General features: G+C 42.4%; 47 protein-coding genes and 2 pseudogenes. 32 read left to right on the top strand and 17 right to left on the bottom strand.

Annotation, left to right across the window (positions count from 1 at the left end; genetic code table 11):
* Window positions 1-139 precede the first annotated feature (139 nt).
* From N7974_RS13165 to N7974_RS13150, 4 genes and pseudogenes are all read left to right on the top strand, one after another.
* Window positions 140-373, top strand: a pseudogene (locus N7974_RS13165) (PAS domain-containing protein); the annotation flags it as partial.
* Between the two features lie 102 nt (window positions 374-475).
* Window positions 476-1,159: a sensor histidine kinase gene (locus N7974_RS13160; protein WP_317451608.1), complete on the top strand. Its 684-nt coding sequence runs from the start codon at window positions 476-478 to the stop codon at window positions 1,157-1,159.
* A gap of 203 nt (window positions 1,160-1,362) precedes the next feature.
* Window positions 1,363-1,680, top strand: a complete 318-nt coding sequence (locus tag N7974_RS13155) for a BLUF domain-containing protein (RefSeq protein WP_262966060.1) — start codon at window positions 1,363-1,365, stop codon at window positions 1,678-1,680.
* The gene (locus tag N7974_RS13150) at window positions 1,681-1,983 is read left to right on the top strand and encodes a hypothetical protein (RefSeq protein ID WP_262966059.1); all 303 of its coding nucleotides are present in this window, start codon (window positions 1,681-1,683) and stop codon (window positions 1,981-1,983) included.
* 107 nt (window positions 1,984-2,090) lie between these two features.
* Here N7974_RS13150 and N7974_RS13145 read toward each other — a convergent pair whose 3' ends face one another.
* Together N7974_RS13145 and N7974_RS13140 are read right to left on the bottom strand one after the other, a co-directional pair.
* On the bottom strand, window positions 2,091-3,248 hold the full coding sequence (locus N7974_RS13145) for a glycoside hydrolase family 5 protein (protein ID WP_317451607.1): 1,158 nt from the start codon (window positions 3,246-3,248) through the stop codon (window positions 2,091-2,093).
* Between the two features lie 22 nt (window positions 3,249-3,270).
* Window positions 3,271-4,965 (bottom strand): ABC transporter ATP-binding protein/permease, encoded by a 1,695-nt coding sequence (locus tag N7974_RS13140; RefSeq protein WP_262966058.1) that lies wholly within the window; start codon window positions 4,963-4,965, stop codon window positions 3,271-3,273.
* A gap of 384 nt (window positions 4,966-5,349) precedes the next feature.
* Here N7974_RS13140 and N7974_RS13135 point away from each other — a divergent pair, with 384 nt between their 5' ends.
* The 14 genes and pseudogenes from N7974_RS13135 to sucD all read left to right on the top strand — a co-directional run bounded on the left by N7974_RS13135 (window position 5,350) and on the right by sucD (window position 18,081).
* On the top strand, window positions 5,350-6,261 hold the full coding sequence (locus N7974_RS13135; protein WP_262966057.1) for a glycerophosphodiester phosphodiesterase: 912 nt from the start codon (window positions 5,350-5,352) through the stop codon (window positions 6,259-6,261).
* A 252-nt stretch (window positions 6,262-6,513) separates the two neighbouring features.
* Window positions 6,514-7,230: an SDR family oxidoreductase gene (locus N7974_RS13130; protein WP_262966056.1), complete on the top strand. Its 717-nt coding sequence runs from the start codon at window positions 6,514-6,516 to the stop codon at window positions 7,228-7,230.
* A gap of 295 nt (window positions 7,231-7,525) precedes the next feature.
* Window positions 7,526-8,020, top strand: a complete 495-nt coding sequence (locus N7974_RS13125; protein ID WP_262966055.1) for a TlpA family protein disulfide reductase — start codon at window positions 7,526-7,528, stop codon at window positions 8,018-8,020.
* Window positions 8,021-8,278: 258 nt separating this feature from the next.
* Window positions 8,279-9,061 (top strand): M48 family metallopeptidase, encoded by a 783-nt coding sequence (locus tag N7974_RS13120; RefSeq protein ID WP_243220226.1) that lies wholly within the window; start codon window positions 8,279-8,281, stop codon window positions 9,059-9,061.
* Between the two features lie 150 nt (window positions 9,062-9,211).
* Window positions 9,212-10,462 carry a succinyldiaminopimelate transaminase gene (dapC, locus tag N7974_RS13115; RefSeq protein ID WP_262966054.1) on the top strand — a complete coding sequence of 417 codons (1,251 nt, stop codon included), beginning with the start codon at window positions 9,212-9,214 and terminating at the stop codon, window positions 10,460-10,462.
* The gene (gene dapD, locus N7974_RS13110; RefSeq protein ID WP_262966053.1) at window positions 10,459-11,277 is read left to right on the top strand and encodes a 2,3,4,5-tetrahydropyridine-2,6-dicarboxylate N-succinyltransferase; all 819 of its coding nucleotides are present in this window, start codon (window positions 10,459-10,461) and stop codon (window positions 11,275-11,277) included. Before dapC ends, dapD begins: the two co-directional genes overlap by 4 nt.
* A 148-nt stretch (window positions 11,278-11,425) precedes the next feature.
* Window positions 11,426-11,902: a YehS family protein gene (locus N7974_RS13105; RefSeq protein ID WP_243220229.1), complete on the top strand. Its 477-nt coding sequence runs from the start codon at window positions 11,426-11,428 to the stop codon at window positions 11,900-11,902.
* Between the two features lie 141 nt (window positions 11,903-12,043).
* Window positions 12,044-12,286, top strand: a complete 243-nt coding sequence (locus N7974_RS13100) for a hypothetical protein (protein WP_243220230.1) — start codon at window positions 12,044-12,046, stop codon at window positions 12,284-12,286.
* 10 nt (window positions 12,287-12,296) lie between these two features.
* The gene (locus tag N7974_RS13095; protein ID WP_262966052.1) at window positions 12,297-12,686 is read left to right on the top strand and encodes an ArsC family reductase; all 390 of its coding nucleotides are present in this window, start codon (window positions 12,297-12,299) and stop codon (window positions 12,684-12,686) included.
* 2 nt (window positions 12,687-12,688) lie between these two features.
* Window positions 12,689-13,816, top strand: coding sequence for a succinyl-diaminopimelate desuccinylase (dapE, locus tag N7974_RS13090; protein WP_262966051.1), 1,128 nt, complete (start codon window positions 12,689-12,691; stop codon window positions 13,814-13,816).
* A gap of 311 nt (window positions 13,817-14,127) precedes the next feature.
* Window positions 14,128-14,673, top strand: coding sequence for a Slp family lipoprotein (locus tag N7974_RS13085; RefSeq protein WP_262966050.1), 546 nt, complete (start codon window positions 14,128-14,130; stop codon window positions 14,671-14,673).
* Window positions 14,674-15,176: 503 nt separating this feature from the next.
* Complete coding sequence (locus tag N7974_RS13080; protein ID WP_262966049.1) at window positions 15,177-15,599, top strand: hypothetical protein; 423 nt, start codon at window positions 15,177-15,179, stop codon at window positions 15,597-15,599.
* 449 nt (window positions 15,600-16,048) lie between these two features.
* Window positions 16,049-17,218, top strand: a pseudogene (gene sucC, locus N7974_RS13075) (ADP-forming succinate--CoA ligase subunit beta); the annotation flags it as partial.
* Window positions 17,215-18,081: a succinate--CoA ligase subunit alpha gene (gene sucD / locus N7974_RS13070; protein ID WP_262966047.1), complete on the top strand. Its 867-nt coding sequence runs from the start codon at window positions 17,215-17,217 to the stop codon at window positions 18,079-18,081. The pseudogene sucC and the gene sucD, both read left to right, overlap by 4 nt.
* 393 nt (window positions 18,082-18,474) lie before the next feature.
* Here sucD and miaA read toward each other — a convergent pair whose 3' ends face one another.
* The 7 genes from miaA to purM all read right to left on the bottom strand — a co-directional run bounded on the left by miaA (window position 18,475) and on the right by purM (window position 26,927).
* Window positions 18,475-19,425, bottom strand: a complete 951-nt coding sequence (miaA, locus tag N7974_RS13065) for a tRNA (adenosine(37)-N6)-dimethylallyltransferase MiaA (RefSeq protein ID WP_262966046.1) — start codon at window positions 19,423-19,425, stop codon at window positions 18,475-18,477.
* Window positions 19,426-19,457: 32 nt separating this feature from the next.
* Entirely contained in the window at window positions 19,458-21,308 is a 1,851-nt protein-coding gene (gene mutL / locus N7974_RS13060) for a DNA mismatch repair endonuclease MutL (RefSeq protein WP_262966045.1), read from the bottom strand.
* A gap of 179 nt (window positions 21,309-21,487) precedes the next feature.
* Window positions 21,488-21,874: a DUF6398 domain-containing protein gene (locus N7974_RS13055; protein WP_262966044.1), complete on the bottom strand. Its 387-nt coding sequence runs from the start codon at window positions 21,872-21,874 to the stop codon at window positions 21,488-21,490.
* 609 nt (window positions 21,875-22,483) lie between these two features.
* Window positions 22,484-23,716: an N-acetylmuramoyl-L-alanine amidase gene (locus tag N7974_RS13050; RefSeq protein WP_262966043.1), complete on the bottom strand. Its 1,233-nt coding sequence runs from the start codon at window positions 23,714-23,716 to the stop codon at window positions 22,484-22,486.
* An 86-nt stretch (window positions 23,717-23,802) separates the two neighbouring features.
* Window positions 23,803-24,219: a tRNA (adenosine(37)-N6)-threonylcarbamoyltransferase complex ATPase subunit type 1 TsaE gene (gene tsaE, locus N7974_RS13045; RefSeq protein ID WP_262966042.1), complete on the bottom strand. Its 417-nt coding sequence runs from the start codon at window positions 24,217-24,219 to the stop codon at window positions 23,803-23,805.
* Entirely contained in the window at window positions 24,219-25,679 is a 1,461-nt protein-coding gene (locus N7974_RS13040) for an NAD(P)H-hydrate dehydratase (protein ID WP_262966041.1), read from the bottom strand. Before N7974_RS13040 ends, tsaE begins: the two co-directional genes overlap by 1 nt.
* Before the next feature lie 192 nt (window positions 25,680-25,871).
* On the bottom strand, window positions 25,872-26,927 hold the full coding sequence (purM, locus tag N7974_RS13035) for a phosphoribosylformylglycinamidine cyclo-ligase (protein WP_262966040.1): 1,056 nt from the start codon (window positions 26,925-26,927) through the stop codon (window positions 25,872-25,874).
* A 210-nt stretch (window positions 26,928-27,137) separates the two neighbouring features.
* On the opposite strand from purM, the gene N7974_RS13030 reads away from it, so the two are divergent.
* The gene (locus N7974_RS13030; protein ID WP_262966039.1) at window positions 27,138-27,539 is read left to right on the top strand and encodes a hypothetical protein; all 402 of its coding nucleotides are present in this window, start codon (window positions 27,138-27,140) and stop codon (window positions 27,537-27,539) included.
* 229 nt (window positions 27,540-27,768) lie between these two features.
* Here the strand turns inward: N7974_RS13030 and N7974_RS13025 are convergent, their stop codons facing one another.
* The 7 genes from N7974_RS13025 to N7974_RS12995 all read right to left on the bottom strand — a co-directional run bounded on the left by N7974_RS13025 (window position 27,769) and on the right by N7974_RS12995 (window position 33,790).
* A complete protein-coding gene (locus tag N7974_RS13025) occupies window positions 27,769-29,631 on the bottom strand; it encodes a VWA domain-containing protein (protein ID WP_317451606.1) in 1,863 nt (620 codons plus the stop codon).
* Complete coding sequence (locus tag N7974_RS13020; protein ID WP_262966038.1) at window positions 29,565-30,545, bottom strand: vWA domain-containing protein; 981 nt, start codon at window positions 30,543-30,545, stop codon at window positions 29,565-29,567. Before N7974_RS13020 ends, N7974_RS13025 begins: the two co-directional genes overlap by 67 nt.
* The gene (locus N7974_RS13015) at window positions 30,542-31,033 is read right to left on the bottom strand and encodes a DUF4381 domain-containing protein (RefSeq protein ID WP_262966037.1); all 492 of its coding nucleotides are present in this window, start codon (window positions 31,031-31,033) and stop codon (window positions 30,542-30,544) included. The genes N7974_RS13020 and N7974_RS13015 overlap by 4 nt, the downstream gene beginning before the upstream one ends.
* Window positions 31,034-31,110: 77 nt before the next feature.
* Complete coding sequence (locus tag N7974_RS13010; RefSeq protein WP_262966036.1) at window positions 31,111-31,533, bottom strand: type II toxin-antitoxin system VapC family toxin; 423 nt, start codon at window positions 31,531-31,533, stop codon at window positions 31,111-31,113.
* Window positions 31,530-31,781 carry a hypothetical protein gene (locus tag N7974_RS13005; RefSeq protein ID WP_262966035.1) on the bottom strand — a complete coding sequence of 84 codons (252 nt, stop codon included), beginning with the start codon at window positions 31,779-31,781 and terminating at the stop codon, window positions 31,530-31,532. Before N7974_RS13005 ends, N7974_RS13010 begins: the two co-directional genes overlap by 4 nt.
* 102 nt (window positions 31,782-31,883) lie before the next feature.
* Window positions 31,884-32,813, bottom strand: coding sequence for a DUF58 domain-containing protein (locus N7974_RS13000; protein WP_262966034.1), 930 nt, complete (start codon window positions 32,811-32,813; stop codon window positions 31,884-31,886).
* Complete coding sequence (locus tag N7974_RS12995) at window positions 32,813-33,790, bottom strand: AAA family ATPase (RefSeq protein ID WP_262966033.1); 978 nt, start codon at window positions 33,788-33,790, stop codon at window positions 32,813-32,815. Before N7974_RS12995 ends, N7974_RS13000 begins: the two co-directional genes overlap by 1 nt.
* Before the next feature lie 1,444 nt (window positions 33,791-35,234).
* Here N7974_RS12995 and N7974_RS12990 point away from each other — a divergent pair.
* Window positions 35,235-37,004, top strand: a complete 1,770-nt coding sequence (locus N7974_RS12990; protein WP_262966032.1) for an ArnT family glycosyltransferase — start codon at window positions 35,235-35,237, stop codon at window positions 37,002-37,004.
* A gap of 1 nt (window position 37,005) precedes the next feature.
* Window positions 37,006-38,874 (top strand): asparagine synthase (glutamine-hydrolyzing), encoded by a 1,869-nt coding sequence (gene asnB / locus N7974_RS12985; RefSeq protein ID WP_262966031.1) that lies wholly within the window; start codon window positions 37,006-37,008, stop codon window positions 38,872-38,874.
* Window positions 38,875-39,166: 292 nt separating this feature from the next.
* On the opposite strand, the gene N7974_RS12980 is transcribed toward asnB, so the two are convergent.
* The gene (locus N7974_RS12980; protein WP_262966030.1) at window positions 39,167-39,850 is read right to left on the bottom strand and encodes a TVP38/TMEM64 family protein; all 684 of its coding nucleotides are present in this window, start codon (window positions 39,848-39,850) and stop codon (window positions 39,167-39,169) included.
* A gap of 584 nt (window positions 39,851-40,434) precedes the next feature.
* Here N7974_RS12980 and N7974_RS12975 point away from each other — a divergent pair.
* The 11 genes from N7974_RS12975 to N7974_RS12925 all read left to right on the top strand — a co-directional run bounded on the left by N7974_RS12975 (window position 40,435) and on the right by N7974_RS12925 (window position 55,706).
* A complete protein-coding gene (locus tag N7974_RS12975) occupies window positions 40,435-40,953 on the top strand; it encodes a phosphatase PAP2 family protein (protein ID WP_262966029.1) in 519 nt (172 codons plus the stop codon).
* The gene (locus tag N7974_RS12970) at window positions 40,950-41,990 is read left to right on the top strand and encodes an MJ1255/VC2487 family glycosyltransferase (RefSeq protein WP_262966028.1); all 1,041 of its coding nucleotides are present in this window, start codon (window positions 40,950-40,952) and stop codon (window positions 41,988-41,990) included. Before N7974_RS12975 ends, N7974_RS12970 begins: the two co-directional genes overlap by 4 nt.
* Window positions 41,991-43,036: 1,046 nt before the next feature.
* Window positions 43,037-43,891 carry an ABC transporter permease gene (locus tag N7974_RS12965; protein WP_262966027.1) on the top strand — a complete coding sequence of 285 codons (855 nt, stop codon included), beginning with the start codon at window positions 43,037-43,039 and terminating at the stop codon, window positions 43,889-43,891.
* A 74-nt stretch (window positions 43,892-43,965) separates the two neighbouring features.
* Window positions 43,966-45,330: an ABC transporter ATP-binding protein gene (locus N7974_RS12960; RefSeq protein ID WP_262966026.1), complete on the top strand. Its 1,365-nt coding sequence runs from the start codon at window positions 43,966-43,968 to the stop codon at window positions 45,328-45,330.
* Complete coding sequence (locus N7974_RS12955) at window positions 45,327-46,019, top strand: class I SAM-dependent methyltransferase (RefSeq protein ID WP_262966025.1); 693 nt, start codon at window positions 45,327-45,329, stop codon at window positions 46,017-46,019. The genes N7974_RS12960 and N7974_RS12955 overlap by 4 nt, the downstream gene beginning before the upstream one ends.
* Window positions 46,020-46,026: 7 nt before the next feature.
* Window positions 46,027-49,167: a glycosyltransferase gene (locus tag N7974_RS12950; RefSeq protein WP_262966024.1), complete on the top strand. Its 3,141-nt coding sequence runs from the start codon at window positions 46,027-46,029 to the stop codon at window positions 49,165-49,167.
* Between the two features lie 116 nt (window positions 49,168-49,283).
* A complete protein-coding gene (locus N7974_RS12945; protein ID WP_262966023.1) occupies window positions 49,284-50,891 on the top strand; it encodes a hypothetical protein in 1,608 nt (535 codons plus the stop codon).
* Window positions 50,888-51,850, top strand: a complete 963-nt coding sequence (locus N7974_RS12940; RefSeq protein ID WP_262966022.1) for a glycosyltransferase — start codon at window positions 50,888-50,890, stop codon at window positions 51,848-51,850. Before N7974_RS12945 ends, N7974_RS12940 begins: the two co-directional genes overlap by 4 nt.
* Window positions 51,837-52,331, top strand: a complete 495-nt coding sequence (locus N7974_RS12935; protein ID WP_262966021.1) for a GtrA family protein — start codon at window positions 51,837-51,839, stop codon at window positions 52,329-52,331. Before N7974_RS12940 ends, N7974_RS12935 begins: the two co-directional genes overlap by 14 nt.
* A 654-nt stretch (window positions 52,332-52,985) precedes the next feature.
* Window positions 52,986-54,563, top strand: coding sequence for a hypothetical protein (locus tag N7974_RS12930; RefSeq protein ID WP_262966020.1), 1,578 nt, complete (start codon window positions 52,986-52,988; stop codon window positions 54,561-54,563).
* A 180-nt stretch (window positions 54,564-54,743) separates the two neighbouring features.
* The gene (locus N7974_RS12925) at window positions 54,744-55,706 is read left to right on the top strand and encodes a GDP-mannose 4,6-dehydratase (protein ID WP_262966019.1); all 963 of its coding nucleotides are present in this window, start codon (window positions 54,744-54,746) and stop codon (window positions 55,704-55,706) included.
* The last annotated feature ends 316 nt before the right edge of the window (window positions 55,707-56,022 follow it).

Below are 56,022 nucleotides of genomic sequence, written 5' to 3'. Positions count from 1 at the left end.
ATTCTTCAGGCTTGTGCTTGGGCAGTTGGGCATAAGGGGTCATGGCTATCCGTGTTTTCAAAGGCAGGTCGCTATTTTAACCTTATTAAGACCAAGCTCTATGTTGATTATTTAGGAAAGATGTCTACTAAGTTGGTCAGACGAAATGTATCGCATTTTTGGCGTTACCCCCGAGATATTCGAACACACGATGATAGCGATTGGTGATTTGATCCTTCCTGAAGACTTGGACCTGAGAAACAGTTGGTTAAACGATTCCCTAAAGGGAGAAGACATGCGGGAACTGGTTTTTCGTATCAGATTATCCGATGGCACCATTCGTTTTATCTGTAGCACCGGTAAATTGCAGTACGATGCATTGAACAACCCCTTGCGATTTGTGGGTTGTTCTCAGGATATCAGTGAGCGTAAATACCAGGAACAGCAAGACACAGAGCATCTAAACCAACTGGCTCATGTCACGCGCCTTGGGCTGATGGGCGAAATGGCATCCGGCATCGCCCATGAAGTTAACCAACCTTTAACGGCCATTGCTACCTATACGCAAGCCAGTTTAAACCTGATGAAAGCTGAACATCCTAACTTGGAAAAGCTTGCCGAGGTAGCCTACAAAACCCAGCAACAAGCATTAAGGGCAGGACAGATTATTAATCGTATGCGGGAGTTTGTTAAATCTAATACCAAGCAGAGTTTAGATACTGACCTTAATGAATTAATTCAAGACGCGATCAGTCTGTGTCTGCCGAAACTAAAGCAGAGCAATATAACGCTAAGCCTTCAATTACAAGATTCTTTGCCGCTAATTAATATTGATCATATTCAAATTGAACAGGTCATCATAAACCTGATCAGAAATAGCGAGGATGCCTTAAATAGCTGTTCTGAAAACCGACAAAAAGAGATATCCATTTATAGCTTGCTAACGCCGAATGATAGCATAGAAGTTAGAGTAAAAGACAATGGCTCGGGCATTCCTGAAGATCAGCAACAGCAAATATTAATGCCTTTTTACACCACCAAGGCAGAAGGTATGGGTATGGGTTTATCTATTTGCTGCTCCATTATTGAAGCCCATGAAGGTTATTTGAAATTTAACAGCCAAGCTGGAAAAGGAAGCACATTTTATTTTTCACTACCCATAAAGACAGATAATGTCTGATGAGCGTTAACAGGCTTGATTAAATTGATGAAATGTTGACTCCTGAAGGGCCTGACATTATTAGAACGCGACTATAGACTTTCAGAAATTAAATTTCCAACTCACATCACTGCAAACTCTACGGATACCATCCCTTCAAGGGATGTTATCCGTTAGCATCGAAATTATTTATCTGAGAATCTATAGATAAAAAGCTAGCAGTTTTGACACAACTGATTCATTTAATATACAGCAGTGCGGCAGCGTACAAGTTTTCGGAAGATGATCTGATTGATTTGCTTACTAAAGCTCGGCAGTATAACGGTAACACTGATGTTACAGGGATGTTGCTTTACACAGAAGGAAGCTTTTTCCAAATATTAGAAGGAGAAGAATCTGTTGTTGATGCGTTATTTGCAAAAATAAGCAAAGATAAACGACATACAAAAGCGGTTACCATCATGCGGAAAACAATACCTAATCGTTCTTTCGGTGAATGGACTATGGGTTATGCCAATGTTACTTCTGAGGAAGTAGAATAATTGACAGGTATGAATGATTTTTTTACTTATGCCTCTTGTCTTGGAGAGTTGGATAAAGGACGAGCTAAAAGAATATTAAGTGCTTGTAAAGAAGGGCTTTGGCAAACAAAAGTGAGGAGTTTAGAACATTCTCCACGAACATCTTCTGTCATAGAACAACCCGCAACAGAGCGAACCTCCAATATTTCCTTTGCTTTTCAACCCATTATTGATGCTAATTTATCAAGTATCATCTCTTTTGAAGCGATGATGGCAGTGGGCACAAACCTACCCTCAATCCATCATACCAAGTGTCAGCTATAATAAATCAACCCACTTTTAGAAGAGCTTGGGCTAATGTTGGTTTTTTCATAGCCAGTTAAAACGTTACGAACGAAAAAAATTTACTTTCGGCCTGGTTTGCCAAGCATTCAGTTGTTATTCTGACCCAGTGCTTCGTTGGCAAAGTTGTCAGGTAACCAGCCTCTGTTAACGCAGTCACGAAAAGACCATTCAGGAGCTGTTTCTGTTTTGTAGCTCCAAAAAAACCAGCCCTGATACGCCTCAAAAGTTATCAGTTGGGCAGCAGCATAAGCTCGATATGCGAGTGATTTTTGAAAACTGTCCATCGCTTGCAAGGTATCCTTGAAAGGGCCTTCAGCCCAAAGTGACACGAACTTTAGATGCAGCCCCAAACTCCATTCACCCACGTAAGCGGGATAACTCAAAGTAGCGTTAATGTCATCCGCCTCGTGTTTCCAATCGACAACTGCACTGCGGATATGACCATAGATATCCAGGTCAATATCGGCCTGTACAAAACACTGGTAACGATGTATATCGAACACGACATTGCAAAATTCGGGTTCGGTTAAAAACCCGGCATATTCATGAAAAGACCGAAAGCCATCATGAAAAACGACGGCGACGTCTTCTGCCCGGCAGTATTTACGAATACGCTGATAGGCATCTATGGTGTATGTTTTTAACAGATTGGTTTCAATATCCCAACGCGGCTCGTTTAATACTTCAATGCCATGTAAAGCAGGCCGACTGTGATAGCGCTCGGCCAGACGTTCCAACAGATCCAATGAGTAATTAATATAGTCTTCTTGGGTATGCCATTCGCAAACATTCAGGATGCCGCCATTATCAAAGCCGTTTTGGCAACCCGGTGCTGCATGTAAATCCAGCACAACAGACAAACCATATTGCTCTGCCCAGTCAAATGCGCGATCAAGAATGACTAGTCCACCGTCCGCAAAGGGATATAAAGAGGCGCCATAGGACGGATGATAAGGATAATCCGGCCCGAATAGCCAATGACCAACAGGGATTCTAACGGCATTTATTCCGGTTTTGGCAAGCCAGGCAAAGTCCTCGGCGGTAATAAAAGTGTCCCAGTGCTTTTTGAGTAATTTTTCAGCACTTGTACCTAGTTCAACACAGTATGATGTTTCATCTGTCGCTTGAAGACCCTCAAAAAGACTGGGGGTCATCCATTTTTCCAACACCAGCCAACCACCCAGATTAACGCCCCGCAATTTCTTGCCAAATTTACTATCAAGTTCCTGGTTCAAAATAGTCACTCTTCATTACAAACGTGAAAATTCACAGAATAATCTTCCGGTGATGAAATGCTACCGCCGAGGGTTGATTGGTAATCGAGAGTAGAGCTGCGTCAGGTAATTCCTGACAAATAATACGCAACATTAATACTTCACCATCGGGGTCAAGCGAGTCGAAGGCTTCTTGCAAAAGAATCCATTTAGGACGATACAATAATAATCGCACTAATCCCAAACGCTGTTGCTGCTCACGCGTCAATACTTTATCCCAGGCATCTGTTTGTTCAAGTTGACTTCGTAATTCCCCAAGCCCTGCGAGTTTGAGTAACGCATCAATCGAAGCTGAGCTAAAGGCTTCAGCATCAGACGGATAGCAAATCGCAGCATGCAGGGTTCCGTCCGGTAAATACGGGCGTGGCGGCATAAAGAACATAGGCTCTCCATCCGGTAATTCAATACTGCCCCGACCCCAAGGCCAGAGACCGGCTATTGCTTTAAAAAGCCTGGCTCCTGTAAAAACATCACCAGAAATCAGTACACGCTCACCCGGTCTGATTTCGGCATTTAGACCACAGATCATGACTTTGCCATCAAGCTGGGAGATACACAGATCACGAAAACACAAAGTGGACTTATCGGGTCTTTCCAACAAAATTCGTTGCGGATCAGGGCGGGCTATTTCCAGTTCCAAATCCTCCAAAGCTTTGACTAATCCTAAAACACGCTCAACCGAGGCACGCCATTGTGCAATGGGAGCCATATTATTGACTGGCCAAGACAACGCGGCAGACATTTGTTGAAACGCCTGCACAGCTTGCATCAACGCACCGAGACTAAGACTGCCGAGGATATAGCGTGGCGCAGCGATCAGAATAGGGAACGCCATGGACAACACACCATAACCTGAGTTAAAGAGCAGAATATTTGCCCAAGCTTGGGTTTGACGGTCATACAATGTGGTAATATTTTGAAAAAAATACAGAAATCGTCTTTTTTCATTAGTCTCGCCATGAATCAAGGCAATTGCCTGAGAATTTTCACGCGCTCTTACCAACCCAAAGCGAAAATTGGCTTCAGCAGTTTGCATCGCATTGGTAGTCAATGTTAACGGCCGACTTGCCCACCACCCCAAAACAGAAGCGAGAGTTGAATAAATTATCGCTACCCAGACCAAATAGCCATAAACAGGAAATTTAAACGCCCCCAAATCGAGAATAAAAACCCCGGAAAGCTCCCAGAGAATACTGGTAAAACTAATGAGTAACAACAAGCTATAGAATAGCGAATGACAAAGAGTAATGGCTTCATCAGTTGCAATACGGATATCTTCAGCTATCCGGCCATCAGGGTTATCATGGTCGACTGTCTGTATATGAGAAATCAGGTAATGTCGGCCTTTGTTCATCCACTGACCGATTACACGCTCTGTCAGCCACGATCTCCAGCCGATTTGCAAATGCCGCTTAACTTTCATATGCATAGCAGTGACAGCCATACTGGTTACAAAAATCAAAACCAGATAGCCAACCTGTTCCAATAATCCGGACATGGAGTGCTGTTCAAGGGCATTGAACAGCGCTGCACTCCACTCCGTAATAATAACGGCAAGAGCCATCTGCAAGACGGTAAGAATTATTAAAGCTAATGTCTGATTGCGGATAACAACCTTATTTTCGGAATTCCAAAAGGGGCCGGCTAACCGTAAAAATTGAATGAAAAATCCATTTTGACCTTGCATAGATGATTCTCCTCATTGAGATGAAATAAATACATTAACCACAGCATCATTTTATTAATGAATGCTGACGTGTATCTTTTTACTTATTATTATTTTTAGAAGAGATCATTATAAAAATAACTTCCTGTTCTTTTTACCTCAAGCTGGAAGCCCCATGCTTCTAACCATCGATTAAATTTTCAGCACTTTGGCGTACTAATATTATTTTACTGATAGTATCATCTTAACAAGATAGTCTTATAATTTTTGGTTTAAAAATTGTTAATATTAACCAATAATGACGAATCAATGACACCCAAAACATTAATCTGGAATCATCGCCCACTTATTATCCGGTATATTAACTCTTGGCTATTATCTTAAATAATTTAAGTAATTTTGAATATGATTTCATTACGTACACCAGGAAAAATAACCGCTGACATTTTAAATATAGCCCACCGGGGGGCGCGGGCATTTGCACCGGAAAATACCTTGGTCGCCTTTCAAAAGGCCAAGCTATTTGCTTGTCAGATGTTTGAAATGGATGTTCGTTTTTCAAAGGATAGAGAATTAATCGTTTATCATGACGAACAATTAACCCGCTGCACTGATGTTAAATTAAAATTTCCTGGCCGTAAGACTTACACTGTCGAGGATTTCACTTACGATGAATTGATCACCCTGGATGCCGGTAGCTGGTATATCGAACAATTATCTTTGCCTGCATTCAACAGACAGGAATTTTTACAATCATTAACGGATGAAGAATCAACCCGGTTTGTAACTCCACAAGATATTCAACTCTATGCCTCCGGCAACATAAAGATTCCCACTTTAAAACAGACACTGGAATTTGCCAGACATGCCGACATAATGGTAAACATTGAACTAAAAACGCAGCCCAATGTTGCGACAGAACTGGCAGAAGGAGTTGTCAAGCTGGTTGAGTTGATGAAAATGGATAATCAGGTTGTGATTTCATCATTTGCCCATGATCAGTTAAAAACAGTACGTCAACTCACAAAAACCATCGCCATTGCCATTTTAACCAGTGACAAAATTGAAAACCTGAATGATTATCTACGCTTACTGGACGCCGATGCCTATCATCCCAATTGCTATAATGAACCCGATTCACCCGGAAGCCGAAAACTGAACCAGTACGGCATTACTGAGGTTCGAAGTACCGGTCGCTATGTCAATGGTTGGACGTGTAATAATAAAGACGATATGCGCCAATTAATTACCACCGGTGTGACCGGCTTGATTTCCGACTTTCCTAATCGGGTACAAGATGTTTTATTGGAATATTGATGTTGGTTTATTTAACTCAAGTGTCCGTATGCTTTTCATGCTGATCCGATACAACACAAGTCTTCGTTGATGGAAATGATATTGTTTAAAAAATAAATAACCTTCAATGAGATAAATATCCCAACCTTTTAATAAGTAAGGAGGATCGGCAAAACGCTGATAAGGGAAAATCGGGTAACAGCCGTTAGACGATTTTATTTTCTAAATTCAAAAAAGCCGATATATTGCTTAATCAACTCAAAAATTTTATTTATGCAAATATTAAAAGATAAGAACGTCCTTATAGTCGGCGCTACTGGCAGTATTGGTAGTAAAACAGCTGCTTTGCTGGCAGGCAGCGGTGCTCATCTGTTCCTGGCCGGTAGAAATAAAGAGCAATTACAAACCGTTGCTGCCGCTTGTAAAGTATCCACTGAACGATATTTTGTTTTGAATGATTCTCAACCTGACTCTATAAACGAGCTAAAAGAAAAATATTTCCAGCAATTTGCTACCATTGATATTTTGATTAATGCTGCGGGTATTGGCATCATTAAATCAATGGATACGCTGGATGAAACTGATTTTCTAAATACATTGCAGGCTAATTTGGTCGTTCCTTTCTTGCTGATGAAAGCATTTTTACCCGCCATGAAAGCAACCAAAACAGGCCTTATCATCAATATTCCCGGCGTATTGGGCAAAGTTCCCATGGCCGGCGCAGCCGCTTATTGCGCCAGTAAATACGGACTGGTAGGCATGATGCAAAGCATTCGGGAAGAAGTAAAACGTACTGACATTCGTATCACCAATTTATTTCTGGGCGGTGTGGACTCTGCTTTTTGGGATAGCATTGACCTGAAAGTTCAGAGGGGAAAAATGATTCAAGCTGAGGAAGCGGCCAAAGCTATCTGGTTTTTATGCCAGCAACCCGATAGTGGTGTAGTCAGTGAGATGGTGCTACAGCCGTTTAATCACCAGGTTATTTGAAAAATTGATCGCTACGGTACTTCACCTTTGCCCACCAACTTGTCCACTATAACGAGGTTCTGACTAACAATAGATCAGATCCTCGTGACCACCCTATCATGTCAATTTTACTTTTAAAAACAAGCTGATTTCGTTAACGAACTCAAACTTTTCTTCGCTATTTAGATGCTTCTGCACAGATTCATTCTGTTTTACCGGTAAAGGCCAAGTAACCATGCTGTTAATTCGTTATAATTAAAACATTTTCTGTCGCGGACATCCATAGAACACGACCAACAACTTATAGAGATGAAACATGTTATTAAAAAAACAATTCCTGAGTGCATTGGTTATTTTATTAGCGGTATTAAGTAACCCGATACAAGCCGAGCCAACCGATTTGAAACCTTTTTTAACCGGAAGCTATCAGCAGATACTGGCGAGCAATACCAATCAGCCTTTTATGCTGGTAGTCTGGTCCATAACCTGCTCATCCTGCCTTAAAGATATGCCCTTGTTAAGCCTTATTCATAAAAAAAGACCTGAACTAAAAATAATCATGCTGGCAGCGGATGATATTTCCGAAACTGATCAAATTCAGTCGATCCTGAAAAAAAACCAGTTAGTCGATATTGATAATTGGGTTTATGCCGATGAAAACACACAAAAATTACAATTTGAAATCGATCCAAAATGGTATGGCGAATTGCCCAGAACTTATTTTTTCGATAAGACACATCAGCGCGAAAGTGTTAGTGGCGTGTTATCAGAAGCCGACTATGACAGCCGATTAATAAAAATTTTAAAATAAAGAGCCATGAATTAATTAAGACCTACAGAAAACAATGTCGCTTAATCATTTTGGACTATATAGCGTCTACATATAAAGCGGGGAGAAATGATTGCTATCCAAAATGGTTATTGCAACATAATCTGCAAAGTACCTGATTATGCTAATGATGAAACGTTTTCATAGCCCTGCTCTGAATTTAAGAGCTACATTTTTCAGCCGCAGATAAAAACTTGCGTTAAAATGGCCGCTATTATAAAACTAATGGTGCTTATTTTTATGTTCAAAACAAAATTTTCTGTTCTGATAGCTGCCTGTCTATTAAGTGCCTGCATCACCAGTCCTACCGGCAGAAGCCAATTTATTGTCATGCCTGACACGCAAATTAACCAAATGGGCTTGCAGGCTTTCGACACCTTAAAAAAAGAAAAACCAGCCAGCACCAACAGTCAATATAATCAGCTTGCCAGCTGTATTTCACAAGCCATCACCAGCCAATTAGGTGGCCAGTGGGAAGTCATTGTTTTTGAAGATACATCACCCAATGCTTTTGCCTTGCCCGGCAATAAAATTGGCATACACTCCGGAATGATTACACTGGTTGATACTCAGGATCAACTGGCGGCGGTCATTGGTCATGAAGTCGGACACGTACTCGCCAAACACAGCAATGAAAGGGCATCGCAAGAAATGGCTGTCAGTCAGGGCATGGCCATGATTCAGGCAATGGGCTCTCCGCAATCCGCTTTAGGTCAGACGGCCTTTGGCCTGCTGGGTGTCGGTGCAGAATATGGCATACTGATGCCTTATAGCCGAATACAGGAAAGTGAAGCGGATATAATCGGTGTCGATTTAATGGCAAAAGCAGGCTTTGATCCAAAACAAAGCATCGCCCTATGGCAAAAAATGGAACAGGCATCACAAGGCCAACAACCGGTAGAATTTTTGTCAACGCATCCGGCACACGCCTCGCGTATTCAAAATTTGGAGCAACACATGCCACAGGCCTTAATTTTGTATCAACAAGCGCAAGCCGCAGGTAAAAAACCTGGATGTAAATAAACAATAATCCAGTGGCAGTAGAGATCTATAGTCCCTTATCATTCAGAAAAAAAGACTATGTTAAAAAATTTCACAAGAAATTTACTGCCTTTATTTTCCTGTTTTCTCAACCAGGAAAAGAAATTTTTTTAAACTGTGGGCAACGTAGTAATGACTCCTAACTTAAAATACTTACATCCTTACCCGTTTGAAAAGCTGGCTCAACTTAAATATGGTATTGTGCCACCGGCAAACAAGCATCCTATTGTTCTATCCATAGGAGAACCAACTCATACCACTCCGCATTTTATTGCCGAGGCGCTATTAATCCATTTACATGGATTATCCAACTATCCAACGACAAAAGGCATCCCTGAGCTAAGGCAGGCTATTGCTGACTGGATTACGAGGCGCTTCCAGATTCCTGAAGAATTTATTAACCCTGAAACGCAAATTTTGCCGGTCAGCGGCACCCGCGAAGCCTTGTTTTCTTTCGCCCAATGTGTGATTGATCCAAACACAAGCCCTGTAGTCATTATGCCCAACCCGTTTTATCAGATTTATGAAGGCGCAGCACTACTGGCAGGGGCAGAACCGTATTTTTTAAACACCCTGGAAGCCACGAATTATTTACCGGATTTTGATGCCGTACCTGAAGCAATATGGCAACGCTGCCAGTTAATTTATATCTGTTCTCCCGGCAATCCCAGCGGTGCAGTGATCTCGCAAGCCAGCCATGAAAAACTCCTTAATCTGGCGGAAAAGTATGATTTTGTTATTGCCTCCGATGAATGCTATACCGAACTCTATGATGACGAAAACCAGCCCCCTGTTGGTTTGCTGCAAACGGCTTATCGTATGGGTAACAAGGCATTTAAACGTTGTGTTGTTTTCCATAGTTTATCCAAACGCTCCAACGCCCCAGGCTTAAGGTCCGGCTTTGTTGCGGGTGATGCCGATATTCTGCAGCAATATTTTCAATACCGTACCTATCAGGGCTGTGCCATGCCTTTACCCACCCAACATGCCAGTATTAAAGCTTGGCAGGATGAAGGGCACGTTATTGAAAATCGGCGTTTATACCGTGAAAAATTCTCGGCTTTTATCGCCATTCTTGCTGACGTTTGCAAAATTGAGAGACCACCTGCCGGATTTTATGTCTGGTTGAAAATCCCCCAGCCTTTGGAGTCCCCTTTTGATAAAGAGGGATTAGAAGGGATTTCAGACACCGCTTTTGCCCAACAGCTTTTTGCCCGGGAAAACATCACCGTTCTGCCGGGCAGTTTCTTGTCCCGTGAATTTGATGGCATAAATCCGGGAGTCAATCATGTCAGAATAGCCTTGGTTGCACCACTGGAGGATTGTATAGAAGCTGCCCATCGAATTAAAAACTTTCTTAACACCTTATATATAACACCATGAATCACCTAAAAAATATTATAGAATCCGCTTTTGAACAACGTAACGACATTACTCCAGCTAACGTTTCAGCTGAAATCCGCAATGCGGTTATCGAAACCATTAACCTGCTTGATAAAGGTACACTAAGGGTCGCCGAAAAAATCGACGGCGAATGGGTAACGCATCAATGGTTAAAAAAAGCCGTATTATTATCCTTCAGAATTAACGAAAACCGTATGATGGACGGTGGCAACACCCGTTATTACGATAAAGTTGAATGTAAATATTCAAATTATACCGAAGAAGATTTCGCCAAAGCCGGCGTGCGCGTTGTTCCCAATGCCGTTGCCCGTCACGGTTCCTACATAGCGCCCGGTGCAATATTGATGCCGTCTTATATTAACATCGGTGCTTATGTCGATAGCGGCACGATGGTTGATACTTGGGTAACGGTTGGCTCATGCGCACAAATTGGTAAAAACGTGCATCTTTCTGGTGGCGTGGGCATTGGTGGCGTATTGGAACCGTTACAGGCAGGCCCTACCATTATTGGCGACAACTGCTTTATCGGTGCACGTTCAGAAATTGTTGAAGGCGTTGTCGTTGAAGATGGTTGCGTTATTTCAATGGGCGTATACATTGGCCAAAGCACCAAAATTTTTAACCGTATGACCGGTGAAGTCAGCTTCGGACGTATTCCTGCAGGATCTGTGGTCGTATCCGGCAATTTGCCTTCAGCAGACGGTAGCTATAGCTTATATTGTGCAGTTATCATCAAACAGGTTGATGAAAGAACACGTAGCAAAACCGGCATTAATGAGCTATTAAGGGATTAATTATACCGGCCGGGTTAACCTTAACTTAATCCGGCCACTGCTACTGAATCACCGGGGAGTTATCTACGCTACGCATGAAACACACGTAAATGCCTTAATCGCAGCCGGATAACATACCTAAAAACACTACCCAATAAAAAATAAGTTTATGATTAATAATGATGTATTACGCCGGGTTCGCTACGCTTTGGACCTAAACGACCAAGCCATGATTGATATTTTTGCCTTGGGCGATACCGAGATAAGTCGGGATGATTTACTCAACGTACTTAAAAAAGATAATCAGGAAGATTATGTCGAACTTGATAATCAACTGATGGATGCTTTTTTAAAAGGTTTAATTATTTATAAAAGAGGGAAATTGGATGAGCAACCCGGGCAAGTGAAAAAGCCGTCGGTGCCGGTAACCAATAATAGTATTCTCAAAAAACTAAGAATCGCCTTAAACTTTAAAGAAGACGATATGCTTAACACCTGGAAACTGGCTGATTTTGAAATATCCAAAGGTGAACTCAGTGCTTTTTCCAGACAAAAAGGCCATAAAAATTACCGGGAATGCGGCGACCAAATACTGAGAAATTTTTTACAAGGCCTGACTATTCATTTTAGAAATCCAAGCGAATAAACTGCCGTTAAACAGCAAAGAGCCTGTAGACTATAAAATGCTATCCGGACAGCCTCTTAGGTAAAGTAGATAAAAAAGGCCTTGCCAACCAAGCTGATTAACCACTTTTAATTTTTTCTTAACCTTAACCACACTTATACCATGACTGAAAAAATCTCAAGTAATGCCATGATTTACGCCACACTGGCCCTTAACAGTGAAGTAGACCTACAACGAGAATATCTGGAATCCGATGATATTCTTGAAGATGACCGCGAAAACGAAGAAGAAATTCTGGCCGATCTCGAACAAGCCTTTATGGAATTTGTCGACCTGTATAAAAATCGTTGTAAAACTGACAAAGAATTACCCAGCATTGATGAGTTATTAAACAGCCAATTATAAGCACAAAGCCATGTACACGCTTTACGGCATAAAAAACTGCGACACCGTCAAAAAAGCGCGGCAGTGGCTGGATCAAAACGGCATAGCCTATCAGTTCCATGATTTTCGGACTGATGGGCTAACCTCGGTACAGCTCAATAACTTTGCCACGCGCGTAGACTGGAACACCTTACTTAATCGCAGCAGTACCAGTTGGCGGCAACTCAGTGCGGAGCAACAAAGCGATTTAACAGCAGAAAAAGCAATCGCATTGATGGTAAACACCCCAACCCTTATTAAACGTCCGGTTTTAGATACCGGCGATAAACTGATTATTGGCTTTACTACCAAGGATGGAGGCTATGCTGCACACCTGCCGGAAGCCGGTAAAGTAAAACCCGACCATAACCAAACCGAATGACTATGAGTGAAACCCTGGAACTTCTTAAAGACCTTGTTAGCAGGGAATCAGTCACGCCTGAAGATGCCGGTTGCCAGGATGTTATTGCGGAACGCTTAACCCGACTAAATTTTAAAGAAGAACGTCTGGATTTTAATGATACTAAAAATATCTGGCTTAGACGTGGCGATGTAAAGCCGTTGTTTACCTTTCTTGGCCATACCGATGTTGTACCGCCGGGGCCTTTAGATGCATGGTTATCACCACCGTTTGTGCCGACTGTTCGTGATGACAAGCTCTATGGCCGTGGCACCGCTGATATGAAAGGCGGCATTGCCTGCTTTATTACGGCCGTTGAGCGTTTTATCACCAAACATCCCGACCATAAAGGCTCTATTGCCGTTATGTTGACCAGTGATGAAGAAGGTATCGCTACCAATGGCGTGGTTAAAGTGGTGGAAATACTGGAACAACGTCATGAAAAAATTGACTGGTGCCTGGTCGGTGAACCTTCCAGCGATAAAAAGATGGGGGATGTCATTCGTGTCGGTCGACGCGGCTCTTTGTGCGCCAAATTAACCGTTATTGGTGTTCAGGGGCATGTCGCCTATCCTGAAATGGCAGACAATCCGATTCATACCTTTGCCCCGGCATTAAAAGAACTAACCGAAGAAATCTGGGATCACGGTAATGTTTTTTTTCCACCGACCAGCCTGCAAGTTTCAAATATCAATGCCGGAACCGGCGCGGAAAACATTATCCCGGGCTTTGCAGAAGTACAGTTTAACCTGCGTTTTTGCACCGAATTAAACGAAGAAACCATTAAGCAACGCACCTGCGCCATTCTTGATAAATACGGCTTTAAATACGAGATAATATGGCGCTTGTCCGGCAATCCTTTCTTAACTGAAAAAGGCCAATTAATCGATGCTACCCATGCCGCCATTAAATCGGTAACCGGCTTTGATACGCTGGATGATACCGGCGGTGGCACCTCGGATGGACGCTTTATTGCACCAACCGGCGCACAAGTAGTTGAATTGGGGCCATTGAATGAAAGCATTCATAAAATCAACGAAAATGTGACCATAGGAGACTTGGCAATTTTAACCAATATCTATGAGCAAATACTGGTAAATTTACTGGTGTAGTCGACTTTATAAATCACCAACGAAGTTGCGTATTTCATTCTATCAATACAGACTATTTGCTTGCTAAAAAACTAAAGCCATTATCATCACGAAGGTGCCGGGGTATATTTATTCGTGTCCTTCGTGATAAATAAAATATTTTTTTGTGACACTACACTGATATCCTATAGCAAGAATCAGACGTACTCTGGAGAGTCACAAAAATCGATGATTTCGGCTACCTCATAGTTGTTCTGAATCGGGAAACATACGATGATAAAAGCCAAAGATCAGTACCTATAAACAAATAGTTATTTCTATGAGGAGGTATTATGAAACGTTATTTATTATCCATCTATCTATTGTTATTGAGCGCTTGCTCAAATCTCCCACCGGCAATTGAGGACCCGCCTTTATTTGACCTTTCCTATAGTCAGGCAACCCAGAAAATTTCCCAGTATAAAGAAGCGCCTGTAAGATGGGGCGGCATTATTATTGATGTGGAAAATGAACAAAGCTTCAGCCTTGTTCAAGTATTATATTACCCCCTTAACAGCTATGGCCGACCACGGCTGGATCAACCCAACAAAGGACGCTTTATTTTTAAAAGCGCCGAGTTTCTGGATCCTGCTGTTTATACAAAAGACACAGAGGTTACTGTTGCCGGAACACTTAAAGGCGATATCGAACATTCTGTTGGAAAAAAAATACTCCGACTGCCCGTTATTTCAGCTACCACTATCCATCTGTGGCCAGCTTATATACCCGTTAATTATTATGGTTACGGCGGTTATGGTGGTTTTGGCTATGGTTACCCTTATTATGGATACTATGGCTATTACCCCCGTTATTGGGGTGGATACTATTATCCCTATTGACCATCAGGATTCATCCTGCTATTTGATGGCTATAAGCTAAAGATGGCTATTACATTTAGGATGTTTTAGTCACCACTATCTATAGCGGCTAAAGTTGCTACTATATAGATTTTCAGATAAATAATTTCAATGTTGACAGATACCATCCCTTCAAGGGATGGTATCTGTATGGGCTTACAGCGACATAAGTTGGAAATTTAATTTCTGAAAGTCTATAGATAGTATTTTCAGCTTATTAGTTTTAGTTATCGATAAAAAGATATAAATACTGCTTTTTTGGGGCAGTAAATAAGCATGCAGACTAATTCATCAAAAAGACATCGTTTATTAAACGATTACGGTATTTTAATTCAAAATACCTTACTATTAAGAATTTAGAACTTAACTAGATTGTTGGCTTCTGGTATATTCCCATTGCTGGCGATTTAATTAGCTAAACTGGCCGTATGCGTCTCTTCGGCCAGTAACAATAAAAAAATAAATTTAAGAGTTGGAGAGCTGTTATGTCTGAAGTGTTGTTTATATTAACTACGATTTTTGTTGCTTATGTTGTTTATAAAACGGTGAATGAAAAAAAAGCAGTACCTAAACCCGAAGCACCAAAAGTAGCTGTAGAACAACCTGTACCTGAGACTATTGTCGCAAAAATCAAACCGACAAAAATTAAACCGGCAACTCTTAAAAAAACCACACCTAAAGCAACGACTCAAAATATAGTTAAAAAAGGCTTACGCGATCCAAAAACCGGAGAAGTAGCTACTACCTATAATAACTATCGTTTTACCAAGCGCTGGATAAAAGATGCCTTGGTTACCGAAGGATTACTTGAAAAAGTTTATAAAAATAACGAACTAGATCCTGTCATTGAAGCATTAATAAAAAGCGCCTTGGTTAAACTTGAAGCCATTGATAACTATAAGCCTTAATTGTTCCAATTAAGCTTTTTCAGGCTATGACAATATGATCAAAAAAAAGCCCCCGTTATTTGCTTGAGGCTTTTTTCTTCTGATACAAGAATGACGATTTATCTTTCAATCTTTTCCAGATAATCATTCCAACGAATCCATAAGCCGACTCGTGTTCTTGAGAATCCAAATATTTCTGGGCTACCAAAATATCTGACGGCAATATAAAAATAGCCAGTCATCACCAGACTTGTCAGATAGCCATGTCATAGCCGCTGAAAAGATAACAAGGAAAGATAACCCCGGTAGTATTCACTGCCATCTTGGTTTTAAAAATAGCGTTTTACAGAGACTTGGTTAGAATAGCAAATATTCTGGCTTCACTGCCTGAAGTTGCCTGGAAAAATTATGGCATCGCTATAAAAACTTAAGAAAAAACTTGCCGGACTTTACCGGTCAATCAGGAGCAACAAATGAATATTCATGAGTATCAGGCCAAACAGTTGTTTCAGATTTATGGAATACCTGTACCCGATGGAAAGCAGGCGACAACGCCAGATAATGCCGAACAGGTTGCCCGCGAGTTAGGAGGCGATGGCTGGGTTGTTAAGGCTCAGGTACATGCAGGAGGCAGAGGTAAAGTCGGCGGCGTGAAACTGGCTAAAAATTTGGCTGAAGTCAGCGAGTTTAGCAGGGATATGTTGGGCAAACGACTGGTTACCATTCAGACCGATAGCGCAGGATTACCGGTTAATTCTCTGTTAATAGAGAAAATGTACCCGATTAAACGGGAATTATATCTGAGTATGCTGATTGACAGAGCCAGTGAACGTATCAGTTTTATCGCCTCGGCGGCGGGTGGCATGGATATAGAAACGATTGCCCATGAATCGCCTGAACAAATTACTTCGGTACACGTTCATCCTGCCGCAGGCTTAAAAGTCTATCAATGTCGGAAAATTGCCTACATGTTGGATCTTAAAGGATCGCAAATCAAAGCGTTGGAAAAAATAATGCAAGGCATGTATGACTTGTTTTTAGCCAAAGATGCCAGTCAAATTGAAATTAACCCGTTAATAGAAACCGAGAGCGGCGATTTATTGGCATTGGATGCTAAAATTAATTTTGATGATAACGCGGTAGCCATTCATCCTGATATTTTAGCGATGAAAGATCCTACCCAGGAAGATGAGAAAGAAAACCATGCCCAGCAATTTGGGCTAAATTATATTACCCTGAAAGGTAATATAGGCTGTATGGTTAATGGTGCAGGATTAGCAATGGCTACTATGGATCTGGTTAAATTAAAAGGTGGTCAGCCTGCAAATTTTCTTGATGTTGGCGGCGGTACCAATGTTGAAAAAGTCTGTGAAGCATTCAAGCTGATTTTGTCTGATACCAGTGTAAAAGCGGTACTGGTCAATATTTTTGGTGGCATCGTGCAGTGTGATGTTATCGCAGCGGGTATCTTGGCCGCTATAGAACAAATTGACGTTACCGTACCCGTGGTAGTGCGTCTGGAAGGCACTAATGTCGAAGAAGGCAGGGCTTTATTGAGTGACACAGGCCACAACATTTACGCTGCAGATGATTTGGCACACGCGGCAGAACAAGTAGTTGCTTTGGCGGAGACGGTATGAGCATTTTAATTAATAAAGACACTAAGGTTATTTGCCAAGGCTTTACCGGTAAACAAGGCACTTTTCATTCCCAGCAAACCCTGGACTACGGCACTCAATTAGTCGGAGGCGTTACTCCTGACCGTGGTGGCGATATCCACTTGGGATTACCGGTTTTTAATACCGTGCAAGATGCCGTTAACAGCACCGGCGCCACCGCCAGCGTAATTTATGTACCGCCTTTTTATGCAGCTGATGCCATTCTGGAGGCAGTAGATGCCGGTATCAAACTAATCGTCTGCATTACCGAAGGCATTCCCATTTTACAAATGTTGCGGGTCAAAGCGGCAATGGCCAATACGGGAGCCTTATTAATTGGCCCCAACTGTCCGGGAGTCATCACCCCTGGCGAATGCAAAATTGGCATTATGCCGGGTAAAATTCACTTACCCGGGTCTATCGGTATAGTGTCACGCTCAGGTACCTTAACCTATGAATCAGTTCATCAAACGACTCAGCAAGGTCTTGGACAAAGTACCTGTGTAGGTATCGGCGGTGATCCAATTCATGGTATGAACTTTGTCGATGTACTCAGTCGTTTTCAGGCGGATGACCAAACCAAAGGTATCATCATGGTTGGTGAAATAGGTGGCAGCGAAGAAGAAGATGCCGCTGAATACATTAGATCTTACGTGACTAAACCCGTTGTTGCCTATATCGCGGGACAAACCGCCCCTGCCGGAAAACGCATGGGCCATGCAGGTGCCATTGTAACTGGCGGAAAAGGCACTGCGACAGGAAAAATTGCTGCATTAAAAGCGGCCGGGATTGAAGTTTGTTTATCACCGACTGATCTTGGCGTAGCCATGAAAGGCTGCTTGTAAAAAATCATAACCGCTAAATCTATAGATTCTCAAATAAATAATTTCGATACTATCAGATAACATCCCTTCAAGGGATGTTATCTGTATGAGCTTACAGCAACGTGTATTGGAAATTTAATTTCTTAAAATCCATACAATAATTTTAAAGAGTATCAACACGAAGAAATAAACTTCGTATCTTTAATCCGATCATGACTTTCTGATTCAACCCGCGTTCTAACGATTCTTGATCCATAGCCAATTTTGTTACTTTTTATAATTACCACAAATTTCTTGTATCCAGCCAAATCATCGGTCTTTTTCATTTATTCAGTGGTGTTGCGTAGTAGTTCCTCGTAATGCTCGTTTGCCGCCCCGAGTACCTGAATAATAAAAGTCATAGCGATAATTATACTAAAATCCTTCCCTACTACTCATTACAGTCGCCAAGACTGCTTGCAATAAATCCGCTTGCCCGGTCTGAAAACTGATTGCATCCGTTTCTCTACGTAACCAGGTAAATTGGCGTTTAGCCAATTGTCGGGTCGCGATAATACCTTTTTCTGTCATGCTTTCAAGATCATCCTCACCTTGCAGATAGGCCCAGACTTGTCGATAGCCTACGGCACGAATAGCCGGCATTTTTTCGGTTAAATCACCACGCTCGTAGAGCGCTTCTACTTCACTAATAAAGCCTTTTTCCAGCATATTTCGGAAACGTTGAGCAATGATTTCATGCAGAACTTTCCGGTCCGGTGGCGCTATAACCAGTTTTATTTTTTGATATGGAAAGTCTTCGCCCTGAGCTGTCTCAAAAAAAGAGGATAAGGGTTTGCCACTAATTTCGTAAACTTCCAAAGCGCGTTGAATACGTTGTGGGTCATTTGGATGAATTCTCGCCGCCGCCAGTGGATCAATATCAGCCAGTCGTTGATGTAATGCCTCTTTGCCCAAGCGTTCTAAATCGTCATCCAATTTAGCCCTTATCGCCGGATTGGCTTCAGGCAATACGGCAAGTCCTTTTAATAGCGCATTGAAATAAAGCATGGTGCCACCCACTAAAATCGGTATTTTTCCTCGCCCGGTTATAGCGGCCATTAAAGCAAGCGCCTGTGTTCTAAACTGGCCGGTAGAGAACGATTCTGATGGATCTAAAATATCTATCAGGTAATGAGGAATACCGCTTCTTTCTTCCAGTGTCGGCTTGGCTGTACCTATATCCATGCCTTTAAATACCAATGCAGAGTCTACACTGATAATTTCTCCATCCAATTCCTGTGCCAATTGAACAGAAAGAGCTGTCTTCCCTGAAGCCGTTGGCCCCATTAAGAAAATAGCTGGCGGCAATGGCGGTTTTTTTATCATACCCAAGTCCTGTTTAGCATTACTGACATCGCTTATTGACCACGCATAAAAAATTTATCAAGATCGTTAGTTGATAACTCTATCCAGGTCGGTCGGCCATGATTACACTGCCCTATTCTTTCGGTTTGCTCCATATCCCGCAGCAATGCGTTCATCTCGTCTATGCTCAAACGACGACGGGCACGGACAGAGCCATGACAAGCAATAGTTGCCAATAGCTGGTTGGATTGTTCCTGTATACGCTGACTCATACCATGCTCGGATATATCAGCCAGTACATCACGTATCAAGGTTTCTTTATCAATGTTGCCCAATAACGCCGGTGTAGAGCGTAGAATAATCGTTTCAGGGCCGGACCGGTTAAGCTCAAACCCTAGCGTACTAAAAAACTCATGTTCCTGCTCTGCCAGATCAGCTTCTGCCGAACTGACGTTTATCTTAATCGGCAGCAACAAGGGTTGACAAGGTATCGACCCTGATTGATATTGTTGTTTCAAACGCTCGTAGGTCACTCGTTCATGAGCGGCATGAGCATCAACAAGAATGATGCCTTTAGACGTTTCGGCCAGAATATAAATATTATGCAAATGCGCGATAGCATAGCCTAACGGATGAGTATCCTGTGTTGAAGATATTACTGGAGCTAGAGCTGGTGATGGTTGCTGTTTTTGTACGAACTGATCGTCCGGATATAATGACGCATAAGCGCTTATTGTTTCCGCGACCGTAGGCAGTGATGTTTGCAGAGGCGGCCTTGGATTATAAACAGGTTTACGATCAAAATTTAAACTTGGCTGCGGCGCCGGTTTAAAATCGGGCTCATATTGCCTCGTTACGCTATCGCTAATCTGATCAACCTCAACTACCTCGACACTGTGTTCCGGCCTGACATTGGCCAGTGACCGGTGTAGCGCTGTAAACAAGAAGTCATGCACCAAACGACCTTCTCTAAATCTGACTTCCAATTTTGCCGGATGCGCATTAACATCAACCAGAGTCGGGTCAAGTACCAAATACAAGACAAAAACCGAGTGTCGCCCATGAAACAAGACATCCTGATAGGCTTGCTTAACAGCATGGGAAACCAGCTTATCCCTGATTAACCGACCGTTGACATAAAAAAACTGCATATCCTGCTGACTGCGGGAAAAGGTCGGCAATCCGACCCAGCCGCTTAATTGCAAGCCTGATGCGGCAAAGTCAATTTTTACCGAACTCTCAATAAAAGCCGGCCCGCAAATACCGGCAATCCTTTGTTCTTGTGCGCTATCCGTTACTGCCGGTTTTAAATTAAGCACTTCTTTTTGATTATGCGATAACGTAAAGCCAATATCAAAGCGGCTCAGTGCCATTCTTTTTATTAACGTTTCAATATGGGCAAATTCGGTTTTTTCGGTTTTTAAAAACTTGCGTCTGGCCGGTGTATTGTAAAATAAATCACGCACATCAACCGTAGTACCTTGAGGATGTGGGTCGGGCTGAGGATCAAAGTTCTGTTCAGAGCCGTCTGCCATTACACTCCAAGCGCACTGTGCATCAGCGGTACGAGAAATTAAGGTAAGTCTGGCGACAGAACTGATACTGGGTAAGGCTTCACCACGAAAACCCATACTGGCTACCTGTTCCAGATCCTGTAAGCTGGCAATCTTACTGGTCGCATGTCGCGATAAGGCAAGCGACAAGTCCTCTTTAACTATACCTGAACCATCGTCCCTGATTTTTATCAGCCGGGCACCGCCCTGCTCTATATCAATGGTGATCTGCGTCGCTCCGGCATCAAAACAATTTTCAACCAGCTCTTTAACCACAGAAGAAGGTCTTTCGACCACTTCACCGGCAGCAATTTGATTAACCAGTTGAATGGGGAGTGAATGAATACGCATAAGTCGTTACAATAAATTCTCGGATAAATAATTTCTATGCTAACAGATACCACCCCTTAAAGGGATGTTATCTGTATGTACTTACAGCAATATCAACCGGAAATTTAATTTCTGAAAGTCGATAGAAAAAAGTTTTGAAAAAACTGTATTGTGACTCAAACAATTCTGCCTATTACTATTTATTCTCTATCATCCGGTATGTAAGGGATTAAACCTTTTTGAAAAGCAATCTCTTGTACCTCTCTCGGCATTTCCCGAATATCTACTATCATCCCATTAACCGTTAACAGCCAGGCCATTGGATTGCTTTGCAATTTGCTGGGCAATGACCAGTCTGGGTCCATCAAAGACATTCCCAATAGGGTACGAATAGCTTTTGATTTTGCATTCCCGGTACTTTCCCCTACACCAAAGCCTTTATATAGCTCTTTGGCACTTATATAAGGTGTTTGACTTTTATCAAATAAAAAATTGACCATACCAATTGCATGGGTTGCACCACAGCCCCATGTACTCACTTTGCCTGTTTCTACAGGAGAAGGATGCTTTCTGCATAAAGCTGCCACTGTATAGCGTATAAGTTGTACATACTCATCATTGATGATTTTCCATGCAAAATTTATCGATTATTTCGACAATAGCCTGATATTTTTCCTGCATTGCTTTTGGAACATTTTCCGATTTTTTTATCTGTGACATTCTTGTTTCCCAAATTGATTTATTTGAATAGTATTATTGATTTTATGCCGCCATCTGCTGGTATAAATGCTTCTGAAATTCTATAAACAACGAACGGATATTGGCAACGCTACCCAAAATCTCTTTGGCATCCTCTAACGAATGCTATTTATTGGTTAACAAGATATGTAATTTTTCCTGATCCAGCTCTTCTACGCCGGTTTCTATATATTTGCTCAAGATAAAATCAATAAATTCTTGTTGTTGGATATTTAGAAAAACAAAAATATTCGCTTGAGCTGCGACGACTTTGGCTTCTTTGGTAAGAGGCTTAACATCAATGTTAAAAGATTTTTGGCAGTAAAAATCTGACCAATTATTGGACTATTTAACTAATATCTATTTGAAAGCAAATACTTACAGTTGCGGCAGAGAGGTTTATAACAGGCTTATCCACAGGATAATGTGGATAAGTTTTGTTGGTGCCGTTGTCAAAATCACATATCCAAAGCCGCAACTCTGTCATCAACAGGAGCAGATTGTCTAAAATAGCTAAGCACACCTTTGAAAATAGCATTGGCTACTTTCGATTGATATTGGTTACTGAGTAAATTTTGCTCTTCTGATTCATTGGAGATGAAAGCAGTTTCTACCAGAATGGAGGGAATATCGGGTGATTTTAATACCAAAAAGCCCGCTTTTTGCACAGAATCTTTATGCAATTGGGCAATATTATCGAAGTGTTTTAATACGTGTTTGGCAACATTGGCGCTAGCTTCCTGAGTTGCGGTTTGCGATAAGTCCAATAAAACTGATGCCAAGATATCTTCCTTGTCGCTAAGACTAACGCCCACTAAATCAGCAGCATTTGCGGTATCTGCCAGCCAACGCGCCGCTTCACTTGAGGCTCCGGTAGTGGATAAGGTATAGACGGAAGCCCCCTTAACACCAGCATCCTGAAAAGCATCGGCATGTATTGAGATAAATAAATCCGCTTTAGCGGCTCGGGCAATTTTCATCCGGTCTCTAAGACCAACATAATAGTCACCTTTGCGAATCATCACGGCTTTCATACCAGACTGCTTATTAATCAATGCTTCCAGTTTTTTAGCCATTGCAAAGGTGACTTTTTTCTCTTCAGTTCCACTCGGCCCATGAGCACCTGAATCATTACCACCATGCCCCGGATCAATCGCAATGACTATGTCATTGGCGCTTGCCGCTGTGATCAATTTACCGGCAATTGATTTAGTCGCCACTGTTTTTGGTTGAAAAGATTGGCTATCAACCGACTTGGTTACTTCATCTTCGGTTATTGTGGCAACAATAGGATCTTTATTAAGTAAATCAATAACTAAAATATTTTCATTGCTGTTATTGGCGCTTAATGAGAATTTTTTTGTGCTAATCGGCATTTTCAAATCAACAACAATTCTTAAATCAGTGCCATCTTTTATTCCTGAGCGGACTCGGGTAAATAATGGATGCGCTATAGAAGGTTGATTTAATGAATGCTTTAACCGGGCATTTTTAATGTCAATGACCAATCGCGACGGATTATTCATAACAAAAAACCGATGCTCTGTTGATGCTGTCACATCAAACACCATGCTATTTTGTTTTGAACTAGTGGTATATCGTAATGAATTTACGTTGATTTGTTGTGCGTAAATCGACACAGACAATAACTGTAATCCAACGAAGAACAAGATTTTCCAGTAATTTATCATATCAACATCCCCGAACGACAATAATTTGCTTTAAATTACACCAATATGTCGTTGTTTTTATAAATCCTTTGCAATTTTTTAAAGTTTTAAGAAACATACTCTAAATTTACCGACCGGGCAAGCCCTTGTGGTTTTAAAGTAATAATTATATCCGGTTGTGGCAAAAAACCTTTGCCGTTATCTGGCCATTCAATAAAACAGACACTATCCTGATCAAAATAATCTCTTATACCTATCCATTCAAGTTCTTCAGGATCAACGACCCGGTATAAATCAAAATGAAATATTTTACGGCCATCGACCACGTACTCTTCGACTAACGTGTAAGTTGGGCTTTTAACTGTACCATTATAGCCAGCCGCCCGAAGAAAACCTCTGGCTAATGTTGTTTTTCCTGCACCCAAGTCGCCCTGTAAAAAAATCAGACATTTTGACGGCACCGACTTAAACAATTCGGCACCCAATTGCTCGGTTGCTTCCGTGCTATCCAAATAGCGCTGCATTACACAATCCTTCTGAGATAAGGCATTAAATCACTGGCTAACAAACCTCTTTCACCGTCCTTTTCTGCGGCTAAATCAGCGGCCAGTCCATGATGATAAACGCCTTGTTGTGCTGCATTTTTCAAGGACAGGCCTTGCGCAAGCAAACCGGCGATCACACCGGCAAGTACATCGCCCATACCTCCTGAAGCCATACCCGGATTTCCTGTCGTAGAAACTGCACAATCATTTTCAGAGGCAATTAGTGTACCGGCACCTTTAAGAATCGCAATACCGTCATATTTGGCCTGAATAGCTGAAACAGAGGCAAACCGGTCTTGTTGAATTTCCGCCGTAGAACAACTTAATAAACGGGCAGCTTCACCAGGATGAGGGGTTAAAATCCAGTCAGAATTTTTTACTGGCAAACGAGCCAATAAATTTAAACCGTCAGCATCAATGATCAATAATTTTTGCGCTTTTATCGTTGCCGTAAACAGCTCTTTTGCCCAATCACTTTGCCCCAAACCTGGGCCTATTACAATAACACTGGCCTTTTCCAATAAACCGACAAGCTGCTTTGCATTCTCTACGCCATGACACATTAATTCAGGCCGACCTAAATTCATTAACCCGGCATGCTCTATCCGTGTTGCTATACTAACCAATCCGGCACCCACTCTTAAAGCCGCTTCACCAGCCAGTCTCGCAGCACCGGAATAACCCAAATCACCACCGACTACCAGCACATGCCCATAATGACCTTTATGTGAACAACGATCGCGACGCGGTAACGGCATTTTAACAACACGAACCGCAGACGCGGCAACCTCTTGAAGGACAGATATCGGCACGGCCAATGAAGCATAAGAAATTTCACCGCAATAGTCAGCCGCTTGCCCGGTAAATAAACCTTGTTTTAACGCAATAAAAGTAACGGTACAATTCGCTTTTACAGCACACCCCAGGACATTACCGGTATCAGCGTTCAAACCAGACGGACTGTCCACTGCAACAACATGGGCAGGCGCTTGATTGATGACCTGAACAGCCACGGCATAAAGCCCCGTTACCGGCCGATCCAGTCCGGTTCCCAACAAGGCATCAACAATCACGTCTTCATCAATCAGCTCATCACCCTGAAAGGGAATAATGACTCCCTTTGCTTCGCTATAATTCTGGTAAGCTGTCAAGGCATCGCCTTTACTGTTTTCAGGGTTTGCAAGAGCATAAACACTCACTTTCAAGCCCGCTTCCAACGCCAGTTTGGCAACAATATAACCATCGCCAGCGTTATTCCCTGTACCACAAAAAACGGCTACAGATCTTGTGTTGGGCCATTTATTCCTGAAGCATTGAAAAACCTCATAACCCGCCCTACTCATTAATTCAAAACCGGAAATACCTCGATCTTGTATGGCAATTCGGTCAAGCTCTCTAACCTGAGCGGTACGATAGAGCGTGATGGGTAGTTTTTGCATAATAATTTTTCGGGTTTAATGCAAGTGGGAAAATAAGAATGACTGAATCAGTAAGTATAAAATTTTGTAATATAGATTTCCGGATAAATAATTTCGATGCCAACAGATAACATCGCTTCAAGGGATATTATCTGTATAAACTTACAACGATATGAATGGAAATTTAATTTCTGAAAGACTATAAGCGAACAATTACACTTTAAGATGCGTATAGCTAACTTCGGGTTTGCCTTCAGACTCAACAAGTTCGCCAATAACAAAAACCGTTTCGCCCAAAGCTTCCAAAACCTCAATAGTCATTTTTTCATCTTCTGCAGCAACACACACTATCATGCCAATACCGCAATTGAAGGTTGTCAGCATATTTGGCTGAGATACGTTGCCCTGCTTCTGTAGCCACAAGAAAATATCAGGAAACATCCAGGAAGATAAATCAATGCTGGCATTAAGTCCTTCAGGCAGTACACGAGGTAAATTTTCGGTTAAACCACCACCAGTGATATGGGCAAAAGCATGTACCGGTACTTTGTCCAATAATGATAATAACGATTTGACGTAAATCCGGGTCGGTTCCAGTAAAGCTTCACCTAATGTTTTATCATTAAATACATCAGTGAGTGCCGAATTACTGTGAGCAATTATTTTTCTGATTAATGAGTAACCATTGGAATGTGGACCGGATGAGGCAATACCGATCAGCTTGTCACCGACACTTACTTTACTGCCGTCCAAAACTTTGCTTTTTTCCACAATACCAACGCAGAAACCAGCCAGATCATACTCTCCATCGGCATACATACCAGGCATTTCAGCAGTTTCACCGCCAACCAGCGCCGCGCCGGCCAACTCACAGCCTTTACCTATACCTTCTATTACTGATGCTGCCGTATCAACGTCCAATTTTCCCGTAGCAAAATAATCCAGAAAAAATAACGGTTCAGCACCTTGCACAATAATGTCATTGACGCACATGGCAACCAAATCAATACCTACCGTGTTATGGATGCCTAAATCTATAGCCAGCTTTAGCTTGGTACCTACGCCATCAGTTCCGGAAACCAGAATCGGGTTCTTATAACGATCCAATGGCAATTCAAACATTGAGCCGAATCCGCCCAATCCTGACATAACGCCTGCTGTGCGTGTTCTGGCAGCGATGGGCTTGATGCGCTCAACTAATTCATTGCCTGCCGCAATATCAACGCCAGCACTTTTATAATTCAAGCTTTCTTGGTTTTGTGCGCTCAATGTGATTGTCTCTTAAAAATTTAAACTGTGGATATTGTACAAGACATCGTCGTTTTTTGTGAATGATATGGAAGAAAGCTTGCCAGCGATTAACGATTAGTTGTAAGTTGTTACCGAAATTGTTAAATTTTATTAAAAAAATAATTAAAGTAGCTTTCCGTATTTGTCAGCTAATCTTTAAAAACACCACGTCTTGATTGAGGAGTCAATATGAAATTAACCAATCCATTTAAATCCACACTATTTATTGCTGTTATTTTATTTAATGGTGCAGCAAATGCTTACAGTCCTGAAGAATTGGACAAGGAATGTAAAAAACCACGCTTCACTGATTTTAATCTTACTGAATACAAAGCGCCTGATAATATTGAAGTCGCACCTGAGTCAGAGTTTATTATAAAAATATCACCTTGGACAAACCCCAGCACCATTAAGCTGATGGCAAAAAAACAACCCTTGGCTTTTACACTGGAAAGCAATACCAGCTTTCACAAAATAAAGGCAAAATTACCTGCCTCTCTGAATGGCAGTTATGTAAGGATTGATGTCAGTGCCAAGGCTGCTTTGGGTTGCGAAGACAAGGATGGCTGGCTGATCAAGATAGCCAAGTAACAACGCAGTACTACCTTGTAGTTGGCTTTAATTTTAAAATATTTCCGCTTAATCGCCGCATGGCATGGTGATGTAGTTATTCTGACCAGCAAATCGTGTGGGCCTCTGATTTAGTCAAGCCCACATTAGCTTTTAATGACAGATACCACTCTTCGGCTTTTCATCATCACAAATCTTACTCACCATTTCATATCCCCAAGATTTAATGCGCCTGTTCTTTTTCATCAGATTAACGCTCCCGTTGCCCGTACTGATATTTGAATTTACGCTTTAACAAACCGGCCGGGTCATCGGGGATTCTTTTCAGCCATTGTTCATTAGCTTGTTGTTCTTCATCCGAAGGCTGTGGGCTTACGGGTACTTGTTTGGGTGGTTCTTTGTCCTTGCCCTCGTCTTTTTTCTGCTCGGCTTGCTGAGCCTGCCCGGTATCCGGTTTTTTTTCTTCCGGTTTATTTTGTTGCTCTGGCTTTTCGTCAGATTTTTGTTCATCCGCTTGTTGCTGCTGAGATTTTTTGTCTTCAGTCTGTTCAGGCTTTTGCTCGGCTTGTTTCTGCTCTTCAGATTTTTCTGATTGATCATCCGCCTTTTTTTGCTCAGAATTCTCTTTCGACTGTTTGTCCTTATCGTCCTGCTTATCTTTTTTATCCTGCGGCGGCTGTTCTTGCTTTTGTTTTTCCAGGGCTTTTTCTACCAACTCTTTATTGTATTTGGCATCGGCGTCATCAGGGTTACGTTTTAAAGCTTTTTCATAGGCCTTTATGGCTTCTTCCAACTGACCTGATTGCGCAAGCGCATTACCTTGATTGTAGGCACTCAAAGCAGTCTGGTTGACTTTCAGACTGTCCAACGCCTTATCGTACTCACCGGCTTTGTAATGTGCTGCCGCTTTCCAGTCAGGATTTTCAAACAGTTTTGCCGCTTCCTCAAATTGGTTATTTTTATAAGCCTGTTGCGCCTGTTGATCTTTATTCTGCCATAGATCCTGCCATTCAAAGGCATAACTGTTTTTAGGCAACGGTAATAGCAGTAACAAGCCAATACATAACAGGCCTTTTCTAAAGCTCAAAGCAGCCAGCGGTAAAACCAGTAACAACAGCCAAGGTCCTTTATCTTCCCACTGATCCAGCAATAAATTTTTGTTCTCTTTGCCTTCCTGCTGTATTGGCTCGTCTATATTTGTCAAAAAGGCTTTGATATCGGCATCATTTGCAGTTATGGTTTGATAAATGCCCTTGCCTGCCTGAGCCAACTTTGCCAAATCACCAGCATTTAATTTGGGAATCACAATAGTACCTTGTTCATTTTTCAAAAAACCGCCCTCAGGCAACGCTATTGGTGCGCCCTCAGTGGTTCCTACGCCCAATATTGACAACCTGTAGTTATCAAGTGCTGTTACTGCATCCGCAACTTCATCACTATTAATACCGTCGGTTACCAACAATATCTGACCTTTTTGCAGGCCGGCCTGTTTGAATAACTCAACCGCTTTTTCCAGTACAATCCGGGTATTACTACCTTCACTGGGCATAATATCGGTAGTGAGTGCCGATAACTGGCTATCTATAGTTTGCGTATCATTGGTTAACGGTGTAACAGTAAAAGCATCACCGGCATAAACCAGCAAGGCCGTCTGGCCATCTTTGCGCTGCTTTAGAATATCGGCAATTTTGTAACGTGCCCGAATCAATCGACTGGGTTTAATATCTTCTGCATCCATGGAGCGCGATAAATCCAGCGCAATCACCAGCGCCGATTCATTTCGAAATACCGGTGACGGCAAGCGTTGCCAGGTTGGTCCAGCCAATGCGGTAATGACTAATAAGGCGGCAATAGCACCTGTTGTTAATGATCGATGGCTTTGGTTGACGGCTTTTTCCTGTAATAAATACGGCAATAATTCCGCATCGCACACCGCTGACCAGTTGCCTTGATTGAGTTTGTTTCTCAACATTAAAACAAGTATTACCACAAAAGGGATAATAGCCAACAACCAGTAAGGCCTGATAAAGTGAAATTCAGCCAGACTCATGACAACCTCACGCGGGATAAACAGATAAAAGCGGCCAGCGCCAGTGCCATTGATAATGGCCAATAATACAGTTCACTACGCGGCCTAAAGTATTGCTTATCTTTTTCAACGGGTTCAAGCTTGTCTAGTAACATATAGATATTATTTAGTTCATCAGTATTTCTGGCTCGAAAATAACGACCACCAGTACTCTCGGCAATCTTGACCAAGGTATTTTCATCCAGATCACGCGAGGGATTAACTTTGCGGTTACCAAAAAAACTGCGGACCATCATTTCATCGGCACCGATACCAATGGTATATATTTTTAATTGGCTTGCAGCAGCCAGTTCAGCAGCTTTTAAAGGCGAGACTTCGCCGGCGGTGTTGGCACCATCAGTCATCAAGATCAAGACCCGGCTATTGGCAGGCTGGTTTTTAAGACGCTTAACCGCCAAACCAATCGCATCACCTATAGCAGTATTGTCGCCAGCAAGACCAATAACGGATTCATTTAACAAAGTCAGTACGGTTTTTCTGTCAAATGTTAATGGCGTTTGCAGATAAGCTTGGGTACCAAACAGAATTAACCCTAATCTGTCTCCAATCCGCCTGTTAATAAAATCAACAGCGACCTCTTTGGTTGCCGTCAGTCGATCCACAGGTTCCTTGTTAATAATAAAATCCTGTTCTTGCATACTGGCAGATAAATCCACTGCCAACATTAAATCCCGACCACTGACTGCTTGTTCAATCGGCTCTCCCAACCATTGTGGACGAGCACACGCTATCACCAATAAAAACCAGGCGATTGCCGCCAATAATAATGGCCATTGTCGGGTTTGGGAAACAGCCCGTGTTTGACCTTCAGAAAAATCATCCATAAACGGGACTTTTAATGCCGCCTGTTCCATAGGAGTATTAGCCGGAAACAGCCAGCGAATTAATAAAGGCAAAGGTAAGGCCGTTAAGAGCCAGGGCCATTCAAAATGAATCATGATTTTTGTTTGCTTTTGGCTGGTAAGGTTTGAGCATTAAGCCAGTCTTCGCACAGACTGATTAATTGAGAAATTTCCGGTTCGGTAGGCGGGGTATTTCGATAAGGTGCAGTGGTTAACAACTGACCACAGCCGTCGCTAAAAGGCGCCCCTGTTACCGATTTATCAAGAAATACCAACCATTGACGCCCGGTTAAACTCGCCACCTCGGTTCTCGATGTAACGCTGATGGCAACACGGCGAAGCAGCATGGACAGTTCACGCAGTTTCTTGTCGTTATCCAGAACAGAATATTGCTTGATGGAAGCCAGTTGTTTTTTAGCCGTTTTAATCGCTGTTTTACGTGTCAGGCGTTTGTAAAGCCAATATAAAAACACGATAAATAGAGGCATCAAAACTGCCAGCAGCCACCAGCCAATTGCCGGAGGCCACCAGCCTATTGCTTCAGGAAGATGTATATCTTTAAGGGGGAGCTGATTGGTTGGCATTTGTTTATTTCAGTTTATTAAGTATTTATGCGTTTTATGCACAATTTAAAACCATGTAATATGGTGTAAATTACATCTTACTCAATTATGTCCGGGAATATTAACGAAATAAGCTGATTACCGTTTTTACGATAAACTTTAAAATCACTGTCCAACGTTAAAATTTGGCTTTGCGGATAAACTTCGGCCAGCCTGACCAGGCATCCATCCGCTAATGACATGGGAACATCGCTATATTTTTTCAATAATATGTTAAGTGGCTGTATTTCATTTTGTAAACTAAATGGCAATGATAAAACGCCTTTTTCCAACCATTGCAACAGTAAGTTAGATTGTTGATAGCGCCTGAGTAAAAAACAGGCTTCAGAAATTATTGCTTCACACGTTAGCAAAGGCGGCTGTATATTGGCAAATTGTTGGATAGCCCAACCATGGTAACTGTCGTTCTTATTAAGAATCGCAACCAACACACCGGTATCAACAATTACTTGTTGTTTCATTCACCGTAGCCTTTCATATATTCCGGATTTGACGATAAATCCTTGGGAGCATCGACAATAACACCCACTTCCGCCTGAATCATATCCAAACAAGATACATTGTTTTTATTTTCGGCCGTAACTGCCTGATTTTCATCTTCGCTTAAAACAATAATTTTTACTTTTTGTCCTTCATGCCAATGCCGATAGGCCTGCGGCAAATGAATAATACCTTCATTAATTTGAGCTTCAAATGCTATGGTTTGCATAAAGTTTCCTTTGTAGTTGCCAAGCTTTATTCGATTTTTTCATCATAGGAGGCTGTAAGGTCATTATCAATCCTGAATTAAGAACGAATCTCTTACTTAAAATTATCTTAAAGATTGTATCGGGTCTTCGGTAGTACTGCATTGAATGACGGCAATACTTCTTCTTTTAGCCAGTAATTCCAAGCGTTGCAAGCGTTGGGCAAAGCGCTGTTGATAACTTGACAGCCGCTCCTGATCACTGGTGTCAATAACCACATCGCGCGTATCATCAGTAAAACGATAGCGACCTTTAACGGGCAAACTGCTTTCCAGTGGATCATAGACAAAAATCAACACCACTTCACAATGTCGGGACAGCTTTGCTATATGCGTTTCGGCCTGTTCATTAATACCACGAAAATCACTGATAATATAAACCAGACTGCCGGGGCGTGCATGTTGCGTTAATCTGGCCAAGACCTGTTCCAGGGTAATGATAGGAATAACTTCCGTTGACAACTGGCTGACCCGCCCTTTGGAATCCCCTCTGGAAACAATCGCATTTAAAAAACGTAACACCGCATGCCGGCCATTTTGCGGCTTTAACTCACGGCATTCCTGTTCATAAAATAGCTGTCCGCCTATCCGGTCACCATGATGCTCGGCTGTCCACGCCAACAAGCCGGCCAATTTTGCCGCCAATACCGATTTAAAAACGCCGCGTGTAGCAAAGTGCATGGTGCGACGGTTATCTACAGAAATAAATACCGGCCTTTCACGTTCTTCCCTAAACACCTTGGTATGCGTTTTTCCGGTACGCGCAGTCACTCGCCAGTCAATACTACGAATATCATCGCCTGGTTGATATAAACGGGCCTCGTCAAACTCCATGCCGCGACCTTTAAAGCGGGACATATAACCACCGCTTTGCCCGGAACGTTTCTGGCTATGCTGCAACGTTAAACCGCCGGCAGGTCTTGCCAAATCAATCAGCGTCTTCAAAGTGACAGAAACCCGTTCGTCAGCAGCAATCTCCTGTTTATTAAAAAGCATCAAGGTACAGCAATCCTGGAAATCAGTTCTTTAATAAAATGATCCGTAGTAATACCTTCGGCTTCGGCTTCATAAGACAAAATCAGGCGATGCCGCAACACGTCAAAGGCAATATCCTGAATATCTTCAGGCCCGACAAAATCCCGTTGTGATAACCAGGCCTTGGCTCTGGAACAGCGATCCAAAGCAATACTGGCTCTGGGACTGGCACCATATTGTAGCCATGATGCCAGGTCTTTTCCGTAAGCCCCGGGATTACGGGTTGCCAGTATGATTTGCAGTAAATAATCTTCAAGGCTTTCCGCCATGTAAATATCCAGCACTTCATTACGTGCCTCAAACAAGGTACTTTGGCTTATCGGCTCAAATTTCTCAGTACTTTTCGATGAATCTGAACGGGCTTCTGATCTGGCCAGATGCAAAATGCTTTTTTCATGTTCAGCCTTCGGGTAATCAACTTTTACATGCAATAAAAAACGATCCAGTTGCGCTTCAGGTAAGGGATAAGTACCTTCCTGTTCGATAGGATTTTGCGTTGCCATCACCATAAATAATTGTGGTAAGGGATAAGTTGCCTGACCAACGGTTATTTGCCGCTCGGCCATGGCTTCCAATAACGCCGCCTGTACTTTTGCCGGTGAGCGGTTAATTTCATCAGCCAGTATCAGATTATGAAACAACGGGCCTTTTTGAAATTCAAAAGTACCTTGCTGGGGTCGATAAATTTCAGTTCCGGTTAAATCAGCAGGTAATAAATCGGGAGTAAATTGAACCCGATGAAAATCGCCGCGAATACCTTTACTCAAAACATTGATTGCTCTGGTTTTAGCCAGTCCCGGCGCGCCTTCAACCAGAATATGACCATCGGCTAATAAGCCAATGAGCATCCTTTCAACAAGCACATCCTGACCAATAATTTCTTGATTAATATAATTTTTTAACTTGATTAACGAGGCTTGAGTAGTGTCTTTAGTCATTTTTGTTTTGCTGTTATGTTCTGACATGATAATAGTTATTTGTTAATCCATAGTACAAAAGCGTTATACCTTAAATATTTTACCCCGCTTACCGAAAAGCCAGCTTAAAAAGACTCCCGGCTGCTTACGCAATCTCATAAACCATTTATTATTAAGTATTCACTTCCTACCTTTAAAAAAGATGAGGGACCGAATAATTACCATCTTTTACTAAAATGCTCCCTATTCTAACCGGATATAAGTCGTAACTTGTCATTAATTAAGAAGTCAATTCTCAAAAAACCGTAAAATATTATCACCACGAAGATACAAAGCTTCTTCTTGTCTTCGTGGTTAATCAACTTTAATTTAAAGCCTGGATCATAATAACTGTAATCTTTAATCATTCCAAAATCCGACACTATAAAACCCAATCTGTCCCTCGACTAACTTATATTGTAGGCAATAAAACATGCTGAGCTAAGCATCCAGTACCTAAAACCGCAACCACATTGGTCATTAGTAAGCATTCGGCAAGTATTTTGCCAGTGTCCGATAAAATGCATCTCACCACCAGTCGTACGGCAATGGTTCCATCAGGAACTACTGATTTTTTCTATTGCTTCTGAATTGGTTTTACATCGCGCGTTATCTAGTATTTATCCAATTTACTGCCATGTTTTAGTAATTCAAGCATAACCAATCATGTATGCATAAGGCATGGTTATTACAATGCCTAGCAATGACTTCATGGGCCGAAAGTAATAAAGGCTCATGCAGTTTCGTCAAGGTTACACCGGAATTTTTATAAAAACGCCACGCCGACTGGGTAATGGCAAAACCGCTAATTTTATTGGACAATGCCCGTAAGCCCTTACTCAAAGTATCGGTGGCGTTGGAATGCCCGATTACCAACTATTGATAACGCTTTACCAGATACGGATCGATGTCTATTAGCTTTTTATACAGATGATATCTGTTACTACTTTTTGCAGCTTTAAGTTGTGTATAAACCTATGCCCTTGAAGGAATGTTGTCTGCATGATCTTACAGCGACGTGTATTGGAAATTTAATTTCTGAAAATCTAAATATTAATTTCTGGTGAGAAAAATCTGCCTACGTTGCCGATTAATGCAGTCTGGTAGGGTGAACATGCTTTTTGTGCCTACCCGAAATTAAAGCAATCGCACCAAAATGGCGTGTAAAAAAGCGTTACCCACCCTATATTTTATACGCTGCTTAAGGGTCGTTAGTCGACGCCCTATGCAGCCTATGGTAATATTGACCGATTTTAGTTTGGCTTGGTAACAATGCAATTAATCGAAAGAGGTCGTCAGCTCCGGATTGGTAATCCGAGCTACTACGATAAACAAGTTGCCTGCGAGGTAACTTCCTCAACACGAAAATCAGCACCATTACTTGCCATTCCTGGTTAACCTCCCTACATAGACATTAAATATAACGATGACTTTTTTCTCTCCCCAAACAAATCGTTCTGCCGGTAATGACGACATATCCTCTATCAAGCAAAGTCGCTGGATTCTGGTTTTTATCTTTATTATCAGTATCTATATGTTGTTCGGTCGCTTGGGAGGATGGCCATTATTATCACCTGATGAAGGGCGTAATGCAGAAGTAGCCAGGGAAATGAGTCAATCCGGTTCCTGGCTGGTCCCTACCTATGACGGATTGGCTTATCTGGATAAGCCAGCCTTTTATTTCAAAACTATTGCCTTATCTTTTTCACTGTTTGGAGAATCGGAAGCCGTTGCCAGACTTTCTTCCGCTTTCTTTGGTTTTTCACTGGTCGTAGCAGTATTTCTGTTTTGCCGGAAAATGTATGACCTGCGCACCGCCATGCTGGCCATGCTAATCATAACCACGACACCGCTTTACATTGCGTTTTCAAGATTTGTTATTTTCGACATGTCGCTGGCATTTTTTGTTAGCTGCACCATTTTTGCCTGTTTTCTGGCCGAGGAGTACGAAGAAAAACAGCGTGTTCGTTGGTATCTGATAGGTGCCTTATGTGCGGGGATTGCCACGCTGATTAAAGGCCCGGTAGGATTTATTATCCCGACGCTGGTCATTGCCATCTTTAATGGCTTTGAAGGAAGATTGAGTGCCATGAAGCGTGCTTTTACGCTCCGCAATTGGGCAGTTTTTTTGGCCATTGTGCTGCCATGGTTCATCGGTCTGTCGATTCTGCGCCCTGACTTTCCTTATTACGGGATTATGAGAGAATCCATTGCCCGCTTTACTACGACTGAATTTCATCGGACGGCTCCTTTTTATTACTATGCACCCATTATTTTAGGTACTTTTTTTGCCTGGAGCTTCCTGCTACCCGAGTCTATCGTTGTTGCCTGGAAAAAAAGGAAAAGCTGGTCTCGCGCTGATCGCCTGTTTATTGTCTGGGCCGTTGTTGTCGTCGTATTTTTCTCTATTTCACAATCAAAATTACCCGGCTATATTCTCACGGCAGTAGTGGCTCTTGGCGTCCTGACCGCACGTGTTTTTGGCAAGGCAATGAACGACACAACAGGACAGGCAGCACGCGTTGTTTGGCATGGAACCATGCCGTTACTACTATTTAGCGCCCTGGCAGCTTTATTATTGGGCGCTATTGCTTTTGATCCCGAGCTACTTAAAAGCAGACTCACGTCCAAACAGGAACTCTTTGATCCTTTTATACCTGCGATTCTACCCTTGGCACTATCCTTTGCTTTCGTTGCCCTACTTTCGATATGTGCACTCTGGAGTCGAAACACGCGCGTTATATTTGCGGCATTTATCAGTTTTCCCCTGCTGTTGTTGACCATTAATTTTAATACGTTATCTATTTATGCGGAGACGCGCTCGGCACGTAGTCTGGCAGAAAAAATCTCGGCAACTCTGCCGCCGACCACCGAACTGGTTTGTATAGAATGCCTGCCCAATGGCCTACCATTTTATCTCAAACGCCTGGTGACGGTCCTAAGCCGTGACGGTAATGAACTGACCAGCAACTATGTCATATTCACGCTAAATTCTGACAAACCTTGGCCAGAAGGCATCGTACCGATAGCGCAAGCCCATGCCTGGCTTGCCACGCGCACTCACCCGGTCTATTTGCTTGCTGATAAAAACCAGTTGGCAGCGCTTAAAGCAATTGCGCTGAAGCGCGGCGTTGAAGTCATCAATCTTAATTCCAAATACTCGGCAGTTCTACTGCCCACGCCAACAGGGAACTAATATGTGCGGTATCTGTGGTTTAGTTATGCTGGAAGGGATCGTTGACGACGACGTCATCCCACAACAAGTTAACAAAATGATTGATGCATTGATGCATCGAGGCCCTGATGATACAGGGATTGACGGTGATCATTCGGCACTTTTCGGGATGACCCGACTGGCCATTCGTGGCTTAAGTGACGGCAAACAACCGATTATTGACCGTGACAGCGGGGTTATGATGGCCTGCAATGGCGAGATTGATAATCACCTTGAACTACGGGAATGGCTACTTGAGCGGGGCCGAACTGTTGAGCAAAGTACCGACGTTGCTGTCATTCCCGCGATGTACCTGGAACTGGGCGATGCCTTTGTAGAACGGCTCAAGGGAGCCTTTGCCATCGCTATCTGGGATCCGCGTACCAAAAAGCTGTTGCTTGCCCGCGATCGGGCTGGCGAACGCCCGCTGTTCTTCTCGATTAATGACGGAGTTATTGCTTTTGCCTCGCTGATAGCCGCACTGGTATCGCCAGGTAAACATGACTTTACTGTCAGTAATAATGCCGTCCACAGTTACTTACAAGCAGGTTTTTTTGTCGCTCCTGAAACGCCTTTTAAAAATATTCAAAAAGTGTTGCCGGGAGAAGTTCTTACCCTGGATACCAGCGGCATTCAACGCCGGCATTACTGGAGCTGGAACGCTGTTAACACAAGCAAAAAAACCGGTTCTTTGGACGCGTTCGACGATATTTTTCGGGAATCAGTGCGCAGGCAAAGCGAAGTTGATGTCGATTTTGGCCTGTTTTTAAGCGGTGGCCTCGATTCTTCTTTAATTACCGCCGTTACCCGAGCCATTCGTCCGGAAAAAACCTTGAAAGCCTATAGTCTTCGTTTTACTGAAGCATCCTATGACGAAGGACATTATGCCGAGCAAGTAGCGAATACGTTGGGTGTCGAGTTCGTACCCGTTTGGGTGCGCCCGGAAGATTTTCCGCCGACTATCGCCAAACTCGTTCGGCAAGTTGGCGAACCACTAGCCGATCCTGCTTGGGTTCCCAGTGCGCTTTTGGCCAGTCGTGCCGCGCAGGATGTCCGCGTAGCGCTGGTTGGCGAAGGTGCGGATGAACTTTTCGGCGGCTATCCAACCTACTTTGGCGCAAATCTTGCCGGCTATTATGCGCGGCTGCCCGGTTCAGTCAGGACACTGGTTAGACGTGTCGTAGAAGGCTGGCCCGCCAGTGACAAGAAAGTCACCATCCCCTTCCTGCTTAAACGCTTTATTCAGGGTGATGAGCTCAACTTTCTGGGTCGCCATATACTCTGGACGTCCTGTATTTCTCCAGCGATTTTAAATCGTCTTGGCGTAACACCACCGTTAATTACCAGACATGATTATTTATCAACAGAAATGCTGGACCGACTTCAACAGCACGACCTGGAAACTTCACTGGCGGAAGGGCTATTGACCAAGGCAGACCGTGCCAGCATGAAATCGGCATTGGAACTGCGAGCACCGTTTCTTGATAAGGAAGTCATGGAATTTGCCGCGACCCTACCGGAAAAAGAACGTATTAACCGGCTACAAACCAAAGTTTTTTTAAAACAATATGCGCTACGCTATCTGCCTGCGGATATCGTGCATCGTAAAAAACGCGGGCTTTCTGTGCCTTTAAGCAGTTGGTTGCGCGAACCGCTTTATGAATGGGCAAAATCAAAATTATCGTCGCCGCTGCTGGATCAGGTCGGTGTTAATCGTTACGTTGCAGTGGAGTTATTGCAAGAACATATGCAACGTAAAGCTGATCATGCCCGGGCGATCTGGACGCTGTGTGTTCTTAGCGAATGGCTGGAGTGGGTATCTGAAGTTGAGTCCGAGTCGACAAATATATAGAGTCCGAAGTTGATTAAGCGACATTACTTTCTGTAGGGCGTGCCATGCGCGCCTTTAAAGCTAAGGCACGCATGGCACGCCCTACGTAATTAATTTATGGCTCTATAGATACCCTCATTGATTAAGCGATATTATTTTCTGTAAGGTTTGTCACAATACCACCGTAGGAGCGGGCCATGCCCGCGATATTTGAGTTGTAATGCATGGTTTTAGCTTCTTCTTCATCGCGGGCATGGCCCGCTCCTACAAGACTTAACTTAAATTAATACATATTTTGTAGTCGAACAGTCTCCTAACTTAGGCTCGCATTTTTGCGTTGCCGCTGAGCCAGAATCCACTTCAATGACAGGGTCAATAAAAAGAAAGCGCAGGCAGCGATACCTAAATATTGTGCCAGATGCGATATATCAGCTTGTATGGCGCCAGCACCGATGAGTGTTGCCGTCACCCCCAAAGGAAGAAAGCCCAACGTGCTACCTATCCAAAAATCACAGTGACTAACGGAGCTCAGTCCTAACAAGATATCGTTATAAAGACCACTAATTGGCAATTGCCGCATAAATAATACCGAGCGCCATCCCCGGGCGTGAGTAGATTGCGACAATGCAATGATTTTTGGAAATTTTTGCTGAACAAACTCACGCCCACTCCAGCGGGTAAAAATAAAAGTGCCATAAGCCCCCAGCAATGTTCCAAAGTGGCTCCAAACAAATCCCCAGGCAAAGCCGAAGACCACTCCGGCCAGTGTACATAAAAGCAATCTGGGCATACCAACAGCGGTAAGCAACGCAGCTGCAAGGGTAAATATTGCCGGTCCGGCATAACCGGTTGTAGCCAACCATAATTTAATTTGCTGGCTCTGGTTTAACACCTCTTTTAGCGGCATGGAGTAGATTAAATAACTACAACCAATCACCACAACAAGCAGTAAACCCATCGCGATTTTTTTGGACAACGTACTGGTTGATGCAGTCACAACTCACCTGAAAAAATAATTAAAAAACATCTTGATAGCAGAGCCCATTAAATGGCGCTAGAGAAAAAACCGTTTCGGTAAACTACCACATCTATTCCATAGTGGTTCGATATAACTTCCTGAATCAGTATATTGGCTGGCAACTGAAGACCTGGCATACAGCCCAAGCGACTAACAAAGTCACATCCCATTGAAAAAACAGGCTTATTCTAACACACAAGCTTACAGCCGTTGCCATTACCGTGGAAGTAAATATTTGCTTAAAAGAAATAATTACCTACTCTTGGCATTGTTACGATAAACAAAAATGCAGCTTCTGCGGCTATAAAAACCGTATTCATTAACGCTTTAAAAAAACACCCTGCTCCGAAAAACCTCTAAATCAGCTCGTGTTTAATGCCACTGTTGCCATTAAACCGCATTGTCACAGAATCTTAAACAAACTTTCATTTTTTTGTCACAAAAGAGTTTTACTCTTTGACCTGATAGCCAAAAACAAATACCAATGAAAATCTACGATTTTCATTACTGCAATAGCTCGATAGTGACTTTTGCAGAACTATTCTTTATCAGAGGATAAAAAAATGAAACTGCTCTATTCAATCCATAAATACGACGTTTTCATGTTCACCTGGTTAATTAATACCAGAGCGCACACTGCCTTAACGCAAACCAGCCGATACCTGTCAAAAACCGGCGATGGCTCGTTATATTTATTAATCGCAGGATTTTTGTTTTGTTATGAAGGTATAGAAAGTCCGCTTCTACACGCGGTTTTACTGGCATTTTTAATAGAAAGACCGGTTTACTTTATATTAAAAAACGGCTTGAAACGTAACCGTCCTGAAGCAGCGTTACAAAATTTTCACAGCATTATTACTCCATCAGATCAATTCAGTTTTCCATCCGGCCATACATCAGCCGCTTTCATGATGGCAACCTTACTTGGGTATTATTTCCCGGCTTTATTAATCCCGCTTTATTGCTGGGCAACAGCGGTCGGCTGTTCTCGAGTAGTACTGGGCGTACATTTTCCGACCGATATTTTGGTTGGGCTTCTTTTGGGTATCAGCGTAGCACTTTTTAGTTTGGGACAAATATGAAAATTTTTTATGGCGTACAAGGAACAGGAAACGGCCACATCACACGCGCAAGAGTTATGGCAAAAGAACTCTATGCCGCCGGGATTGACGTTACCTTTCAATTTACCGGCCGCCCGGCCGATAAATATTTTGATATGGATATTTTTAATGGTTACCAAGTGCGTAGCGGTTTAACCTTTAATACCGATAAGGGACAGGTTAATTATCTAAAAACAGCTTTCGAAGCCAAACCCGTCACCTTTATAAAAGATGTAAAAGCATTGGATTTAAGCGGTTATGATCTGGTTATCAGCGACTTTGAACCGGTTACCGCATGGGCTGCAAAAAACCAAAAAAAGCCGGTTTTAGGCATTGGTCATCAATACGCATTTAACCATAAGATTCCCAGAGCCGGATCTGATCCTATCGCCAATCAAGTCATGAAATATTTTGCGCCTGCCGATACTGGCGTCGGCTTACACTGGCATCATTTTGGTCAGCCCATTTTGCCGCCCATTATTGACACGCCAGAAACTCCCAAAAATATTATCAATAATAAAATTGTTGTCTATCTTCCTTTTGAAGACCAACAGAAAGTTATCAAACTGTTGGCACCCTTTGAAAATTTTGAGTTTCATCTCTACTCACCTGAACTGGCCCATTCAAAATTTGACCATATTATTTGCAACCCACTCTCACGCGAGGGATTTCAGAAAGATGTGTATGATTGTTCAGGTATTATTAGCAACGCCGGATTTGAACTGGCCAGTGAAGCACTGCAGTTAGGCAAAAAAATTCTGGCCAAACCGTTACATGCACAAATGGAACAAATATCCAATGCGGCAGCTTTAAAGCAACTGGGTTATGGTCAAACCATGCATGATATGGATATTTCAGTTATTGAACAATGGCTGCACGACAGCCACGCCATCCGCATCACTTACCCCAATATCGCTAAAGTATTGGTTAACTGGATACAGAACGATATGCCCGAAATGGAGCCTGATTTTATTGAGGATATTTGGAGTACTGTTGAAGTCCAGCACATTAATAACTAGCCGGTTTTAGTATTATTGTCGCGATAGATTTTTTTGATCAGATTACCGCTTAACCCTATGTCCCTCACTTTTAACAGGTGTTTGCCAAAAAGGACTTCCGTCCCTTTGATAACGTATGGCATCCTTGTCAAGCTCCTGACGAGCTGCCCCTGTTAAAAGCGTTGACACTCGACGCAGGAAAAGGAATTACGATAAACCACTGCGTAACATTAGTTTAAATAAATAGCCCCATTTTCTCAAAAATCCTTGCACTCACATTCGGCCATAATAAATTTTTAAGTCGCCATGAACTGTTCACTTTTCTTCGCTACGATATTGTATTTACTCTATATCCGTTTATCGTATGGCCTTTCAGAAATTAAGTTTCCATTACATTAAATTTTGAGCCCGTACGGATAACATCCCTTGAAGGAATGGTATCCGTTAGCATCGAAATTATTTATCTGAAAGTCTATAGCTTGGTTACTCTTTGAATTAAACAACTTATCTGTAGAAACAGCAATCAGCCAATTTAAAGACATCTGCTTTCTAAATTTAGGCGCAGAATCGAAAGCCGATTGTACACCGCACCTAACTCTGATATTTTTCTTATTGCTTTTTTTCTTTAATGTGTTTATTGCATGCATGGGCAAAAATTTAAGCAGGATATTCAACATCCTTTATAATTATGCATGATTAACTTAAGTGGCGGTTTGGCCAAAATGATTTTTGCTGATATTCATCGATAAATAAATAATTGAATGAATGAATGAATGATACCCTTTTTCCAAAGTCCGAAATTGAATAGGTTATAGCCTTAACGAGAATTGCTGTTGGCTTGTAAGCCTTACTATATATAGGTTAAAATTGCCGGTTTAATCAGATAACGCGCCAACAATGGTGTTTGAAAGCAGTCATAATTGCTCTGGTTGATATTCAGACTTATCGGATTTTCATAAAAATGCACTCATACTCAGCAAACATTATTGCGCAGAAAAACTTTTTGAGGGATATAGAATGATTACAATCACGTCAGCTAAATCGTTAATAAAAACAGAGAATGCTGCATGAGTAACGCATCAACAGCCATCAACCCTCATGCAGCCGCCCTCACATCACCTATGGCACTGACAAAAAGTCTTTGGCACAATCGCCAGCTTATTGCGCAAATGACCAAACGCGAAGTCGTCGGCCGTTATAAAGGTTCTGCCATGGGCCTGGCCTGGTCGTTCTTTAACCCTGTATTTATGCTGGTCGTTTATACCTTCGTATTCTCTGAGATTTTCAAATCCCGCTGGAGCGGCGTGGGTGGTGAAGACAGCAAGACGCAATTTGCCGTCGTGCTGTTTGTCGGCATGATTGTATTGAGTCTGTTTAGTGAGGTCCTTAATCGCGCACCGTCACTCATCCTTGCCAACGTCAATTACGTCAAGAAAGTGGTATTTCCCCTGGAAATCCTCCCTATCATTGCCATGGGAGCCGCATTATTCCATAGCTTTATCAGTCTGTGCGTACTGCTGGCAGCCTTTGCGCTTTTTAACGGTTATTTGCAATGGACAGCCGTTTTTACACCCCTGGTATTACTGCCACTGATTATTCTCACCACCGGACTTGCCTGGATACTGGCATCCATAGGTGTCTTTTTGCGTGACGTTGGACAAACTATCGGTATCATCACCACCGTTTTAATGTTTCTGTCTCCTGTTTTTTACCCGGTAACTGCTGTGCCGGAAAGATTTCGTCCATTCATCATGGCTAACCCGCTGACCTTTATTATTGAACAGGCACGAGAAGTGCTCATCTGGGGTCATTTACCTGATTGGGCAGGATTGGGGGTTTATACCCTTGCAGCTACTATTATTGCCTGGGCGGGCTATGCTTTATTCCAAAAAACCAGAAAAGGTTTCGCTGATGTCCTTTAAAAACGGTTGTGCCGCAATTAACCTGATATGGCAATTACAAAATCAAAACCAGTCGATGAAAACGGATTAACTAAATGAGTAAAACCGACATCGCCATCAAAGTTCAAAACCTCAGTAAATGCTACCAAATCTACGACAATCCGCGGGATCGGCTTAAGCAATTTATCGCCCCACGTTTGCAACGTTTAACCTGGCAGACACCTAAACAATATTTTCACGAGTTCTGGGCACTTAAAGACGTTTCCTTTGAAGTTAAAAAAGGCGAGACTGTCGGCATTATCGGACGTAATGGCAGCGGAAAATCTACCCTCCTGCAAATGATCTGCGGCACTCTTAATCCGACCACTGGCAGCGTTGAAACCTATGGTCGCATAGCAGCCTTACTGGAACTTGGCTCCGGCTTTAATCCCGAATTTACCGGGCGTGAAAACGTGTATATGAATGCTTCGGTATTGGGCTTAAGTAACAAAGAAATCGACGCGCGTTTTGACAACATCGTTGTTTTTGCTGATATTGGCGACTTTATTGAGCAGCCGGTTAAAACTTATTCCAGCGGAATGATGGTGCGCTTGGCATTTGCAGTCATTGCGCATGTGGATGCGGATATTCTGATAGTTGATGAAGCATTAGCCGTAGGTGATGCATTTTTCACCCAAAAGTGTATGCGTTTTTTGCGTGAATTCATGAAAACCGGAACCGTATTATTTGTTAGTCATGATACCGTTGCCGTCGTTAATTTATGCAATAAAGCCGTTTTACTAAATCACGGGCAAGTTGCTGAAACAGGCACGCCAAAAGAGGTGATTGAGCACTATCTCGCCACCCTTTACGAAGCAAACCAGGAGGTCGACGGAATTTCAACAAACGCCCCCCCGGTATCCGTTAATAAAGCCGCAGACCTGAGTGAATACCGTGACATGCGCGAAACTCTAATCAATGCCTCTACCTTGCGCAATGACATCGAAGTCTTTCAATTTAAATCCGATCAGGAAGGCTTTGGTACCGGTGACGCAAAAATAGTATCGGTGCGACTTCTTGATCAAGACGGTGCACCCTTATCATGGATCGTTGGCGGAGAAAATATCATTGTCGAAATTCGGTGTATGGCATACAAAAATCTTCAGAGCCCCATCATCGGTTTTCAATTCAAAGATCGTCTTGGGCAAGTGATTTTCGCTGACAACACCTTTCTTGTTTATAACAATAATCCGTTAGTCGTAGAAACAGGATCTGAAATTATGGCTCGCTTTGAGTTTCGACTGCCGGTGTTACCTAGTGGCGACTATAGCATAGGAGTTGCCCTTGCTGACGGATCACAAGAGAGTCATGTTCAGCATCATTGGATGCATGATGCTATGATTGTCCGAGTACATGCGAGCTCAGTTTGTTTTGGCCTAATAGGAATCCCAATGAAAAAAATTACTTTGGTAGCTCAATGATGCCGCTTTTTTCCGGTCCATGCCCAGTTTGTGGAGAAAAAGAGTTATTAGCAGACCCGGTCCTCTGGCCCGATCTCATTAATGCATGGCAATTGTCTGAAGATGAAACTGCCTATATTAATCGACAACAAGGGCTTCACTGTAAATCCTGTCATAACAATTTGCGTGCAATGGGTTTATCAACAGCTATTCTTCGAGAGATTGGGTTCTATGGAACGTTAAAACAATTCTGCGAGTCATTTAGCGACATAAGAATTCTTGAGATAAATACTGCAGGTAACCTAACTTCATTCTTCAAAAGTCTACCATCGCATAAGTTAATCGAGTATCCACAGTTCGATATGCTTAATCTAGATATTGAATCTGAGAGTTTTGACTTGGTTATCCATTCCGATACCTTGGAACATGTGCCTAATCCAGAGAGAGCCCTCTCTGAATGCCGCAGGGTGTTGCGTAAAAATGGAAAATGTATTTTTACGGTTCCAATCATTGTCGATCGTATGACCCGCTCACGTGTCGGTCTAGCTCCAAGTTATCACGGTCAATCAGGTGTACCTGCCGATGATCAAGTAGTTTGCTCGGAGTTTGGTGCAGATATCTGGCAAACTGTTTTGAAGGCTGGTTTTTGTTCCTGCGAAATTTTTTCATTCGAATATCCGGCTGCGCTGGTATTAATTGCAAGAAAATAGGTTTTTTATGAAATTTACTGGCGAACGCTTTATCCCGACTGAACAAGGCCGAATACGCCTTGAACATTATCATCGTTATGCAGTGGTATTGGATATAGTGAAAGAAAAAGATATCCTGGATGTGGCATGCGGCGAAGGTTATGGGTCATTTTTTATGGCCGATGCTGCGCGTTCAGTTGTTGGAGTGGATATTTCAGATGAAGCCGTTCAACATGCCTCAGCCACTTATACAAAAGCCAATCTACTGTTTCGTCAGGGTAGCGTGACAGCTCTCGATTTTGATGACGCTTCATTTGATGTTGTGGTTTCCTTCGAAACCATTGAGCACTTGGCCGAGCAAGCCCTTATGCTTTCAGAGATAAGACGAGTGCTACGTACAGATGGATTACTGGTGATTTCTTCTCCCAATCGGCCTGTCTATTCTGAAGAGAGCGGCGAACATAATGAATTTCATGTTAAAGAGCTTGATTTCAAAGAGTTTGATGATTTACTAAAAGTGCAATTCCCGACTATTGAATATTTTGGTCAGCGTATATTAATGGGTTCTGTTCTTCAGCCTCTTGAAGGAGGTCAGCCTAACTTTCGCGCGTGGCATGATGATGGTAATCACTTAAAGCCGAATACTGGACATTTGGCAGAACCGGTTTACTTTGTGGCAGTCTGTGGAACACACAATGCTAAATTACCTGCTATTGATTCATCAGTCATTTACCCGGACAAGCTGGATTTGGTTAAACACTATGTGGGTTTTTCGAAGTGGGCGCAATCGCTTGGAATCACTTTGGCTGAACGCGATGAGCAAATAGTTGCCCTTAATCAAACCATAGATACCCTTAATCAAACCATAGACACTCTCAACCAATCCCTAACCGATCGCAGTGAAGAAATAGCGCACATAATATCCAGCACTTCCTGGCGAATCACTTTGCCCATTCGTGAAGCGAAGCGTTGGCTTTTAACCCCAAAACTCCAGGTACAACGGTATTTAATGAAGGGTTTACCTTTGCTAAAACAATGGTACCAAGCGCTGCCCTTGAGCTATCAAACCAAAGAGGCGCATAGAAACGTACTGGCAAAGTATTTCCCTAATCTGTTATTAGTCAGCAGTAGTCTTTTGCCATCCTTTCCTGCTCTGGTTCTACCCGTTATGCAGCAAATTGGCAATCCAACTGATTTTGCAAAAATGCTGGTAATACCTGCCTCGCAAAACCCGATAGTCTCCGTTATTATTCCTGTTTATGGCCAAATTGATTACACGCTACGTTGCCTGGCATCCATTGCGGAGAATCAACCTCAGGTAGCATTCGAAGTAATTATCGTGGACGATTGTTCGCCTGATAATTCAATAGAGCTGCTGGCCAATGTTCAAGGTATTCGGCTAATTTGTAACGAACAAAATCAAGGTTTCATTCGCTCATGTAACGCTGCCGTCAATGTCGCTAAAGGCGACTACCTGTATTTTCTCAATAACGATACACAAGTTATGCCGGGATGGCTGGATGAACTGTTACAGACTTTTCAGGAATTTCCGGGTACCGGACTGGCAGGCTCCAAACTCGTTTATCCCGATGGAAGATTACAAGAAGCGGGCGGCATCATTTGGCAAGATGGCAGTGCGTGGAATTTTGGACGTTTTCAAGACCCATTGCTTCCCGTTTATAACTATGCCAGAGAAGTCGATTACTGCTCAGGCGCCTCAATTCTGGTGCCTAAAGTGTTATTCGATGAACTCGGCGGCTTTGACGAACACTATCTCCCCGCCTACTGTGAAGACTGTGACCTAGCGCTTAAAATTCGTGACAAGGGCTATCGTGTCATCTATCAGCCGTTATCAACCGTTATACATTATGAAGGTATCACGTCAGGTACTGACACAACACAAGGTACAAAAGCTTATCAAATTGAAAATACGAAAAAGCTTTTTGAACGCTGGAGAAATCGCCTACAAACTCACCAACCTAATGGCACGAATGTAGATAATGAAAAAGATCGCCGTGCAACGCGCCGTGTTTTGGTAATTGATCATTGCACACCTACGCCCAACCAGGATGCAGGTTCAGTAATCAGCTTTAATTTGTTGCTCTTGCTAAGAGAGATGGGCTTTCAGGTGACTTTTATACCTGAAGACAACTTTCTGTATATGCCGGAATATACCACGGCCCTTCAACGCGTCGGCATAGAGGTGCTTTATGCACCTTACTACACCAACGTTGAGCAGCATTTAAAGGATTGCGGCGACCGTTATGATCTGGCACTCCTGTTTCGTCCAACCGTTGTTGAACGTCATCTAAAAACCATTCACACACTTTGCCCCAAAGCCAAAGTACTTTTCCACACAGTGGATCTGCACTTTCTGCGCATGTCTCGTGAAGCCGAACTTCATGCCGATGAAGCCAAACAACAAGCAGCCATAGAAATGAAAGAGCGTGAACTGGCGGCCATCCGTGCATCCGATGCTTCGATTGTCGTTAGCACTGCCGAGCTTGAACTTCTTAGCCCTGAATTACCGGCTGCCAAGCTTCATGTATTCCCGCTGATTATGGATGTCCCGGGAACGAATAAACCATTTAACGAACGCAAAGACATCATTTTTGTTGGCAGCTTTCAACATGCGCCCAATATCGATGCGGTGCAGTTTTTCGTATCTGAAATTATGCCGCAACTGCGCCAACGCTTACCAGGAGTACGTTTCTATGCAGTCGGCAGTAATCCACCGGTCAATATACAAGCATTGGGGTCTGAAGATATCATCATCACCGGCTTTATCGAAGACCTGAATATATTATTCGACAAGATGCGTATCTCGGTTGCACCACTACGCTTCGGTGCCGGCATAAAAGGTAAGATCGGGTCAGCAATGGCGGTAGGCTTACCTGTTGTGGCAACACCGCTGGCCACAGAAGGTATGTCCCTAACCGATGGTGAAAACATTCTCGTTGCAGAGGATGCCGCAAAATTTGCCGATATGATTGTAAAACTCTATCAAGATGAAATGCTCTGGAATCAAATCAGCCATAACAGCCTGGAGTTTGCAGAAAATGCTTGGGGCGCTGAAGCGGCCTGGAAAATATTGGCAGAAATACTGAGTGAATTAAATTTTGATTCTGTACGGGGCTCTGCCCCCCTTTCATTGTATCGATCAAATTAGCAACTATGCGATCAATAGCAATGGACGTGAAAATATATACAACTACCAATACTCAATCATTTTATAGGTGAACAATTATTTGTTCATTCTAAAGGCAAAAATTAAAATAACCTTATATGGCACTTTCAACCACTTTAAACCGATCACTTGGCTGGCTTTTTTCATTGCTGATTCCACTGGCATTCGGACTATATTCAGTAAAGCTGGGTCAGGATATGAGCTGGGATCTACTAAACTATCATTTATACAATTCCTACGCTTACTTGAACGATCGTCTCAGTCTCGATCTTGCACCAGCCGGGCTACAAACCTATTTCAACCCATTTTTGGACGTCGTCTATTTTATAGCCATATCCCATCTTAGTCCCCAAACGGTTGGTTTTCTGCTTGGTTTTATTCAAGGTTTAAATTTCATCCTGGTCTACAAAATATCAGGTAATGTTCTGGGCAAACATAAGTTAAGCAACATTTACTCGCTGCTTCTCGCATTGGCTGGTGTGCTGTCAGTTGGCTTTCTATCAGAAGTCGGGACAATGATGAATGACAGCCTGATCACTCTGTTTGTACTTTTGTCGCTATGGCTTGCTATTTCTTTTGCCGGCTCACTTAGTGATAACAAACATCCGACTATCGCCCTGATATTATGCTCTGGCTTATTGATCGGAACAGGCTGTGGCTTAAAGCTGGTCATTTCAATCTACGCACTATCTATTTGCCTGTCTTTTTTTGTACTCCCGGTAAGCTGGATCACACGTTTAAAAATCGCATTTATTTTTGGCGTATCCGTCCTGGTTGGCCTTCTGGCAACGGGTGGCTATTGGATGTTTACTGTCTGGAGCACCTTTGGAAATCCTTTATTCCCCCAGTTTAATCATATTTTTCATGGGGAACTTGCAAAGCTTGTGCCAATTCACGATGGTCGTTTTTTACTCAAAACTATTTTTGAAAAGATTTTCTACCCCGCTATTATTACAGTCAATCCATATAGAGCTTCCGAATTAAAATATGAGCAGATCAGCTGGCTTTTTGCCTATGTTGCAACCTTAAGCTTATTAGCCAGCAGAGTTGTAAAACTGTTTAATACCGGCCATGAGCAACGTCCCTGGAGTTCAGAAGTTAGTTTTCTGGTAGCATTTTTTAGCATCAGTTACTTACTATGGCTAAACATGTTCGGAATATACCGATACCTTATCCCCATTGAAATCCTGATTCCTTTGCTGTTATTTATTACCATTGGTAATTTTTTTAACAGTCCGTTTTCCAGAGCGGGGGCACTTTTTTTTATCGTTATGATTACCACGTTTAACTCACGAGGCTTCCCGGATTGGGGACATTCTCCATGGTCAGAAACCATATACCATGTTGAAGCGAACCCGATTTCTACAGGCCCCGAACCCGCAGCTGTTTACCTTGTAGGGCAACCTTTGGCCTGGATTATTCCTGCACTGGATATAAAGGCTCCCTTTATTCAAATAGGATCCAATATCCCTGTTTCGGAAGCTTACTGGCAACGGGCCAAAATATTAACAAAAGATCGGGATGGCAAAAGCTTCCTTGTTTTTGAGTCAGACACTCCTGCCATGATGGATCTTGCGAAAGCAGGCTTGGCGAATCTTGATCTCTACCTAAACAGCACTAGCTGTAATCATCTGGCGGTATACCTTGGTTCAGTAAAATCTGAATACACCTATTGTGAAGTAAATAAAGCAGAGAACAATAAATGAAACAATTAACTAATTCATCCATAACAGATTTTCGTATCGCCGTAATAATCCCCTGCTACAACGAAGAACTGGCCATTGCAAAAGTTGTTGCCGACTTCAAAAAAGAGTTACCGGAAAGTATTATTTACGTTTTTGATAATAACTCCACCGACCGTACATCGGAAGTCGCGGATTCAGCAGGTGCCAGAGTCGTACATGTTTCTCAAAAGGGCAAGGGTAATGTAGTAAGAAGAATGTTTGCCGATATTGAAGCAGATATCTACCTAATGGTAGATGGCGATTCAACCTACGATGCAAGTTTTGCTCCTAAATTAGTTGATAAGCTCTTGAATGACCATTTGGATATGGTTATTGGTTGTCGTATTGATGCAGGAGAAGCTGAAAACTACAGGCGCGGGCATCGATTTGGTAACAGAATAATTACCGGCACGGTACGTCATATTTTTGGCGGTCAATTTTCTGACATGTTGTCCGGTTATCGGGCATTTTCAAGACGTTATGTAAAATCGTTTCCCGCACTGACAACGGGCTTTGAGACTGAAACAGAACTGACTATTCATGCACTTGAGTTACGCATGCCTTTCGGAGAAATCGAAACGCCTTATGGTGCTCGTCCCGATGGCTCAAGTAGCAAGTTATCGACATATCGCGATGGTCTGCGCATTCTCAAAACAATTATGCGCCTGTATATGATTGAACGGCCACTTGAGTTTTTTAGCATTATCGGATTAATTCTCGCCAGTATTTCTGTTTTTTTAGCTTTCCCCCTATTTATTGAATATATTGGAAGCGGACTTGTACCTCGCTTCCCGACCGCCATTCTTAGTGTTGGCCTGATGCTGTCCGCTCAATTGGCGCTTGTGTGTGGTTTTGTACTGGATACCGTCACCAGAGGCCGCCATGAATTACGGCGTATTGCTTATTTATCTATTCAAGGTCTGCCAATTGTTAAAAAATAAACGACTGTTGAAAAATAAACGACGGTTGAAAAATGAACGATTATTAAAAAATAAACGACTATTAAAAAATGAACGACTGTTAAAGAATAAACGACTATTAAAAGAGCTGATATTATTTGCTTTCGTTGGCGGAATTGCTTTTGCTGTTGATGTAGGCGTTCTGTATCTGGTAAAAGCAGATATTGGCATTTATTGGGGCCGTGCAGCTTCTTTCTTTTGCGCAGTGATTGTTACCTGGCTCCTCAATCGACAACTAACGTTCAAGGGACGCATGTCAGGTCTGTCCCTGTGTTCTGAATTCGCCCGCTATCTAACAGTTATGATGGGAGGCGGCGCCGTAAATTATCTGCTTTATGCCTCGCTGGTAACCACCATGGAAAATGTCGCCGCACAACCCGTATGGGGAGTTGCTGCAGGCAGTGGTGCCGGTATGATGTTCAACTTTATTTTCGCAAAATACTTTATTTTCAAACTATCGTAAGTTCGGGGAGTCGCTATTTTCTATTCTTCCCCTACGAGCTCTTGCTGCTTGTAGGAAACAAAAATACGCTGCCATTATATGCCTTCCGGCGACCCCAACCATCCAGCCTTACTCTCTGAGTACCCAACAAGGGGATATTCAGTATCTTGCACGTAATGAATCGACGTTGTTTATCGCGCTTCGACATTTTTCACTATAGACCTTCAGATAAATAACTTCTAACTATCGTGCAAAACAACATTAATTTTAAAAACTTTTTACTGTTAGATTTGGAAATTTAATTTCTGAAAGACTGTATGTACAAAACGCTTTGTGAAAACACCTCTGCCTTGCCCCACTTCTAGGAACTATACTCCGCGCGGTCACTATTACGGATTCTTAAATTTTCTTAACACCATATATTACAAAGGGTTAATGTGTTTCTGTTTTCCGTATCCGTAACCGCGCAGAGTATATTTTCGACCACTCACCTGCTCATTTCACTTCCAGAAAAACAACGAAGGCCTGAAACAATTTTTTACTTCAAGAAAACGAATTATAGAAATTACCTATAATAGTATGACATTTGGCGAGATGTCTCACGATCGACTTAACTTATTGATTTAAAAATATTTCCAACCCAATCAGGTTCTTTTTTTATGAAGTATTAACAATATGGCCAAAGATAACTATCCATTGCAAGGTTTCGAGCGGCCAGCACCGAAAATTTACACCCCATTTTACAGTATTCTAATCCCTAAAGACTTTTACAAGCTGACTACTGTGCTTATCATGGTCGCCGCGTTTATTTGTGCATGTATACGGGCTTGGCTACTGTCGATGACACATGATGAAGCCGTGACGCTGTCTTGGCATGTTTCCGGTTCTGTTTCTCAGATATTTCTCTTCAAAACCCACCAAGGACTTCTTCCTGATAATAACCACCTACTCCATACGTTACTTGTAAAGCTAAGTACCAGTATTTTTGGTGAAAATGAGCTTTGTATAAGGCTACCCAGCCTTTTTGGATACTCATTATATTTAAGCGCATGCTATCTGTTGTTGATGCTGGTTGCTAAAAAATCATTAATAATACTCGGGGCTTTATTACTGGCTTTTCATCCTTATTTAATGGATTTTTTCTCCATTGCAAGAGGATATTCACTGGGCTTGGGTTTTATGATGATGGGGTTATATTTCTTACTCAGCGGGTATGGCAAATCTGTTAATTTGACTCGCTCAAAAACTGCAATTTTATCTACTTTAATGTTTGCCTTAGCCGTAACGGCAAATTTATCCTTTTTGCTACCTTATTTCTCATGCCTGATTATTTGCTTTTTAATTGAGTCTAACTTGCGAATTAGATGCCGTACAGACAGCACTTCTCTATTAGGATTGTTGCGAGACCTAACAAAAGATTTTTCGCTATTTTTTATACCCTCTATTTCATTTTTGCTTCTTACCTGCACGATCCCTATAAGAAAAATAAATGCACAAAAGCTTTTTGCAATAGGGGGTACTGATGGATTTTCAGTTAACACTATAGGAAGTATCATTAAAAAGACAATCTATGGAAAAATGTATCTTTTTGATAGCCCAAAATATGGGTATTGGCTTATCGTGCTAGCTCTGTCTTTAACGATATATACAGGGTTGAGGCAAAGAAAAAATGCCGTGTCCTCCCACTACTACCCGCAGATTTTCTTGGGATTTATTATTATCAGTTCTGTAATCAGCATCATTCAGCATCATGTTTTAGGGATCGCTTATTTAACTGATAGAAGAGCCATTTTTTTTATCCCTTTATTATTACTTTTGTTGATTAGTCTGCCTGGCCAAATGGAAACTATAAAGCGTTCGTGGCTACTGATTTTGCCCGTCTATTTTTCAGGATTTGTGCTTGCTCTCCACTTTCTTTTATGCGTTAATTTTAAATATTATTTAGACTGGCAATATGAAGCATCGACCAAAGAAGCAATGGCTTTATTGAAAACACAATCAAGTAATCTGGCAAACACCAGCACGAAAATCACTCTGGGAATAGATTGGTTTTTTGAGCCCAGCATAAATTACTATATTAAATACTGGAAAATGGATTGGATAAAACCACCCGCTAACAGGAGCGGCTCAGATGGTTTTCATGACTATTATTACGAGCATGATAAAAATACGAATATTATTGAAAAATACCGGCTTCAAGTGTTAATTAAATACCCCCTATCTGCAACCTATCTTGCTGATAATAGAAAGTAATTACAATAAAACTTTAATATTCTGGTAACATCACCGTCAAATGGAATAAAGCCTTCTTGTTCATTTAACATATTGATTATTTATGCTTAAAACTATTGACAGCAGCATTAGAGCCAGAACATGGTATTTCACCGAGCACTAACAACTTCAACAGCATTAAAATTGATAGGAAAATAAGAAATGACGAAAACAGCACTCATTACCGGTATTGGTGGTCAGGATGGTGCCTACCTTGCGCAATTACTGGTAAGCAAGGGTTATCAGGTTTTCGGCACGTCCAGGGATGCAGGGGCGTCAAAATTTGATTCACTAGCCCGACTCGGTATTTCAGGGCAGGTCAACTTACTATCGATGGCACCGCATGATTTCAAGAGTACACTGACAGCAATATCGAAAGCACGTCCGGATGAGATCTATCACCTTGCCGGGCAAACATCGGTTGGCCTGTCTTTTGAGCAACCCTCAGAAACCATTGAAAGTATTACCATCGGGACTCTTAATATTCTTGAGTCGCTCAGATTTCTGGAGTTGCCGGCAAGATTTTATCATGCCGGCTCCAGTGAATGTTTTGGCGATACCGGTGGAATACCAGCAGATGAACAGACACCCTTTAATCCCGTAAGCCCTTACGCAGTAGCTAAATCAGCGGCGCACTGGCTGGTACGAAATTACCGTGAAGCCCACAATATGTTCGCCGCGAACGGCATCTTGTTTAATCACGAATCCGAGCTTCGCCCGGCACGTTTTGTAACACAAAAAGTTGTTCAGGCGGCCCATAGAATTTCATGTGGATCATCAGAAAAGCTAACGTTGGGTGACTTGAGCATCTCAAGAGACTGGGGTTGGGCACCTGAATACGTAGAGGCAATGTGGTGCATTCTTCAGGCTGACCACGCCGATGACTTCGTAATTGCTACAGGGGAAACTAATTCGCTTAAGGATTTTGTGAGTCAAGCTTTTGCATGCTTTGGACTTGATTGGACCGAACATGTCCTGCAAAGCGACCAATTCATGCGGCCGAATGAAATTGTCTGGAGCCAGGGGAACCCGGAAAAAGCCAAAAAGATACTTGGGTGGCAGGCCAGCAAGCGAATGAGGGACGTAGTCAAAATTCTCTGCGACAACCAATCAGCGAATAAATAAGGTTAATAAGGGATGTGGAAAATATCCTGCCCAATCATTGTCCAATTTTGGAGTGTCACTGCCTTAATTTATTTCTGTAGAAGCGCATGAGTACTATAAGGTAGGGCTTATTTATTGCGAGTTGCCTAAATTGAATCATATTCCGGCACCTACTTCTAATAAGCTATAATTATAAATCTTCAACAATGACTAGGTTCTGTTGACGTTTCACCAATCCGGTAGAATAAGCCATTTTGAATGAAATGAAGCGGATAAAATTAAGTGATGAAGAGTGGACTCGTATTTTGGCAAGCTTAAAAAAATTGCCTGGAGTTCA

The organism is Methylobacter psychrophilus (genome assembly GCF_025583945.1).
Taxonomy (GTDB): domain Bacteria; phylum Pseudomonadota; class Gammaproteobacteria; order Methylococcales; family Methylomonadaceae; genus Methylobacter_C; species Methylobacter_C psychrophilus.
The sequence above is the reverse complement of the archived record's forward strand: the minus strand, read 5'-3'. Positions and strand labels throughout refer to the sequence as shown.

What these genes read in the sequence shown, in the direction of transcription:
- N7974_RS13160 (WP_317451608.1), top strand. Translation starts at nt 476, where the DNA reads ATGGGCGAAATGGCATCCGGCATCGCCCATGAAGTTAACCAACCTTTA.
- N7974_RS13140 (WP_262966058.1), bottom strand. Translation starts at nt 4,965, where the DNA reads ATGCAAGGTCAAAATGGATTTTTCATTCAATTTTTACGGTTAGCCGGC.
- N7974_RS13135 (WP_262966057.1), top strand. Translation starts at nt 5,350, where the DNA reads ATGATTTCATTACGTACACCAGGAAAAATAACCGCTGACATTTTAAAT.
- N7974_RS13130 (WP_262966056.1), top strand. Translation starts at nt 6,514, where the DNA reads ATGCAAATATTAAAAGATAAGAACGTCCTTATAGTCGGCGCTACTGGC.
- N7974_RS13125 (WP_262966055.1), top strand. Translation starts at nt 7,526, where the DNA reads ATGTTATTAAAAAAACAATTCCTGAGTGCATTGGTTATTTTATTAGCG.
- N7974_RS13120 (WP_243220226.1), top strand. Translation starts at nt 8,279, where the DNA reads ATGTTCAAAACAAAATTTTCTGTTCTGATAGCTGCCTGTCTATTAAGT.
- dapC (WP_262966054.1), top strand. Translation starts at nt 9,212, where the DNA reads ATGACTCCTAACTTAAAATACTTACATCCTTACCCGTTTGAAAAGCTG.
- dapD (WP_262966053.1), top strand. Translation starts at nt 10,459, where the DNA reads ATGAATCACCTAAAAAATATTATAGAATCCGCTTTTGAACAACGTAAC.
- N7974_RS13105 (WP_243220229.1), top strand. Translation starts at nt 11,426, where the DNA reads ATGATTAATAATGATGTATTACGCCGGGTTCGCTACGCTTTGGACCTA.
- N7974_RS13100 (WP_243220230.1), top strand. Translation starts at nt 12,044, where the DNA reads ATGACTGAAAAAATCTCAAGTAATGCCATGATTTACGCCACACTGGCC.
- N7974_RS13095 (WP_262966052.1), top strand. Translation starts at nt 12,297, where the DNA reads ATGTACACGCTTTACGGCATAAAAAACTGCGACACCGTCAAAAAAGCG.
- dapE (WP_262966051.1), top strand. Translation starts at nt 12,689, where the DNA reads ATGAGTGAAACCCTGGAACTTCTTAAAGACCTTGTTAGCAGGGAATCA.
- N7974_RS13085 (WP_262966050.1), top strand. Translation starts at nt 14,128, where the DNA reads ATGAAACGTTATTTATTATCCATCTATCTATTGTTATTGAGCGCTTGC.
- N7974_RS13080 (WP_262966049.1), top strand. Translation starts at nt 15,177, where the DNA reads ATGTCTGAAGTGTTGTTTATATTAACTACGATTTTTGTTGCTTATGTT.
- sucD (WP_262966047.1), top strand. Translation starts at nt 17,215, where the DNA reads ATGAGCATTTTAATTAATAAAGACACTAAGGTTATTTGCCAAGGCTTT.
- miaA (WP_262966046.1), bottom strand. Translation starts at nt 19,425, where the DNA reads ATGATAAAAAAACCGCCATTGCCGCCAGCTATTTTCTTAATGGGGCCA.
- mutL (WP_262966045.1), bottom strand. Translation starts at nt 21,308, where the DNA reads ATGCGTATTCATTCACTCCCCATTCAACTGGTTAATCAAATTGCTGCC.
- N7974_RS13050 (WP_262966043.1), bottom strand. Translation starts at nt 23,716, where the DNA reads ATGATAAATTACTGGAAAATCTTGTTCTTCGTTGGATTACAGTTATTG.
- tsaE (WP_262966042.1), bottom strand. Translation starts at nt 24,219, where the DNA reads ATGCAGCGCTATTTGGATAGCACGGAAGCAACCGAGCAATTGGGTGCC.
- N7974_RS13040 (WP_262966041.1), bottom strand. Translation starts at nt 25,679, where the DNA reads ATGCAAAAACTACCCATCACGCTCTATCGTACCGCTCAGGTTAGAGAG.
- N7974_RS13030 (WP_262966039.1), top strand. Translation starts at nt 27,138, where the DNA reads ATGAAATTAACCAATCCATTTAAATCCACACTATTTATTGCTGTTATT.
- N7974_RS13020 (WP_262966038.1), bottom strand. Translation starts at nt 30,545, where the DNA reads ATGATTCATTTTGAATGGCCCTGGCTCTTAACGGCCTTACCTTTGCCT.
- N7974_RS13015 (WP_262966037.1), bottom strand. Translation starts at nt 31,033, where the DNA reads ATGCCAACCAATCAGCTCCCCCTTAAAGATATACATCTTCCTGAAGCA.
- N7974_RS13010 (WP_262966036.1), bottom strand. Translation starts at nt 31,533, where the DNA reads ATGAAACAACAAGTAATTGTTGATACCGGTGTGTTGGTTGCGATTCTT.
- N7974_RS13005 (WP_262966035.1), bottom strand. Translation starts at nt 31,781, where the DNA reads ATGCAAACCATAGCATTTGAAGCTCAAATTAATGAAGGTATTATTCAT.
- N7974_RS13000 (WP_262966034.1), bottom strand. Translation starts at nt 32,813, where the DNA reads ATGCTTTTTAATAAACAGGAGATTGCTGCTGACGAACGGGTTTCTGTC.
- N7974_RS12995 (WP_262966033.1), bottom strand. Translation starts at nt 33,790, where the DNA reads ATGACTAAAGACACTACTCAAGCCTCGTTAATCAAGTTAAAAAATTAT.
- N7974_RS12990 (WP_262966032.1), top strand. Translation starts at nt 35,235, where the DNA reads ATGACTTTTTTCTCTCCCCAAACAAATCGTTCTGCCGGTAATGACGAC.
- asnB (WP_262966031.1), top strand. Translation starts at nt 37,006, where the DNA reads ATGTGCGGTATCTGTGGTTTAGTTATGCTGGAAGGGATCGTTGACGAC.
- N7974_RS12975 (WP_262966029.1), top strand. Translation starts at nt 40,435, where the DNA reads ATGAAACTGCTCTATTCAATCCATAAATACGACGTTTTCATGTTCACC.
- N7974_RS12970 (WP_262966028.1), top strand. Translation starts at nt 40,950, where the DNA reads ATGAAAATTTTTTATGGCGTACAAGGAACAGGAAACGGCCACATCACA.
- N7974_RS12965 (WP_262966027.1), top strand. Translation starts at nt 43,037, where the DNA reads ATGAGTAACGCATCAACAGCCATCAACCCTCATGCAGCCGCCCTCACA.
- N7974_RS12960 (WP_262966026.1), top strand. Translation starts at nt 43,966, where the DNA reads ATGAGTAAAACCGACATCGCCATCAAAGTTCAAAACCTCAGTAAATGC.
- N7974_RS12955 (WP_262966025.1), top strand. Translation starts at nt 45,327, where the DNA reads ATGATGCCGCTTTTTTCCGGTCCATGCCCAGTTTGTGGAGAAAAAGAG.
- N7974_RS12950 (WP_262966024.1), top strand. Translation starts at nt 46,027, where the DNA reads ATGAAATTTACTGGCGAACGCTTTATCCCGACTGAACAAGGCCGAATA.
- N7974_RS12945 (WP_262966023.1), top strand. Translation starts at nt 49,284, where the DNA reads ATGGCACTTTCAACCACTTTAAACCGATCACTTGGCTGGCTTTTTTCA.
- N7974_RS12940 (WP_262966022.1), top strand. Translation starts at nt 50,888, where the DNA reads ATGAAACAATTAACTAATTCATCCATAACAGATTTTCGTATCGCCGTA.
- N7974_RS12930 (WP_262966020.1), top strand. Translation starts at nt 52,986, where the DNA reads ATGGCCAAAGATAACTATCCATTGCAAGGTTTCGAGCGGCCAGCACCG.
- N7974_RS12925 (WP_262966019.1), top strand. Translation starts at nt 54,744, where the DNA reads ATGACGAAAACAGCACTCATTACCGGTATTGGTGGTCAGGATGGTGCC.